The following is a 57,671-nucleotide window of genomic DNA, read 5'->3' as shown; positions in this document are numbered from 1 at the left end:
CCAATTGCCTCCCAATGGTTTTATTGTAGCAACACCTCAAGAATTTGCAGACCAAGCAGTGTGTTTGTACAATGATAAGGTGTTCTGGGAGCAAAGTCAAGAACAAGGTTTTGAATGTTTGAAAAAACGGTTTATGAAATCCAAGTTTGAGATGCCATTTATGAATCGGGTAGAGGAACTATTAAAAATTTTGCCTCTTCACAGACAACAAAACTTTATTGGCTCCTTGTTGTTGCACCACAGTATGCAAAGTACGAAGTTTATGAGCAAGTGGATAGAGGCTAAAAATGCATAGATTTTTTACAACATTGAGACTTTTCCATATTTTTTAATGGTTTTTGCTTAAATCTTATTTTAGGGAGGGGATAATTGCTGAATTTTTAATGTAAATTTACAGTAAATTTTTACAAAGCGTTTGTGATCCCAAAAATACATATATTCCTATTCCTAGTTTTTTTACCTATTTTTTGTGCTGCCCAAGGTAATGTGCCTCCTACCATTGAAGCCGAAGGCGATCAGGATTACTGCCCCTTGTCGCAAATTAACATTGTCACCAGTTTTGATATTGTCGATCCCGACGATACTAGTGTAGAGGCACTCTACATTCAAATATCTACGGGCTATCAGCAGGGTATTGATAATTTGGTCTTAACAGGAAGCCACCCTAACATTTCTACTAGTTGGGATGCCAATCAAGGAAAGCTGACTTTGACAGGAGTTGGTACGGCAGAACCAACTTACGCAGATTTGATTACGGCTGTTAATGATGTAATGTACCAAAGTAACACGGCCAATGTGTCTGGGGAAAAGTATTTCTCATTTACCGTAGGTGATGCCAACTTTTTACCCTCTACAGGACATTATTATGAGTATGTTCCAAATTTAGGAATCACGTGGACAGCGGCAAAAGCTGCTGCGGAAAGTAGCACATATTACGGGCTTCAAGGGTATTTGGCCACCATCACATCTGCCGAAGAAGCACAATTATCAGGGGAGCAAGCTGCCGGAGCTGGATGGATAGGTGGTAGTGATGTAGAGTCCGAAGGCACTTGGAAATGGATGACGGGACCAGAAGAAGGTATGGTGTTTTGGAATGGAGGTGTGAACGGATCTACACCCAACTATGCTTTTTGGAACACAGGAGAGCCCAATAATTTAAACAATGAAGATTATGCCCATGTCACGGCTCCGGGAGTTGGAGTTCCAGGATCTTGGAACGATTTGCCTAATGCAGGGGATACTTCGGGAGATTATCAGCCAAAGGGTTATATAATTGAATATGGAGGCATGCCGGGCGATCCGGAAGTGGATATATCAGCGAGCACCAAAATTACCATTCCTGAAATTGTGAATGTTGTTGGTGCTACGGTTTGTGGTTCGGGTTCCGTGGAATTGGAAGCCGTTTCTTCGGGAGGGACAGTATTGTGGTTTGATGATCCAAATGGAACTTCTATAGCTTCAGGATTGATGTTCACAACCCCAGAAATTTCAGTAACAACCACTTATTATGTATTGGCTTCCATTAACGGATGTCCTAATGGAATTAAAGAGCCTGTTGTTGCCACGGTAGTTGAAATTCCTACCATAACAGATTATAGTGAAGCCATTATTTGTGGTGGATCGGGCAGTGGCGTACTTAGCGCAACCCCTTCCCAAGGAACTGTTTTTTGGTATGATGCCATGGTTGGTGGTAATGTAGTGGGGACAGGAAATTCTTTTACAACACCAGAACTTAGTGAGACCACAACATTTTATGCCGAAGCTCAATATAACGATTGTATAAGTGAAAACAGAGTTCCCGTGACCTTGACGGTTCAAGATACGCCATCTCCAGTTGCGGATGCGGAACAGGTTTTTTGTACTTTAGAGAATACTACTATTGCAGATTTGCAAGTTGAAGGAACTACCGTTACTTGGTATGCAACTGAAATAGGAGGGACGCCTTTAGCAGCTTCACAAAACTTAGAGAATGGTATGAGCTATTATGCTTCCCAAACTATTGATGGTTGCGAAAGTTCTATCCGTACCATGGTGACTGTAGTTCTTTTTGAAACGCCTCAGGTACCAAATGATATTTCGGCTTTAGAAGTTTGTGATTCCAATTTAGATGGCGATGATACTAATGGTATTTCAAGTTTCGATTTAACCCAAAATGAATCTGTGATTTTGAATGGGGCTCCCGCCTCGGATTATAGTTTCTCATATTTTTTGGATGCGGCATTTTCACAGGAAATCACTGCTCCTGATAATTTTGAAAATACAGTTGCAAATACTCAAACTATTTATGTTCGAGTTACCAATTTGCAGGAGGATGGGTGTTATTCGGAAGGGAGTTTTGGCATTCAAGTAAATGCTTTACCAGAAGTTGTTTCAAGTTTGGTCTTCAAAAATTGCGATGAAGATGGACTTTCAGATGGCTATACCAATTTCAATCTGAATGAAATTAATGAAGTTTTGGTTGGCGAAAGTTCAGAAGCATTTGAAATTTCCTATCACCTGAATTTGAGCGATGCCAATGTAGGCATTGCGGCAGTTGATCCCGTGCCCTTTAACAATGCTGTTTCGGAAGAAGTGTTTGCAAGGGTTGTTTCCGCAAATGGGTGTTTTCGGGTTTCAGCCATTACATTAGAGGTGTCCACAACTTCGTTTCAGGACGGTTATATGGAAACTTTAGAGTATTGTGATGACGATGGTGATGGTTTTTATGAATTCGATTTAAGCCAGATGTCACAGGTGTTTTTGGACCAATTTCCAACAGGGCAAAATTTAAGTGTTCATTACTATCAAAATCTAGCAGATGCCCAACTCGAGCAAAATGAAATCGATGCCTCCGAACCTTATACCAATGAAACTCCTGATGCGCAATTATTGTATGTTAGGGTTGAAAGCGATGACAATGGTGACTGTTTTGGGGTTGGACCTCACTTGATGTTGGAAGTCTATACTTTGCCTCAATTTGATACCGACGATGAAGTCATTTATTGTTTGGAAGGAGATCCTGTTACTTTGATGGTGACAAACCCTAACGGTAGTTACACCTATGAGTGGACCGATAGCAGTGGTACTGTTATTTCTAATGCACCTTCGGTTACTGTTGCTTCGGGAGGAATGTACTCGGTAGTTGCGACTTCGGAATATGGTTGTCAATCAGAACCTAGTGTGGTAACAGTCATAGAATCTTCGGTTGCAGAATTGGATGAGGAAGATATAACGATTCAGGATTTTTCAAATAATAATACCGTTTCTATTAACCCCAACGGTTTGGGTATAGGAGATTATGAATACGCCTTGGATGATGAGTTTTCAAGTTTCCAGAACGACCCTTATTTTGATGAGGTTGCTGCAGGAGAACATATCTTGTATGTTCGTGATAAGAATGGTTGTGGCATCGCCCAATTGGAGATTTTTGTAGTAGGTTATGCGAAGTTTTTCAGTCCGAATGGAGATACTTATAACGACGTTTGGAATATTAAAGGATTTAATGAGTCCTTTTCCGAAAAATCTACCGTTAATATTTTTGACCGCTACGGAAAGCTCATGGCCGTAATCAAACCTTCAGGTTCAGGATGGGACGGTACCTTTAATGGAGTGCCTTTACCTGCTACCGATTATTGGTTTGAAGCCCAATTGATACGTTTAAATGGGCAAACTAGAACCTTAAGAGGGCATTTTAGCCTTTTGAGATAAGGTCTAATTGTAATAGCCGGATGCTTCTAGGTAATCCTTGATATCGTTGGATAGTTCCAATGCCCGATTTTGCACTTCCACCACATAGGTTTTGATGCGCTTTTTTCTGAAAAGACTAGTGCGTAGCAAATTTCGTCCTTTTACAGATTTTAGCTGTGCTTCCAAAACGGATTTTTGGATAGAATCATTATGAAGAAATGGCAAGTCTTCATCAAGGTATCGGCTTTCAAATTCATCATTGTAATACCAAAATTCGGCCTCTTCCAAAGTATATTTTTCATCCCAAATAACATGGGTAAGATATCTGTTCTTAACAGTGGTATAATAGGTGTTGATATTGTTGTAAAGCTCTTTATTGTCAATAAGTTTGGAAATGTTTGTGGAGTTGTATTTTTGGTAGGTTCTGTCTATAATAGGTTTGGTGAGGTAAATGGGCATGACTAATTTGATAATGGTATCCATTTCTAGATGTTCATGCGAAATCTGCTTTAAAAGTGTTCTTTTTCTATTGCTCATATCATCCAGAAATTGAATGTGGTCCTCTAGGTTTTCCAAATCCAATGCAATGTCAACTGTCAAGTCGTTTAGGTAATCCAAGGTATGTTGTTTTTCAATTCGGTCTTGATTCCAGTTGTTTACTTGGAGCGCAATAAGAATCCCTAAAACGACAAGAAGAATTTCTCCCAAGGCATATTTTAAATACTGTCCCAATTTATTTTTATCCAGAAGTGTTCTTCTGATGTTTTTAAAGAATTTCAGCATAGTTGGTTAATGAAATGATAGACATTAGAAACTAATTTAATCAAAATTGAATAAAGCTGAGGAAATGAGTTCTGAGACGAATAATTTGCAAAAAAAATACTGCCGTTTATAAGAAGATATAAGTAGCAGTATTTTTTTGATTTAAACAAAGGAGTTTATTTTTTCAAGAGTTTAATTGTATTGAGCTCAAAATTGTTATTGAAAAGACCTAAAAAATAAATTCCAGAATTTAAGTTTTCTAAATTTTCTATTGTGTATTCACTGGTCAAATTCTCTAGGGTGAACTCATTTATCATTTTTCCATTCATGCTGTAAAGTATTATTTTATTGAACTGCTGGTTCTTTGGCGCTTTTATATTGAGATGGTCTGAAATGGGATTAGGGAAAATGGAAACATTATTTTCCAATAAATCGTTTATAGAGAGAGTTTCAGAACTCTCCTTAGCACCTATGTCAATTATTGTAGAATTATAAATGTTCTCTATGTCGGGATCGCCCGCATTAATGGCGCTAGAGGAATTATTTAATTTACAAAAATCAGGGTTTAGAGGATCCATAGAAATCAAATCAGCTGAAGAGAAGATATTGTAATAAGTGTCTGATGGGGTTCCATTGTCATTGGTGGTTACAATGGTCCCGATTCCTATAGGTAGATTGCTCACATCATTTCCATTGTTGTACAAAAGGTTGTAGGTTACAGAGTTCGGAACAGGAGTTCCTTCTGAAATGATTCCGCTTACACTGTTGTTTATAATTATATTGGAGTTTATTATAGGGTTTGGGTTCCATGCATCTGAATGATAAATACTTACTCCTTTTAAATTTGAAAAAATAGTGTTGTTTCTTATGGTAGGTTGGTTACCATTAACAGAAATCCCTTGAGTTGAATCGAAAATAATATTGTTGTGGATAGTAATGCTTGTATAAGTTGATATACCATTTATACAATCTGAAATGATATTGTTACGAACTACAGTTTGGTAATTTGCCCAACCTGTATAAATCCCAATGGCATTGTCATAGATACGGTTACCATCAATAATTGCAATGGGGTTAGTTGAATCATTGAAATACACACCTCTATCACAATCCGATATTTCATTGTTTAAAATGTTCACATTTGTTGCATCATTGCCAATACTTATTCCTTTTTCATCACTATGTCTTATAATGCAGTTTTCTATAGTGGCTTCAGCTTCTATATTTACTATTCCTTTATTCTCGGAATTCTCTTCTTTTCCATATTCAATGATACAATATTTCAAAATAGTTGAGTTTGAACTCGAATTAATGTTTATGCTATTCCAGTCAGTATTTGTAGGATTGGAATTTTGAGAAGTAAACCTAATGTAATTTTCCTCAGTTCCAATGGCATTTAAGGTGCCGTTAACCAAAACTGAATAGTAACCACTGAATTTAATTAGGGTTCCAGGTTCAATGGTAAGAGTTGCTCCAGAGGGTACTTTAATATTTCCGTTAACAATATAGGTGTTGTTACTTGTCCATACTCCAGAGACATTTGAAGGGACTAGACTTGGGATCCCCACATTGACTACGGAATTGGAGTTTAGAACAACGCTTGGAAGTGTTGTGTTTTCGGCGATGAACTGGTCGCTCAAGGTGTATGTTTGATAGCCCTCTTTTTCAAAGGTGACATCATAAATTCCATTCTCAATGGTTGCATTGAATGTACCATCTGAGTTTGATGTTGTTTCACCATAAACAGCACTAGGCGAAATAGGGACAAATTTAATGGTAATACCACTATGATCGGAGCTGTCATCGAGTAAAACGCTTCCTGTAATTACAGAAGCATTTGCAAAAGTGGATAAAAAGAAAATTAAATAAAGTAGATTTTTTTGCATGAGAGTACAGTTATGGTTGATATCGAGGAGAAAAGTAGTTTTAATGTAAGAAATTTCCAAATTTTATTTCAATAGGAAATAGGTTAAGGTTGTTAAATTTTATAAAATCATTTATAATTGAAACTAATTCTACCTTGACGATAAAACTAATTTCTTTAATAATGAAATTTGCCCAAGATGATAATAGCTGTGTTCTATGATGGCTTCAATGTTGCGTTCGTAGGTTCCGTAGGCCTCTTTTACAAATACTTTGTCTAGATCCTTAGAGGAAATTTTTTCAACTTCGAGGGCAAAGGTTTCTGCATCTTCAAAGATTATTTTCAGTCGTTGCTCCCAATCTTTTTGAGAAGTTATAGGAGGGAAATGAAAACTGAATTTGTCCTTTATTAAAAGGTCTCCTCCTTGTAAAACATTTAGAGTGCCAGCAATGTAGTAGTGGATGTGTTGGGTAAGAGCACCTATGGTGTTGAGTTGCCCAGCAGGTGTGATGGCCATTTGCCAATTGACATCGGAGAGCAGTGATTTTAAATTGGTGTTCGCAATCCAATCGCCAGATAGGATCACCTCCCTAAACCGATTGGCAATTTGTTTTGAGCGTTCCATAAAAGTAAAGGTTACCATCAGGGTTTTTAAGTCCAATTCGAAAAGAAACAGGACATTTAAAAATACAAAATTGAAGGTAACCTTTACTAATTTTCTAATAAAATATAGAAGTCAATTCTTCTGCAGATATTTCATTAGATGGATTAAAATCTTCAGATTCCATATAGTTGAGAATGGATTGGTATAATTGACGTGCTTCTGGTTTGTCTGCAATTTTGTTCAATTGGGCCATACAAACCAATAACTTTCCTGAACCAACCTTAAATTCGAAAATGAGGCCTAATTTGTGGTTGCGTTCCAAATTGTCAACTACTTGAACAATAGGACGATAATCATTGGTTGTATTATCTAATATCAGAGAATTACTGTTTTTGATCATTGAAAACCATTGCCAATTGGTATGAAAATCGGTAGGGAAAGCATTAAATATTGGATGTTTTGGATCCATAAGTAACCCAAGTGTTCCTGGCGAAACGGGTTTATTATTGGATTCGCTAATGCTCTTGAACATGCCGTAGTTCCAAAATTCGGGAGGGAAGTGTCCTAGAAAACTGTTCTTTTCAACAGATGATGTTTTTGGGAAATACAAAACCGTACCGCCGTTTTTTAGGTTGTTCAAAGCAGATGTATTCAAGTCTTCAACAATGGAAATAGAAGCGGGTACTCCAATATTCTCTTTGGAAGGATACACCCAAATAGGATAGGAGTTGCTGTATTCCGTATTTGGAATGAACACCAAAACGTTTAATCTTTCAGGTTTTTCAATGTTTGACAAGTCAACACTTAATTTTCCTAAATTCGATAACCCGTCATTGGAAATGGATGTTGCGCTAACATTGCCTTGGTTCATAACAAAGCCATTTTCTTTTTCAACTTTCCATTGCATGCCTTCAGTGATCGCCTTGTTGGAATAGTTAACAACATCTAACTGAGCCGTGAAATGTTCACTGTTGGTCCATATGTATTTAGGGAATTCAAGTAGCAGAACCACATCGTTGCAGGACTGTTTCCACGTTTTAGGAGTCACCACATCTTTACTGTCCATAAAAGCATCCAAAATACCAACCAAAGCTGTTCCTTGACCAGGGAAATCCTGAAGGTCTAAAAGTTGGAAACCTGCCATGTCCTTTGTGCGAAGTGCCGCTTCCATTTCTGCCTTATAGCAAATAGCCGACCAAGCACCTGAAGCCTTTTGGAAGTCACTATCCAAATCTAGCATACCAACTTTTTCAAGTCTGTTTTTAAACTCGATAAGGTTCCAAGCCTTTAAAACACCCGTGTATTTTTCAATTTCTTTGTAATCAGGATAGATTTGGTATTGTCCAATTTCATGACTTATAATTGGAAGCTCCAAACGAGATACCGAATAATCAAAATTGAAATTTGTAGAAGGTGTTTGGGTGTTCAAAATTCCGCCATCCTTAGCATCGGCAAAGGCGTGTGTTAATCTTGTGTGAGCTTTGTTGGCATCGCCATCAAAAGGAGTTCTGGCCCCTACAAAAAACTCGGCATAGTCACGAGGGGGGACGTAACCAATATTATTGTTAGATCCCATGGTGTAAAGTGGGCGACCGTCGTAATCTTTTAAAGACAGCATTAGTTTTTCAACATTGTCATGCCCGCTCCAAATTTCATTTCCAGGGGAAAACATGACGAAGGATGGGTGATTGGCATAGGCTTTCAACATGGCTTCTCCTTCGGCTTTCAATTGCGCAGCAATAGTATCAGATTCCAAACCTCCCCAAAATGGAAGTTCTGCCTGAAGATACACACCTTCTAGGTCTGCTGCAGTAAAGGCTGCTTCTGGAGGGCAGTAGGTGTGGAAACGGTAATGGTTGATGCCGTAAGATTTAGCAATCTTATAGATTTTTCGCCAAGACTCCACATCCATAGGCGTGTGTCCTGTAATTGGAAATACGGCTGCATCGTGCTTTCCTCTTAAAAATGTTTGGCGTCCATTGATGGAAAAATGTCTTCCGTCAACTTTAAAATCGCGCATTCCAAAAGTTACAGATTGCGCATCTTTGGTGTTTTCGTTGGAAATAATGGCCGTTAACTTGTAAAGTGGTTGCTCATATTCATCCCATAAAGCAATGTCGTTTTCAAAGGCATAGCTCACCGTATTTTTGGACTTGTTGGTAAGTATGAATTGCTGAGGCTTCAATTGTGTAGTTGCGCCATTGATGCTACTCTCCACCAAAAGTTCTAGGGAAACTTGATCTGAGCCATTTTCTATTTCAATTTCTACATCAAGAGTTTTCTTTTCAATATTTGGAAATACCTGTAAGTTGGAAATGTAGGTTTGGGCAGAGGCTTCCAAGTACATTTTTCCGATCACTCCATTCCAGTTGGTTTGGGTATCATCGGTATAGATATGAACGTTGCCGTAAGGTGTTAATTTTAAATCATTATTGATTTGAAGCGTGATATAATGCTCCCCGGGACTTAAATAGGAAGACACATCAAATTGTTGAGGGGCTTGCAATAATTGAGAAGACCCAACAAGTGTGCTGTCAATCCAAACATTTGAAGGCTTTGTGCGTTCCAAAAACAACGTTATATGTTGATCCTTGAAATTTTCAGGAATGATTACCTTTTTTCTATACCAAGCAGCACCTTCATAAGTATAAGGACGGTTGAGGTGCATGGTGGTGGTATCTGTCTTAATAAAGCCTTTTTTATTGGAATCTGTAGTTCCTGGTAAGGTAATTTTGTCTTTTAAATCTATTGAGAACCACTTTTCGGAAATACCAACATTGGCCGTGTCCAAGGCAAATTGCCATGAACCTTCCAGGTTTAATGTATGTCTGTATTGTGTTGGAGTGGATGTGTTTTGGCAGTTAAAGCAAATCACACAGAGTAGGATAAGATATGCGTATTTCATAAGATATGAAGCCTAAAATGGCTGGTGGTTGTGGTTAATTGAATGTAGGTTAAGTGATTTTATTAAGCTTTTTTCCATTTAATGTTACAGCCAATACTTGGTTTTTGTTTGTCTGAAATAGGAGAATTGCTCAACAATGCATTTATGGCTTCCCTAAGGTCTTTTCCTGTTACAGGAATACCGTTTTCAGGTCTTGAATCGTCCAATTGGCCTCGGTACACAAGCTTTAAATTATCATCAAACAAATAAAAGTCTGGGGTGCAGGCAGCATCATAATCCTTGGCTACTTTTTGTGTTTGATCATATAGATAAGGAAAAATATACCCTTCATTAATAGCTGTTTCCTTCATTAAGTCGGGGTGATCCTCTGGATAATTGTCAACATCATTGCTAGAAATTGCCGCCCAATTAATCCCTTTTGGGGTGAAGTCCTTGGCAATTTTAGACAATTCGGCATTGACGTGTTTTACAAAAGGGCAGTGGTTGCAGATAAACATGATGACGGTACCCTTGACACCTTTTATATCATCCAAAGAAAGATTGGTGTCACTTACGGTATCATAAAGTGTAAACTGAGGAGCTGTGGTTCCCAAAGGGAGCATGTTTGAAGGTGTTCTGGCCATAACAATTGAATTAAACTCAAAATTACTTAAAAATTAGCCAAACTGAAAGGATCGCTGGCCTGCATTTGTATAACATGTTCATAAACAATACGGCAGGATATTTAAAATATGTTTGTATTTTTGCCGGATGAACAAAGCCATAACTTTTGAGGATTTTGCGAGAGTGGACCTGCGTGTTGGGACCATAATTGAAGTGAATGATTTCCCAAAAGCACATCGTCCGGCATATCAACTTACTATAGATTTTGGAGCCTTGGGAATTAAGAAGTCTTCGGCTCAAATCACTTCCTTATACACAAAAACAGCATTGTTGAACAGGCAGATTGTTGCCGTTGTGAATTTCCCAAAAAAACAAATAGCCAATTTTATGAGCGAATGTTTATTGTTGGGAGCGGTAAACGGAAAGGATGTAGTATTGTTGAATCCCGAAGACCGTGTGATAAATGGTTCCGCTGTAGCTTAAGCATATGCAAGAATTAGATACTGTCCAAATCCAGTTTAACAATGATGACCTATGGGTGCTCAATATCGCTTTGGCCATAGTCATGTTTGGAGTGGCTTTGGGTATTTCCGTAGAAGACTTTAAAAATATTATCAAGCAGCCGAAATTGATTTTTGTAGGGCTGTTTTCACAGTTTATCATTCTACCACTATTAACTTTTTTGGTAATTCTGGTTATTAATCCACAACCAAGTATAGCCTTAGGAATGATGATGGTAGCAGCTTGTCCGGGTGGGAATATATCAAATTTTATGACCCATTTAGCCAATGGAAACTCTGCGCTATCAGTGAGTTTAACCGCTTTAGGGACCTTAATGGCCATTGTCATGACACCTTTGAATTTCCAGCTCTATGGAAACCTATATCCGCCCACAGCCGAGATTTTAAAGACGGTTGAAGTGGCTCCTTTTGAGTTGTTGAAATTGGTGGTATTACTCCTGGGAATCCCGTTGATCTTGGGTATGACCTTACGCTATAAAAATGTGAGGTTGGCTGAGAAACTTTCAAAATTTCTGAAGCCCCTTTCAATAATTGTGTTTATAGCAATTGTAATCATTGCGTTTTCAAATAATTTGGATGTGTTCAACAATTACATCTCGCATGTGGTTTATATTGGTTCCGGGCATAATTTGCTGGCAATCTTTACGGGATTTGTTATTGCCAAATTCTTTGGACTGTCTACAAAGGACCAAAAAACCATAGCAATTGAAACCGGTATCCAAAATTCTGGATTAGGGTTACTGTTGATATTTACCTTCTTTCATGGGCTAGGCGGTATGGCTATCATGGCGGCATTTTGGGGTATTTGGCATATCATTTCTGGCTTGGCATTGGCGCTGTACTGGTCTAAAGTTTCTTCTAAAATTAGCGTGGTTTGAACAAGGTTTGGCTGTTTTTAGTAAGAAGTTACATTAAACTGGGACTCTTTTTTTATTATAGAAAGGTTTCGGTTGTAATGCAGGAAAGCATTCCTAAGGATGAAGCTGTCATCTTTTTGGGTAATCATCAAAACGCCTTAATGGATGCGTTGATTATTGCAACCAAAAATGGAAGGTTTGCTTATTTTTTAACCCGGGCCAGTGTGTTCAATAATCCCTTGGTGGCAAAAATTTTAAAAAGCCTTTGGATGTTGCCAGTTTATAGGGTTCGAGATGGGTGGAATACTATTTCTAAAAATGATGAAATATTCAAAACCTGTTCTCAATTGCTGCACACTAACCATGCGGTGACCATTTTTCCAGAAGGGAACCATAATTTAAAGCGAATGGTTCGTCCATTGAGCAAAGGATTTACCCGAATTGTTTTTGAAACTTTAGAGCGCTATCCAGATACAAAATTATCATTGGTTCCGGTTGGCATCAATTACGAAAATGCAGAAGGCTATGCCAATGGTGTCTTTTTAAATTTTGGGAAAACTATCGAGGTTACTTCCAAAGACACCATGAAAGGCCCCAATATGGCACAACAGCTTAAAGCTAGGGTACATGAAGACTTGTGTGAATTGACTACTCATATTGACTCAGAATCCTACGGAAATACATTGCAGAAATTGGAAGGGGATAAGGTTGACTTTTTGAACCCAAGTGCCGCTAACCAATATATGTCCAGTAATTTTGATTCAGCAAATTTGGAAACGGGAAAGCATGATGGATTGGTAAAGCGTTTTTTTGGAGTTCTTTTAAAATGTGTGCTATTTCCGCCGTATTTGGTTTGGAAACATGCTTTGCTTCCTAAAATTAAGGAACGGGAATTTATATCTACGTTTCGCTTTGCGGTAGCTGTGACATTGGTTCCTTTTTATTTGATATTGTCTGCGTTGATAATAGGAGGGATATTCGGAATGCCAATCGCGGGACTCTATGTGGCAATCATTTTTATTATAGCCCTTTTGGCGGTTAAATTATAGGTTTTTACTAGGTAAATTTATTGGATTGCCCATAAAAAAACCGCTACGTTTCGGTAGCGGCTTTTAAGTGTTATGTTTGATAAAATCGAATGATTAAATATCTTCAAAGTTGACATCGGTAAAGCTTCCCGTTGAAGCAGAAGTCTCATAGCTTGTTCCTCCTTCTTCAATATCATCGTTAGAATAGTAATCGTCTTTTTTGAAGTTTTTTTGATGACGTTCGCTGATGACTTCATCTCCTTTTTCATCAATAATATAATCTGTCATTTCATTCAAGATTTCGTTGAATTCAGCAAAATCTTCCTTGTATAAATAAATTTTATGCTTTTTGTAGTGAAAAGACCCATCCTCATTGGTGAATTTTTTACTTTCTGTAATAGTTAGGTAGTAATCTCCAGCTTTGGTTGCTCTTACGTCAAAAAAATATGTTCGTCTTCCTGCTCTTAATACTTTAGAAAAAATTTCCTCTTTTTCCATCATTCCTTGGTCACTCATAAGATTTTAATATTAAAAAATTAGTTCCTATTAATGACTCAAAAATCTAAAAAAAATGCTAAGAAACCAACAATTTGTTATATTTCTTTTTCGCTGAGCTGTTTTAAATAAAGGTCTTTGTAATAACCTTCTGAATTTAAGAGAGTTTCGTGATTTCCTCTTTGAATGATCTCGCCTTCATCCAAGACAAGAATGTGGTCGGCGTTCTTTGCAGAGGAGATTCTATGGCTCACAATTATAGTAGTTTTGCCTTTTGAAACGCGATTAAGGTTCTTTAGGATTTTCTCTTCTGTTTCGGTGTCAACGGCTGAGAGACAGTCGTCAAACAACAAAATTTCTGGCGATTTTATAATGGCCCTAGCAATGGAAATACGTTGTTTTTGCCCTCCGGATAAAGTAATACCTCGTTCACCTAATATGGTATCATAGCCTTTTGAGAAGCCTATAATGTTTTTATGTACATCAGAGTTTTTGGCAGCATTAATCACCTCCTCATCGGTAGCATCTTCTTTTCCAAACTTGATGTTGTTTTTAATAGTGTCCGAAAATAAAAAGGCATCCTGTGGAACATAGCCAATACTGTCCCTTAAATCTGTAAGGTTTAACAGTTCAATAGGGGTTTCATCAATAAGTATAGTTCCTGTATCAATATCATAAAGTCTTCCAATGAGATCCAATATAGTTGATTTTCCAGATCCAGTCTTTCCAAGAATGGCCAGGGATTCTCCTTGCTTTAAGGTAAAGCTAATATCCTTTAATGCTTGAATATTGGTGTCTGGGTAAGTAAAGGATACATGCTGAAATTCGATATTTCCCTGGATATTGGTGTGGTGCTGCGTATTGTTTTTTATGGTAGGCTCCAATTTCAAAAACTCATTGATGCGTTTTTGAGACGCTTCGGCTCTTTGTACTACAGATGTCACCCAACCAACTGTGGCTACGGGCCAAGTAAGTAGATTGACATAGATGATAAATTTGGCAATAACACCCAAACTTTCAATTTCCCCGTTGATGTATTGCTTTCCGCCTATATAAATTACGATAATATTACTTAGTCCAATTAGTAAGATCATTAATGGAAAAAACAAGGCTTGAACCTTAGTGAGATCAATATTTTTTTGCCGGTTTTCTGCAGAGAGTTTATCAAAATCCTCATATACCTGCTGTTCGATGCCGTATGATTTTATGACACCAACCCCACTAAAGGACTCTTGGGCAAAGGTGTTGAGCTTGGATAACCAAACTTGTACAATTGTACTCCGTTTATGAATGGCTTTGCTTAGAATATAGATGAAATATGAAAGTACCGGAAGTGGAATAATGGTATACAAAGTCAACATAGGTGCCGACTTAAACATTAAAAACAAGGCAATGATAAACAGTGTAATGGTATTGATACTGTACATAATGGCAGGGCCGGCATATTCACGGGCCTTTCCAACATCTTCACTTATACGGTTCATTAAATCTCCTGTGCGGTTGGATTTGTAAAAATCCAAGGAGAGGCGTTGGTACTGCCCGTATACTTCGTTTTTTAAATCGTACTCTATGTACCTAGATACATTAATAATGGTCTGTCTCATTAAAAATGTAAAGACCCCACCTATAATGGCGGCTCCAACAATGTATAGAATGTTAAGGATAAGTTCCTTTTTTACCAAGGCAATGTCTGTAACAATTCCCTTTCTGTAGTCATCGATAATATCTACTGAAGAGCCTACCAATTCTGGGGTGAAGAGTAAAAATATACGGGCTATTATAGTGATGACAATACCTGCGAGGAGTTTATAGCGATACTTGTAAAAATATTTGTTGAGATGTTGTAATTCTTTCATTGAAAAAAAGGAACTGTTAAGCTTTTTTTAAGATACTTTTATTTTATGATTATTTTTTGCTAATATTTCAATAATGGATTAATTTTGCACGCGTTTTTAGAGGTGCTAAGAACGTATTTTAATTAATTCAAATTACATGATTTCAGACGTTATAAGTTCTTCGGAACTTTCGAAAGTCGATCCGGTTTTTGGTCAATTATCTTTTGACAACCATGAGCAAGTGGTATTTTGCAACGACAAAGATACTGGTTTAAAAGCAATAATTGGTATTCACAACACAGTTTTAGGACCTGCTTTGGGAGGCACAAGAATGTGGAATTACAGCAACGAATGGGAAGCCTTAAACGACGTATTGCGTTTGTCTAGAGGGATGACCTATAAATCTGCAATCACTGGGTTGAACCTTGGTGGTGGGAAAGCAGTAATCATTGGGGATGCCAAGACCCAAAAAACTCCAGAGCTTATGAAAAAGTTCGGGGAGTTTGTACATTCCTTAAGCGGTAAGTACATTACTGCAGAGGATGTTGGTATGGCCACGTCAGACATGGATCTTGTAAGAGAGGTAACGCCTTATGTCACTGGTATTTCAGAAGACAAAGGAGGAGCAGGGAACCCTTCTCCAATTACGGCTTACGGAGTGTTTATGGGGATGAAGGCTGCGGCCAAGTTTAAATTTGGATCGGATGTGTTGGAAGACAAATCCGTGTTTGTACAGGGTATTGGAAATGTAGGAGAAGCTTTGGTGGAACATTTGGTGAATGAAGGTGCTAAAGTTACCATTACAGACATCAGTCCTGAGCGTTTGGAAATGGTAAGTTCTAAATATGGAGCCACTATTTACACCGGAAAAGATATCTACAGCGAAGAAATGGATATTTATGCACCTTGTGCCTTGGGAGCAACCATTAACGATGACACGATAAACCGTATTAAGGCAAAAATTGTTGCTGGTGCAGCCAACAACCAATTGGCGGAAGAACAGGTTCACGGTAAGTTGTTACAGGAACGAGGTATTGTATATGCTCCGGATTTCTTGATCAATGCAGGCGGAATCATCAACGTTTATGCAGAATTGGAAAACTACGGCAGACCGGAAATCATCCGTAAAACAGAAAATATCTACAATACAACATTGGAAATTCTTGAAAAAGCACAGGCTACCCAAATTACAACCCATGAGGCAGCCCTGGAAATTGCTCAAGAACGCATTGAAACACGTAAAAAGGAAAACGCAAAATAATTGCGCGCCAATTCCTTTTTTTAGTTTCAGCAATGAATAAATAATAGTATTTTTGCGAGGCGAAAGAAACAACACTTTCGCCTCTCTAATTTTTTATAAAAAGGTTCTTACATATGCTTAATAGAAGACATATCCGTATCAAGGTGATGCAAACCATTTATGCTTTTAATGGTACCGAAAGTGATGACATAAAGAAGGATGAAAGATTTTTGCTGCAAAGCTTGGATAGTATGTACGATTTGTACTTGGTCATCCTAGCATTGTTGATAGAAACTCATAAAAGAGCCGAAGATCACTTAAATAAAAGTCAGAAAAAATTCTTGGCTACCCAAGAAGAAAAGAACCCCAACGCCAAATTTGTGAACAATGCTGTCCTGCAGTCATTGAGAAACAATCAAGAACTTTTGGAGGAAATTGAATCCAGAAAATTGAATTGTTGGTACCTCGATTTTGAATATGTGGAGATTATTTTCAAGGCTATTGTAGACAGCGACCTATATAAGGAATATATGGCTTCTACCACCTCAAGTTTCAAGGAAGACAAGGAGTTGGTAGTTGATATCTTTTCAGAAATTATAGCTCCTAACGAAAAGTTATACGACTATTTTGAAGACAAAAAGATTACTTGGGTTGACGATTTACCGATAGTGAACACAAGTATTCTTAAACTGTTGAAGAAAGTGAAGAAGGATAGCCCGGAGAGTTATTTTACCCCAGATTTGTACAAGGATCTAGATGACAGGGATTTTGCGGTAGACCTTTTGGAAAAGACCCTTTTGAATGTATCCAAATACAATGCAGATATTGCCAAAAAGACCAAGAACTGGGACACCGAACGTATTGCTAGTTTGGATGCCGTGTTGTTGCAAATGGCCATTTGCGAGTTCCAAAAGTTCCCTTCCATACCTGTAAAAGTAACCATTAATGAATATTTGGAAATCGCCAAGGAGTATTCAACTCCTAAGAGCAGCATATTTATTAATGGTATTTTAGACAAGATTGTCAAGGAGTACACAGCTGAGGACAAATTAAATAAAATTGGGCGCGGATTGATGTAGTTAGAAATAATTACTACATTTACGCCTCGAAAAAGGAACAATTAAATATTAATAATTAAATTTTATCCCAATGAAAAAAGTGATATTAAGTTTAAGCGCTCTTTGTTTAGTAGCTTTTACTTCATGTAAAGAAGATGCAGCAAGTAAAGTAAAAAGTGAAAATGTAGCAGTTGCTGCAGAAAGAGATGCCGTTGCTGGAGACCTACCTGTAATTTCTTTCGAGGAAACAGAGCACGATTTTGGTACCATTAAAAATGGAACTCCTGTAGAAACTAAATTCGTATATACAAATACTGGTAAAGCTCCATTGGTAGTAAGCAACATCAAGAGTACTTGCGGATGTACAGTACCTCAAGATTGGAGCAAGGAGCCTTTGGCACCAGGAGAATCTGCTGAGTTCACTGTGAAGTTCAACGGTAAAGGGAAAAACCAAATCTCTAAAACAATTACCTTGACTACCAACACAGAGAAAGGTAAAGAAATGGTAAAAATCAAAGCATTTATTGAAGCTGACCCTGCAGACGCTGCAGCTAAGCCAGCAGCAGCACACTAAAATATGGGAAACTTAACTGATTTTTTACCTTTTATAGCCATGTTTGCGGTGGTGTATTTCTTTATGATTGCACCGCAAATGAAGAGAGCTAAACAGGAAAAAAAGTTTGCTAACGAGCTAAAAAAGGGAGACAAGGTAATTACCAAAAGCGGTTTGCATGGTAAGATTGTCGAACTAAACGATAAAGACAATAGTTGTGTAATCGAAACCCTTGCGGGTAAGATAAAATTTGAACGTTCTGCCATTTCAATGGAAATGAGCAAAAAGATTCAAGACAAAGTAGCAACTAGATAAACGGTCTTTAAAGCATAGAAAAAGCCACTTCAAATGAAGTGGCTTTTTTTATATTTCTATACCTATGATCAACAATTTTTGTACTTGTCGTTTAGGCCAATGCCTTTCATAATCATTGGAGTAATTTTTTCCAATCGGCTTAGTTTTGTTGTGTCTCTTTTGGCAGAGGCAATGTGCTCACAATATTCCCGTTGTTTGCCAGGGGTTAAAGCTTCAAAGTGTTCTTTTAAGTCTGAATTGTTATCAAAGGCATTTTGAAGTTCTTCAGGAACTTCAACAGTTTTCCCTTTTCTTTCAGGTTTGAGCTCTTTTCCTAATTTTTGGTTTTCTATAGCTTCTTTTACATAGGAAAGCACTGCATTTTTATCGATGTCCTCAATGCTTTCAAATCGCATTTGTCTTAGGGCCTTTGTTGTTTCTTGGGCATTTACCAACAATTGTTTCTCATCTTTTAAAAAGACTCCGTTGAAAAACCAGATGCCGAAATGGTTTTTAAAAGCCCCCAATCCAATAACATTTTTACCACCGATGGCATACACAGGAGCATTCCATTTTAGGGATTCTTCAACTTCCGTGGAAGTGATAATCTCCCTTAGGAGATTCAAAGCTTCGGGAAAATTGGAGTTTTCAATATAAGCTTCAACAGAAGTAGCTTTTGCCATAATACATAAGAATTGAGAAAATAAAAACGGGAACTTTTTGGGTTCCCGTTTACTAAATTAGACAATTTTATTCAATCTTATTTTTTCAATGCAGTAAGCTCTGCAATTTTACAGATTACTTCTGTGGCCTTGATCATGCTTTCCACTGGGACATATTCGTAACATCCATGGAAGTTATGTCCACCAGCAAAGATGTTTGGACAAGGTAAGCCCTTATAACTTAATTGCGACCCGTCTGTACCACCTCGGATAGGCTTGATAAGAGGTTTAATGTTCAATTGTTTCATTGCTTCCTCTGCTATGTCTACAATGTGCATTACAGGCTCTACTTTTTCCTTCATGTTGAAGTATTGGTCTTTGATTTCAATTTCAATCACTTCTCTTCCGTATTCAGAATTGATTTCGTTGGCCAATTTCTGCATCACTTCTTTACGGGCCTCAAAATGCCCTTTGTCGTGGTCACGAATGATGTATTTCAAAACGGTTTCCTCAACTTTCCCCTCCATGCCATGCAAGTGGAAAAATCCTTGGTAACCTTCGGTGTGCTCTGGAGTTTCAAGTCTTGGTAAGGAATTGATGAAATCAGTAGCGATGTACATGGAGTTTACCAATTTTCCTTTGGCGTAACCTGGGTGCACAATCTTTCCTTTTACCTTAACAGTGGCTCCTGCCGCGTTGAAGTTTTCGTATTCCAACTCACCAATTTGGCTCCCGTCCATGGTATAAGCCCATTCAGCTCCAAATTTTTCAACGTCAAATTTATGGGCTCCTCTACCAATTTCTTCATCAGGCGTAAAGCCCACACGGATTGGACCGTGCTTTATTTCAGGGTGTTGGATAAGGTATTCCATAGCTGAAACAATTTCGGTAATACCGGCCTTGTCATCGGCTCCCAAAAGGGTGTTTCCGTCGGTGGTAATCAAGGTTTGACCTTTGTATTGCAATAAGTCTTCAAAATAGGAAGGAGACAGGATAATGTCCTTTTCAGCATTTAAAACAATGTCCTTACCATCGTAGTTTTCTATAATCTGTGGTTTTACATTGGCACCAGTAAAGTCAGGAGACGTATCAAAATGCGATACAAATCCAATGGTAGGCACTTCATGGTCTACGTTACTAGGCAAGGTTGCCATAATGTATGCGTTCTCATCAATAGTCACATCGGTCATCCCAATATCCTTAAGTTCTTGGGCTAGGGCATTGGCCAAATCCCATTGTTTTTCGGTACTTGGAGTCGTTTCAGATGCAGGATCCGATTCTGTGTCAACCGTTACATAACTTATAAATCTGTCTATAAGGTGTTGTTTGTTTATCATGAGAGGGTATTTTAATAAAAATCAATGTTAATAAAGTCTTCAAAAATACTACTAATTTCTAAAATGAATAGTAAGGTTATTTGTCATTTGCGTAGTATTTTTGCAGTCCAAGCTTGTAATTATGTATAAACTTATCGTTAGACCGTTATTTTTTCTTTTTGACCCGGAAAAAATTCACCACTTCACATTTTCCTTAATTCGTATACTTCATAAAATACCTTTGGTACCAAGCATATTTCGAGGCTTGTACCTTGTTGAAGATAAACGATTGGAACGCGAACTCTTTGGTTTGAAATTTAAGAATCCCGTTGGTTTGGCGGCCGGTTTTGACAAGGATGCCAAATTATACAAGGAGTTGGGAGACCTTGGATTTGGATTTATTGAAATAGGCACCTTAACGCCAAAAGCACAATCTGGAAATCCTAAGAAGCGTCTATTCCGTTTGAAAGCAGATTCGGCCATTATCAATAGAATGGGATTTAACAATGGAGGTGTTGAGGAAGCTGTAGAGCGTTTGAAAAAGAATAAAGGCGTGCTGATAGGAGGGAACATTGGAAAGAATAAAGTGACGCCTAATGAAACTGCGGTGGAGGATTATAAAATCTGTTTCAATGCGCTGTTTGATTATGTGGATTACTTTGTGGTAAATGTAAGTTCTCCAAACACACCAAACTTAAGAGCGTTACAAGATAAGGGGCCTTTGACGCATCTTTTAAAAACCTTGAAAGACCTCAATGCTGAAAAGTCGAGTCCAAAACCAATTCTACTTAAAATTGCTCCAGATTTAACCGATGAGCAATTAATGGACATTATCGATATTGTGAAGGATACCAAAATTGAAGGTGTAATTGCCACAAATACGACCATTTCAAGAGAAGGGTTGAAATCTGAAAGCAAAGATGAAACTGGAGGCTTAAGTGGAAAACCTTTAACACAAAGATCTACAGAAGTGATTCGTTTTCTTTCTGAAAAAAGCAATAAGGCATTCCCGATCATTGGTGTTGGAGGGATTCATTCTGCAGAAGATGCTCTTGAAAAACTGGATGCAGGTGCTAGTTTGGTACAGTTGTATACAGGCTTCATTTATGAAGGTCCAAAACTGATTTCCAAAATCAACAAGGCGATTTTAAATCGCGCTTAATGAATGTTGATATTCTGATATCGTTTGTAGTGGCAACCTCGGCCTTGGCAATTTCGCCAGGACCGGATAATATTTATGTGCTGCTGCAAAGCATAGCCCATGGCAAAAAATATGGTTTGGCTACTGTTGCCGGGTTAATATCGGGCTGCATCGTGCATACAACCTTGGTGGCTTTTGGAGTGTCTACCTTGATTAAGGAAAATGATTATGTGTATTTAGCCATCAAACTGTTTGGAGCGGGATATTTATTGTATTTGGCCTATAAGGTGTATAAAAGTAGTTCGGCATTGGAATTGAACTCCCGTGGCATTCCTAAAAAGAGTGTGTCTCAATTGTACAAACAAGGGGTTATTATGAATGTTCTTAACCCCAAAGTATCCCTATTCTTTTTAGCACTTTTTCCTGGTTTTTTGTTTAGTGATCGTCTGTCAACCGTTTGGCAATTTTATGTGTTGGGATTTATTTTTATGGGCGTTTCCTTGGTGATTTTTGCTAGCATAGCCATTCTTTCAGGGGCTATTTCAAATTATCTTATTCATCATAAAAATACAGGCTTGGTGTTGAAATGGCTGCAGATTATTGTCTTTGTTGGAATCGCCATATTCATTTTAATCTAGTTTACAAGAAAACGTTTTAGTAGACCATGAACTTTACTATCTTTGACTTTTATGAGCGACTACGTTAAAATTATAGAATGCCCTAGAGATGCCATGCAGGGCATTAAGGATTTTATTCCAACCGAAAAGAAAGTTCAATATATCCAGTCGTTGCTTAGGGTAGGATTTGATACCATCGATTTTGGAAGTTTTGTCTCTCCCAAAGCCATTCCGCAAATGGCAGACACCGCCGAAGTGTTATCGCGTTTAGATTTAAGCAATACCAACAGTAAACTATTGGCTATTATCGCCAATACCCGCGGTGCAATTGATGCTTGCCAACATCCGGAAATCCAATATTTGGGCTATCCGTTTTCCATTTCAGAAAATTTCCAAATGCGTAATACACATAAAACCATTGCGGAGTCCGTAGTGACCTTACAGGAGATCCTTGATATTGCTAATAACGCAGGCAAGGAGGTTGTGGTTTATATTAGTATGGGCTTTGGAAATCCTTACGGAGATCCTTGGAATGTGGATATTGTAGGCGAATGGACGGAAGCTTTATCAAAAATGGGAGTGAATATTTTATCGTTGAGCGATACTGTTGGAAGCTCCAATCCAGAAAGTATTGAGTATTTGTTTTCCCATTTAATTCCACAATATCCCAACATAGAATTTGGTGCCCATTTACATACCACGCCTACCACTTGGTTCGAAAAAGTTGATGCAGCTTTTAAATCGGGGTGCAGACGTTTTGATGGGGCCATTCAAGGTTTTGGTGGTTGTCCAATGGCAAAAGACGAGCTTACAGGAAATATGCCTACAGAAAAATTACTGTCTTATTTTACGGCTAAAAAGCAATCCAACCTCAATGCCATGAGTTTTGAAAGTGCCCATAACGAGGCTACGAAGATTTTTAGTGTATATCACTAGGGGATTAAAAGTTTTTTGAATTTAAGTATCTTTAGGTTTTATCAAAGCTCAGATTGATACTACAAAAGACTTTTAATTATAGCCTTATTATCCTGTTTTTGGTATTCGGAAATACTGTTCTGGCCAAGGAATGGAAATGTCTTAAAGATTTTCAAAAGGAAACAGGAAAAGAGTCATTAGCTCCTTCGGATTGGTTGACAGCTGACAGAAGGTACAATACCCTAACTTGGCAACGAGCCAATGCATTCAACTTGAAACATAACTTGCCAAAGGAGTATGAATCCATTCGGGAGCGGACAGACTTTTATAAATGGTTATATGAGGCTTTAGAGGCCAAGGGACATGAGGTAGTTTGGCCCAAAATGGCACATTTTATTTCCAACAGGTTGCGGCTGATCAAGGCATTTCCTTATAGGCTATTCATGAAAAAGAATATCAAAAAATACGCTTATCTAGGTAGCCAAACTGCTTTTGCCGGTGCATTTGAAACCTTGGGAACTCTATACTTCTCGAATGAGATACTAAAAGGAAATGATGCTCTCCTTTGGGATGAACAAATTCTGTATCAAGAACAGCATGTATGGCTAAGTGAGATTTATGATGAAGTCGATCCTTCTACCTTAAAAACCATTGAGCGTATGGCCAAAGGAAAAGGGTTTTATGGAGTGATTGTGCCAAAGGAAATCCGGTTTGAAGGGGACATTTCGTTAGAAGAAAATCGCTACAATTATGCCCTTCAAATCCTAAGACAATATTGCCAAGAGCATTATCGATAATTTAACTTCATTTAAAAGTTTAATGTCATTAAAAGTCGTATATTTGCACGCAATTATAACCGTAATTGCATCATGATAGCACATCAAAATAAAATTCTAGGAGAAGGATTAACTTACGACGACGTCCTTCTAGTGCCAGCCTTCTCAGAAATCTTACCAAGAGAAGTTAGTATTCAAACAAAGTTTACAAAAAACATTACCCTTAATGTACCTATTGTATCTGCTGCTATGGATACGGTAACCGAAAGTAAAATGGCAATTGCCATGGCGCGTGAAGGGGGAATTGGTGTTTTGCACAAAAACATGACTATCGAGCAACAAGCTGCTAAAGTAAAACGTGTTAAGCGTGCAGAAAATGGGATGATTATCGATCCTGTGACGCTTCCGTTGACAGCTAAAGTTGCAGATGCAAAGCAATATATGAAGGAACACAGCATTGGAGGAATTCCAATCGTGGATGATAGCGGTACCTTAAAAGGGATCGTGACCAATAGAGATTTGCGTTTTGAGCACAAAAATAGTCGTCCTATTTCTGAAGTAATGACCAGTGAAAACTTGGTGACTGCTGGAGTGGGAACCTCTTTGAAAGATGCTGAAATCATTTTACAAGAACATAAAATTGAAAAGCTACTTATTGTAGATGACAATTATAAATTGGCTGGCTTGATTACCTTTAGAGATATCACCAAGCTAACCCAAAAACCAAATGCCAACAAAGACGAATACGGTCGTTTGCGTGTGGCGGCTGCTATTGGAGTAACTGGCGATGCTGTTGAAAGAGCAGAAGCTTTGGTAAGTGCAGGTGTAGATGCGGTAATTATCGATACAGCCCATGGTCATACCAAAGGTGTGGTTGCTGTATTGAAAGAAGTAAAGAAAAAGTTCCCTCAGTTGGAAGTGGTAGTAGGAAACATTGCTACTGGAGAAGCTGCCAAATATTTGGTAGAAGCAGGTGCTGATGCTGTTAAGGTAGGAATTGGACCAGGTTCCATTTGTACTACGCGTGTGGTTGCAGGTGTTGGTTTCCCTCAGTTCTCTGCGGTGTTGGAAGTTGCTGCAGCCATTAAAGGTTCAGGAGTTCCTGTAATTGCGGATGGAGGTATTCGTTATACAGGAGATATTCCTAAGGCGATTGCTGCTGGTGCAGATAGCGTAATGTTAGGGTCTTTATTGGCAGGGACTAAAGAATCTCCAGGAGAAACTATAATTTATGAAGGAAGAAAGTTCAAGTCTTACAGAGGGATGGGGTCTGTTGAAGCTATGAAAGAAGGTAGTAAAGATCGTTATTTCCAAGATGTGGAGGATGATATCAAAAAATTGGTGCCAGAAGGTATTGTAGGACGTGTGCCTTACAAAGGAGAATTGGTAGAGAGTATCCACCAATTTATTGGAGGCTTACGTGCCGGAATGGGATACTGTGGTGCTAAGGATATTGACACCTTGAAAGAAAAAGGACAGTTTGTGAAAATTACCTCTTCAGGGATCAACGAGAGTCACCCTCACGATGTAACGATTACAAAGGAAGCTCCTAACTATTCTAGATAGTACGAGCAATTATATAAAACAAAAAGCGCGATGGAATCCATCGCGCTTTTTCTGTTTATGTGGGTAAAAGAACTAAACTATTTTTTTGGTTTGATAATCATACGGAAGGATTGGTCTTTATTGATGTAATATCCAATCCAATCGTAAAGGGCGCGCATTCGGTTTCTAAAGTTCACCAAAGACATGATGTGGACGAAAATCCAAATACACCAAGCCAAAAATCCTTTAAAGAAGAACTTTTGGTCTGGACCATCGGTAACGGCTTTGTTGCGGCCAATAATGGCCATTGAGCCCAGATCTTTATAGATGAAAGGTTTCCATTCGCTAGTAGAACATAAATTTTTCCCTAGGTTCTTGGCCTGCTGAATAGCGGTTTGCGCCAATTGCGGATGTCCTTTTGGATAGTTGGAATCTCCTGAAACCAAGGCAGAATCTCCAATCGCATAGATATTGTCATAGCCATCTACCAAATTGTAGGCATTGGTCTTTAATCGTCTTCCGGGACCATAGTTTTCAGGTGTAAAACCGTCAAAGGTTTTGGCTGAAATTCCTGCAGCCCAAATTAAGTTTCGGCTGTGTATTTCTGTGCCGTCTGATAAAGATACAATATCATCCTTAAAGTCCTTTACTAAAGTATTCAGTTTGATGGTAACCCCAAGTTCTTCCAGTTTTTTATAGGTGTATTTTTGGGTCTTTTCAGACATCACGGCCAATACTGCATCTTGCCCGTCAATTAGATAAATTTCACCTAGGTCGTCCATACTCAATTCGGGGTAATCCTTAGTTAGGATATGAGCGCGCATTTCAGCAAAAATTCCGGAAAGTTCCACTCCAGTAGGACCTGCACCTGCAATGACAAAGGACAGCAGTTTTTTACGGTCTTTTCTTTTTTCAAGGCGTGTGGCGCGTTCCAATCGGGTGAAGATCACATTCCGCAAGGCTAAGGCATCGCTAATGGTTTTCATTGGCAAACTGTATTCTTCAATGTTTTTATTACCAAAGAAATTGGTTTCGGCTCCCGTAGCCATCACTAAAATATCGTAGTAAAGCTCACCGTTGCTAACAATTATTTTGTTCTCCTGTGGAACAACTTTTTCTAAGGAACCCAATCTAAACTTAACGTTTGGTTTTGAACGCAATATTTTCCTAAAAGGGTAACTAATGGCTGAAGGTTCCATAAAGCCAGCGGCGACTTGATAGAGAAGAGGTGGAAAGAAATTGTAATTGTTGGTGTCTACCAAAATTACATTATAGTTGGAGTTGCCAAGTTGGTTGATAAGTTCTAAACCAGCAAAGCCACCTCCAACAATGATGACGGTTTTTTTATTGGACATGATGTAATGGATAATCTGAATGTACTTACAAAGATATTGGCTATGGCCAAACTACAGAAGATTTGATAACATAAAAATAACATTGAAAAGCTCTTTTTTCAAAATGCAAATATTTTATGGCTTAAGGTGCGTATAGTAAGCTGTTTTGCTGAAAAAGTTGCGATTTATGGATCCTTTAGAATGTGTTTCAATCCTAATAGCAGATTGTGTTCCAAGGTGTCAATATGGCCATCGACCATGAAAAGTTCTTTGATTTCAGAGATTAAGGTCTCCAACTCTTCAGGGTTGTAATTAAGGGAAGAAAGGGAGGATCTAATTTTTTGAATGCTTTGATAGTCGTTATCCTTGTCAAATTCGCGATGGATGCTTGCAAGGTCCAAATCCTGGATTTTAGATTTAATAAATGCCTTCTCATCTTCAGATTCGTTGAAATCGGCATGGGAACAAAAAATCATGATGTATGCCTTTAATTCGTCTTTGGTCCAATTGGTAACAAAATCATTCATGAAGTATAAATTTTGTGGTTTGGGAGTGAATATCTATGTCTTTTAAAATTACGGAATTAAATTGTATAAATGAATTTTAGATATTAAAAAAGCCCTATACATTAGGATAGGGCTTTGAAGATTTTAGTTTGTACTGAATTTATTCAGGGCAAATAAATTTTATGTTGGAAGCATCTCCTTTTTTAGAGTCTCCATTCACTTTAAAGTCGGTGAAAATATTGGCAAAATTCGCATTGTTTTGATCACAGTCCGCATCAAAAACAATAGCGAATGTAGTTTCTGAACAAGCTTCCAAATCGCCAATCCAGGTTAGAACCGTTGGCGCTCCAGGACCATTGCCTGGATTAACGGAATATTCTTTACCATCTAATGGTGTAAAATCCACAATGTGAGGACAAGTAAATTGAACAACAGCATTTTCCATAGCTTCAACGTTGGAATAGGTGAATACATATGAGTTGTCTCCTAAATGCTCATAGCTAAAGCTTTCTTCACAAGGGCAGATACCTATTAAAGAATAAGTTATTGCGTTGTCAAATATGGTTTGTTGTCCTTCAGGTAAGATATTTTCTTCAATTGTAAAGGAAATTTGATCACAGGCCTCCCAATCCATTGGCAAGGCATAAGTCCAAGTGACCATTTCTCCATTGGATACACCATTAACTTCAACAGGCTCTTCTCCTTCAATACCTGGAATTATGTGTATATATTTATTGGATTGATTAGGTCCGGTTGTCTCATATAATACGTTTACTATAAACTGTGTTTCGGTGTTATAGGCTTCATAGCTAACTGTTCTTATGTTTTGGCCGGAAGTTTTAGAGGCTGAGTCTACCATTGCAAAATAATTGCCGCTTCCGGCAACAATACAGGTAGTTTCGCAGTCTACATAGGCTTCGCGCATGGCAGATGAAGCCATGGTCGCCTTGTCTACAGAATTTAGCTTTTCTAAGCTTAATGATTGTATGTTTTTAGGGATTTGGTTGTCCTGTAATTCTTCAGATTGACAAGAGAACATTAGGATAGAAATCAACAGACAGCACCCTAAGAACTTGTTGATTTTGGGCATGTTTTTCATGATTCATTTAGTTTAAGTTACTAGCAAACACTATTGTTTGTTAGGATTTTATAAACAAATGAATCGATTTATAAATTTTTTAAGATTTATAATTGACGAAAGGGATTAAAAATCAGAAGAATTGAAGTTGGGTGTTAAAAATATCGACGAAATGCAATTCTTACAATAGTCCGAAAAAACGAAATTTATGAGTGTACCATATCAAGGAATTAATTATTCCAATGATTTAAATTTTCCTTTAAAGTCTTGGATTTTGATAGGTAGTGAGCGGCCCAAAACGAGATCCAAATGGCATAGATTAAGAATACATAAATTCCTGTTTCCAGATTTTGAAAGGCTAGGGCTAAACTTAAAATTAACCCCAAGGCTAAATTCAGTAGAACCGCATTTTTAATTTGCATATTGAAAATCCCGGTCAAAAAATTCCATCGTGTAAGTTCGTTTGTGATGACTGTTTTCTTTGGATTGGAAAAATCTATGGAAACTTGTTGTGAAGGTTCCATTTTCACAATTAATTGATTATCCTGTCGTAGGTAATCGTAGTCGAATTTCTTTAAGAAATCCTCGGTATGCTGCAGTTTCATATAGTTTGTCGTTAATCGGTATTTGGCTGCTATAATGGTGAATAGCCTCATGTTGGTTAACTCGAACTGTAAATTTACTATTTAAAGCTAGGAAGCTCTCAATTTCAATGTTAAGAGAATGTAAAGTTTTTGTTGAAACAGTATCTCAAATTGATTATTCAATTTGAGATACTGTTTCTCCATGCTCATATTCTAGCAACGTATCTATCGTGCCTGCCGTAACTGAGTGGTAATTGCCTCGTGTTTCCCTGTAAATGGACAAAGCTTCCTCCACTTTATCAGCTTTTTTATAGGCTTTAAACAAGGTTTCTACATACCATCTACGTCCAACGTGGCTTAAAAAGGATGCAATATTTTTATCGACATCGTTACCTCTGTAATCGTGAAGAATAGATTGCTCAAACCAAACCATAGCAATATGGGAGTTGCCAGAATTGGTAAAGTCAAAGGCATTGTCCAAAAGTGCCATTTGTTGTGAGGTGATGGTTTTAGGAAAATTGCGAATAAAATGTACCCATTCCTGCGTGGTCCAATTGTTGGTCAAGGCAGTGTCTACTTCATTCTTGTTTAAATACTGTTCCAAGGTACGTTCTGCAGTATTAAATTTATCAGAAGTAATCACAGCTGCATTGGAAGGAATTCCCGGTTTGTAAATCCATTCTTCTGTATTGAAGGTGATGTTGTTAGGCTCCAGAAGTTGTGTGTTAAGATAGTTTACAAAATCTTCGGTAGTAAGGGTTGTAAAGGCATTGGTAGTAAAATAACTCTTCAGGAATACATCAAATTTATCTCTGCCAACAGTTTCTTCCAAAGTTCTTAAAAACCGGTAGCCTTTATCGTAGGCAATGCTGTTCATACCGTCGTCTGGATTTTCATTTTTTAAGTCCAATTTTAATTGGGTGCTTTCGGGTGTGTCTTTCAAATCTTCCATTTCATCCTCTAAATCCTGACGACCAATCAAGGCCAACATATTGGCACGTTCCTTGCCATAAAGGGCTTCCATAATCCTGATTTCAAAATACACCGTAAAACCTTCATTCAACCAGAAATCATTCCAAGTTGAGTTGGTTACTAAATTCCCAGACCATGAGTGCGCCAATTCATGGGCAATCACCGAAGTTAAACTTTTGTCTCCCGCAATTAGGGTAGGCGTAGCAAAGGTAAGGCGTGGGTTTTCCATACCTCCAAAAGGGAAACTAGGCGGTAATACAATAACGTCAAATTGTTCCCAAGCATAGGTACCATAAAGAGCTTCGGCAGCTTTTAGCATGTTGTCCATTTCTGAAAACTCGTTTTGGACCTTGTCGATCATAGAAGTTTCAGCGTAAACACCAGTACGGTTGCTAATGGCCCTGTATTCCAAATTTCCAACGGAAAGGGCTATCAAGTAAGGAGAGATGGGTTGCTTCATTTGAAAATGATACAATCCCTCTGGATTTTTCTCTTGAGGGTTTTCGGCACTCATTACCGCCATTAGCTCAGTTGGTACTTTTACGGTAGCGTTGTAAGTGATGCGAATTTGCGGACTGTCCTGAATAGGTATCCAAGTTCGGGTCAAGATAGCCTGACCTTGGGTGAACAGAAACGGGTGGGTTTTGTCTGCTGTTTGCTGTGGTGCTAACCATTGCAAGGCTTCGGTCTGTTCGGTAGTTTCATAGAACACGGTGATGGTTTTCGTATCGCTCTTAATATCTATGTGAAGTGGTTGTCCTAAAAATTCATCGAAATCGCCAAGGTGAAATGTAGTTTCCTCACCATCTGCAAGAACACTTTTAACATTCAAAAACTTGCTGTCCAAAACAATTTCAGACGCATTGTTGTTGGTAATGTCATAAGTAGCCGATCCTTTTATAGTTTGGGAATTGAAATCTACTTCAATGTCTAGATTTAGATGATTTATGTATGCTTTGTTGGGAACTGCAAAGGAATGTGGTTCCTCAACAAAAGTTTTGGTTTCAATATGTTCTTTTTCACTAGCACAGTTAAAGCATGACAAAGCTATGGCAAATAGGAGAATACTGGGATATTTCATGTTTTGGAATTATAGATTTTGGTACACTTGACCACGGTGAGGTTTAAGTGCATCTCGAATAGGTTTCATCTGGGACTCGTCCACCACCAAAAAGGCGATGGCATGCATATCGGATAAGGTTTCAATACCCGTAATCTCGATATCCAGATTTTGCATGCGAATATACTCTTTTAAATGGATTTCATGGTGTTGGGCGGTCTTTAGGGCGGAAGGCCCTCGGAAATCCCAAATCAATTTTAATCTACGCATTGGCAACAGAAGTTCCTTTTTCGGCAAAGTTCTTAAAATCTTCCATGTATTGCAACGATTGTTTCTTAAAAGCACCGGGCATGAGTTTGGTCATTAATTTCATGGTAAACCCAAGAGGAACAAATTCGTTGTCTGAGGTCCAAATGGTATGGCCTTCTTCTGTTTGGTTAAAGTAGTTTTCCTGTATGTTGTGCATGCTTTGTGTGGTGTAGGTGGCATGCAGTTCGTATGGCAAATTTACATGGGTTATGGTTTCAATAAGTTCCATGACCCGCTTGCCCAATTTGTAGGTCAGCTTCATTTTAGAGCCAAGTTCTCCTGGGGTACCCGAAATATGTTCGGCCGCAATAAGGCCTTTTTGCCAATGCTTCATATTCTCGGTGTTGTTGAATTTATGAAGAAATTCATCCAAAGGTAAGGCCACCGTAATTTTTGTGGAGTACTTCATTGTTAGCAACTTATTTGAGAATTAAATATACTATGTTATTTTGAAATTCGATTTGTTTTTCAGGGTTTCATGTTAAAATGAAAAATTTTAACAAGTGGGGATGGAACTTTTTTATACGAATTGCATAATAGAGCCGTTTCATAAAAGCAGCTTGTAAAGTATGGTAATTATGTTATTTTTGCTGCAATTGACCAATTGTTTTTTTATATGAAATTTAAACTAAAGTTTTTAGTCCTTTCATTATTTGTTTCAGGGTTTGTGAGTGCACAAACCACTACAGATGATGTGTTGTTTACTGTGGATGGAGATCCTGTTAAGGCTTCGGAATTTATTAGGGTATACAACAAAAACCTAGATTTGGTAAAGGACGAATCGCAAAAAGATGTGGATGAATATTTGAAACTTTTTGTGAACTATCAATTAAAAATCAAAGAGGCAAAACGTTTGGGACTTGATGACAATGCCCAATATAAGCGCGAGTTTGCCAACTACAAAAAACAGCTTACCAAAAATTTCTTGACGGATAACAAAGTAACCGATGCTTTGGTGAAAGAAGCCTACGAACGGATGTCTTATGACATTAAGGCTTCTCATGTTTTGTTTCGTATAGAAGAAGCCGAACGCGATACCTTACAGGTTTACAACGATTTGTTGGCGCTTCGAGAAAGAGCTTTGAAAGAAGGCTTCGAAACAGTTTTCAAGGAATTGAATACAAAATATAAAGCATCCGGTTCAAGGGAAATCAATTATAAAGGACATGAAACCTACGCTGAAGAATTGGGATATTTTTCGGCCTTCAAGATGGTTTACAATTTTGAAACGGTAGCATACAACACCAAGGTTGGTGATATTTCTATGCCGTTCAGAACGCGATTTGGGTACCATATCGTAATGGTAGAGGACAAGCGTCCTTCGCGTGGCGAGGTGACTGTGGAACACATTATGGTGTCTAAAGTTCAGAAGGATTCTTCATTACATCCAGAAGTGCGTATCAATGAATTGTACAAGAAAATTATGCAAGGAGAATCGTTTGAGGCTGTGGCAAAACAGTTTTCGGATGATAAAAGTTCGGCGGCAAAAGGTGGTTTGTTGCCATCGTTTAAAGGCGGACAGTTGAGTTCTTCGGAATTTGAAGAAGTAGCATTTAGCATGACTGAAAAAGGGCAGATTTCAGAACCTTTCAAAACAGAATTTGGATGGCATATTGTAAAATTGATTGACAAAAAAGGAAATCCGGAGTTTGAAACTATTCGGTTGGAATTGGAGCAACGTGTGAAGCGTGATTCTAGATCGGCTTTGATCAATTCTGCGCTAACAAAAAACTTAAAAGAACGTTACAACGTCAAGGATAACCAAGTTGCCTTGACCTATTTTGAAGGATTGATCAATGCAGATTATTTTAAAAATAGTTGGGCCTTGCCTGCAGATTTCACCAAGGACAACACCTTCATCACCATTGGCAAGCAAGACTATACTTATGGAGAATTCGGCGATTATTTAGTATCTTCTCAAAGAAAATACTTTGGAAAGCAACTCACCAATGCCGAAGTTGTTGCAGCTGAATATGAAGCCTTTTTGGAAGCCAAACTTATTGACTACCGCGAACGTAATCTGGAGTTTGAGGATGAAGAGTTTGCGTTTATTTTGGGTGAATATAGAGATGGTTTGCTGTTGTTTGACCTTATGGAAAAGGAAGTTTGGAACACAGCTTCTAAAGATACCGTTGGGTTGAAAAGCTTTTACGAATCTCACAAGGCAGATTATGTTTGGCTGGTTAGGGCAGATGCTGTTGTAGCCTCTGCGGCCAAGAAGAGAGATATTTCCAAAATAGAGGATTTGTTGGAAGCCAATAAATCGGTTGAAGAAATCAGTGCCAAATTGAACACTGAGAGCGAACAAAAAGTTATTTTTACAAAAGGAATCATGGATACAGCCCATCAAGCACTTCCAGAGGATTTTGAGTTCAAAAAAGGACTGTCTTCCATCTATAAGTTTAACGATTCCTATCATATAGCCATTGTTGAGGAAGTCTTTCCTAAAGGACCGAAAACTTTTGAGGAAGCAAGAGGAAGTGTGGTGAGTGACTACCAAAATTATATCGAAGAAAACTGGTTGAACACTTTGCACGAGCGTTACAATGTAGAAATAGATCAAGAAGTGTTAGCTAAAGTGAAATCTCAAATCCTGAATTAATTGAATAAATACAGTGTCATCATATTACTGTTGCTGTTTGCGGTCTTCTCTTGTGATATGTTTAAAAAAGCAGACGACAGGATTCCTATTGCAAGGGTTAATGAGTCTTATTTATATCAAGAGGATATTGAAGGCCTGGTTGCTGAAGGAACGCCAAAAGAGGACAGTTTGTTGTTGGTAAATGGGTTTATAAACCGTTGGGCAACCCAATTATTGTTGGTGGATGGAGCACAGACCAACTTGCCAGAGAAGATGCAGCAGGATTTCAATAAGTTGGTCTCTCAATACAAAAAAGATCTGTTTACCAAGGCTTATTTGGATGCTTTGGTAAAAAGAAATATCGATACTACCGTAACTGCGGAAGAAGCTCAAAAAGTATACGAGCTGAACAAAGAAACTTTTAAGCTAAATGAGGAGTTGCTAAAGCTACGCTACATTAAAATTGCACAAAACGCTATCAATAAGGATGATATCGAGAAGCGTTTTAAACGTTATACCGATGAGGACAAAACCTATCTGGATTCTATTTCCATTCAGTTTAAATCTTACACCTTGAATGATTCTGTTTGGGTAAAAGTTTCTCAGGTTATTGACAAGGTTCCGGTGTTATCTGCTGAGAATAAAAAAGAACTGTTAAAAAAATCTAATTTTTTACAGCTCAAAGATTCATTAGACCTATATTTGATGCAAATAAATGATGTCCTTTTGCAAAATGATTATGCGCCTTTGGAATACGTAAAGCCAACCATCAATCAAATTGTAATGAACAAAAGGAAATTGGAACTCATTAAACAGCTGGAAAAAGATATTACCAAAGATGCTATTAAAAACAAAGAATTTGAAATCTTCAATTAATATGAAATTTATGCTGGCCACTTTGGCGCTTATGTCATACGGGGCGAGCAATGCACAGGAAATTATAGAGGAGCCTGAAGTAGAAAAGAAAGAGCAAACCATCGATCCAAGTGCTCGTAAAAAAGTGGATGGTGTGGTTGCAGTGGTTGGAGATTTCGTAGTTTTAGATTCTGATATCGATAAGGAATTTATTCAACTTCAAGCTAGAGGGGTGTCAACTTCTGATATTTCAAGATGCCAATTGTTTGGTAAGCTATTGGAGGATAAATTGTATACGCATCATGCCATTCAAGATAGTATTACGGTAAATGAATTGGAAATCCGATCCAATATCGAGCAACAGATTAGTACCTTTTTGGAGCAGACCAATGGTTCTATGGATGAATTGTTGAAGTTCTACAATAAAGATAGTGAGGAGAGCCTTAGGGAGGAAATGTTCATTATCAACAAAAATGGTAAGTTGGCATTTGAAATGCAAAATAAAATTGTTGAGGGCATTGAGGTGACACCAGAGGAAGTGCGTGAGTATTTCAATAGTATTCCTAAGGATGAGCGTCCAAGATTTGGAACAGAGCTTAAAGTAGCTGAAATTGTGGTTATCCCAGAAGTTTCAGAAGAGGAAAAGCAAAAGGTGATCAACAGGCTTAAAGAATTTAAAGCGGACGTTATAGAAAACGGTGCAAGTTTTACAACCAAAGCGGTGTTTTATTCAGATGATGTTGCCTCTAGAAAGAATGGAGGAAAATATGAATTGAACAAAAAACACCCACAAATGGTAAAGGAATTTAGGGAAGTTGCCTTTTCTTTACAGGAAGGTGAAATTTCGGAGCCTTTTGAAACAGATTTTGGGTACCATATTATTTATCTTGAAAAAATTAAAGGACAGATTTATGAGGTAAGACATATTTTGCTGCGTCCAGAGATTACTCAAGAAGCAATTAGGGAAGCTAAGGATGAGATTGAACTTATTAGAAAGCGAATTGTAGATGGTGAAGTGTCTTTTGGAGAAGCGGCCCGCGAGTTTAGCGATCAGAAAGAAACCAAACAAGATGGAGGACAAATGATTAACCCGGTGACTCAAGATTACAATTTTGAGTTGACTAAAATGGATCCAGAGTTGTATTCTCAAATTCAAAATTTAAAGGATGGTGAAGTGAGTTTGGTGTTTCAGGATGAAGATCGTGTAAATCGTATCAAATTTAAAATCTTGACAGTAACAGACAGAATAGATGAACATGAAGCAGATTTTGCAAGAGACTATTTGAAAATTAAAAACCTAGCGGAACAAGAAAAGCAATATGAAGCCATAGATAAGTGGACCGAAGAGAAAATCCAGGAAACTTATATTAAAATTAATGGCGAATACAGAGATTGCGAGTTTAACAGTAATTGGTTAAAAAAAGAAAAGTAATATGTCTGATGTAGCAGCTGTAGAACAGTTTGTAAAAAAATACAAAGCCTTAAAGAGTGAAGTTGCAAAAGTAATTGTTGGTCAAGATGAAGTGGTAAATCAAATATTGATTTCCATTTTCTCTGGAGGTCATTCCTTGTTGGTGGGGGTGCCAGGATTGGCAAAAACCTTGATGGTAAATACCATTGCACAAGCTTTAGGTTTAGATTTCAAACGTATACAGTTTACTCCAGACCTTATGCCTAGTGATATTTTAGGAAGTGAGATTTTGGATGAAAATCGCCATTTCAAGTTTATCAAAGGGCCTATTTTTGCCAATATTATCTTGGCAGACGAAATTAACAGAACACCTCCAAAAACCCAAGCAGCCCTTTTGGAAGCGATGCAAGAGCGCGCAGTAACGGTTGCAGGGCATCACTATAAATTGAGCTTACCATATTTTGTGTTGGCTACCCAAAACCCAATTGAACAGGAAGGAACTTATCCGTTACCTGAGGCACAATTGGACCGTTTTATGTTTGCCATTAATTTAAAGTATCCTTCTTTCAATGAAGAGGTGGAGGTTGTAAAAGCAACTACTTCAGATAACAAACCTCAAGTAAATGCCTTGTTTACAGCCGAGGAAATCATCAAATTCCAAAGTGTTATTCGTCGTATTCCTGTAGCGGATAATGTGATTGAATATGCCGTAGGAATGGTAGCGAAAACCAGACCAAACGAATCAACAGCCTCAGATTTGGTCAAAGAGTTTGTGGATTGGGGAGCAGGGCCAAGAGCCTCACAAAACTTGATTTTAGCGGCCAAGACACATGCCGCTATCCAAGGAAAATTTTCTCCTGATATTGAAAATGTTCAGGCGGTTGCCAATGGTATATTAAGACACCGTATCATCAAAAACTACAAAGCAGAAGCTGAAGGCATCACCGACGAACGAATTATAGAGAGTTTGTTTTAAATTCGAAAAGTGATATCTAATTTGTGAGTGTTCTTGAAAAGCATAGAGTTTTTGGCTTAGATGCTATACGGGCATTGGCTATTTTATTAGTATTAGTTTCACATTCTACTTTATTACTTTATCCTGTTCAAGAAAACACGTTTCTTACTGCCATTAGATTTTTTGGAACCGTAGGCGTTGATTTATTTTTTGTGTTAAGCGGCTTTTTAATTGGCGGTATTATTTTAAAACAGATAAATTCCAATAAAGTAAAGTTTAAAGATTTTGTTTATTTCTGGATGAGGCGTTGGTTTAGAACGTTGCCCAATTATTATTTCATTTTAACGCTAAATATATTTTTGGTCTATATTTTTTCCGGTGAAATTATTAATGGTGTTGATGCCTATTTTTTGTTCTTTCAAAACTTTGCTTCTGCTCAACAGGATTTTTTTACAGAGGCCTGGAGTTTGTCAATAGAGGAATTCGCGTATATAATAGGTCCATTGTTTCTGTATCTTAGTCTGCTCCTTGTAAAACGAGTTTCTAAACATTTGCTGTATCTTGTCATTACGTTACTTATTATTATAGGAATCACAATTTGTAGGTATTATTTTCATATGAATAATGTTCTTGATTCAGGACAGGAATGGAGTAGGGCATTACGAAAAGTGGTTGTATATAGAATTGATGCTATTTATTATGGTTTTTTGGCAGTGTATATAGCCACATACTTCAAAGACATATGGCAGAATTTTAGAGTTCATAGTTTCGTTGTAGGAATGCTTTTGTTTTTTGGAATGCATGCTATTTTTTTTTATGAAGCGTTAAGTCCGGACAATGCACCTCTGTTTTTTAATGTATTTTATTTGCCCTTCGTGGCCATTGCTTTATTACTCTGTTTCCCATTTGTCATACAAATAAAAAGTAAGGGCTCTCTAAAAAGAGTGATTACAAAACTGAGCGTATTGTCATATGCCATCTATTTAACCAATTATTCTATAGTATTGTTAACTATCCAGCATTTTATAGATATGAGTGATTCTTCTATGGTACTCAAATTTATGGTGTTATTAGTGTATTGGAGCCTGTCCATTTATTTGAGCCACTTATTGTATACCTATTTTGAAAAACCAATGATGGATTTAAGAGATCGGCCAAAACTGAAGGCTTTGGTAAAATAAACAAATTAGGAAAATTACTGTTTTTTGAATGTTTTATGGCTAAAATTCATACGAATTAATTATCGTATTATATCGATTTCGTATGGCTGGATATTGTATTCAATATTTTATTTTTAAAACTTTGTATTAATTCTTTACTTTTGCGAGGCTAAAGAAAAAAATATGTTATAAACGGCTTTGATTTAACAAGAAAGTCTGTATTGTTCAGATGAAATATTAATCGCATAAAAGCCAATTAAATCATAATACTAATAATATGAATTTATACAACGATTACATCAAGGAGATCGAACAACGAAAAGCTCAGGGGCTTCATCCAAAGCCTATTGACGGAGCTGATTTGTTAAGCGAGATAATTGAACAAATTAAGGATTTGAATAACGAAAATCGCGAAGATTCTCTGAATTTCTTTATTTACAATACGCTTCCGGGAACTACAAGTGCTGCAGGAGTAAAAGCTAAGTTTTTAAAAGAAATTATTCTTGGTGAGTCTGTTGTTGAAGAAATTTCACCAGCGTTTGCGTTTGAGCAATTGTCTCACATGAAAGGAGGCCCTTCCATTGAAGTCCTTTTGGATTTGGCTTTAGGAGAAGATGCTGCGATTGCTGCAGAAGCTGCCAAAGTGTTGAAAACACAGGTGTTTTTATACGATGCTGATACAGCTCGTTTGGAAGCAGCTTTTAAAGCAGGAAACATCATAGCTAAGGAATTGATTGAAAGCTATGCTCAAGCTGAATTCTTTACACAACTTCCTGAGGTGGATGAAGAGATTAAAGTAGTAACCTTTATTGCAGGTGTTGGAGATATTTCTACAGATTTATTGTCTCCTGGTGCCGATGCACATTCACGTTCAGACCGTGAGTTGCATGGACAGTCTATCTTTGAGCACAACAAAGAAATGCAAAAAGCATTGACTGAATTGAAAGCACAGCACCCAGATAAGCGCGTCATGTTGATTGCTGAAAAAGGAACAATGGGAGTTGGATCGTCAAGAATGTCAGGTGTTAATAACGTGGCCTTATGGACCGGTATCGAATCTAGCCCATATGTACCATTTATCAATATTGCACCGGTAATTGCAGGAACCAACGGAATTTCTCCAATTTTCTTAACAACTGTTGGAGTAACAGGTGGTATTGGTATTGATCTTAAAAACTGGGTAAAGCAAAAGGATGCTGAAGGAAATACGGTTGTAGACGCAAACGGAGATCCAGTTTTAGAGCAAGCCTATTCTGTGGAAACAGGAACAGTGCTTACCATCAATACCAAAGAGAAAAAATTATACAATGGAGATCAGGAATTAATCGATATTTCTGCGTCTCTAACGCCGCAAAAAGTGGAGTTTATCAAAGCAGGTGGATCTTATGCTGTTGTATTTGGTAAAAAATTGCAAACATTTGCGGCTAAAGTTTTAGGAATTGAAATTCCTCAAGTATATGCCACTTCAAAAGAAATTTCTGTTGAAGGACAAGGATTAACGGCAGTTGAGAAAATCTTTAATAAAAATGCCGTTGGAACTACACCTGGCAAAACATTGCACGCTGGTTCTGATGTTCGTGTTGAAGTAAACATTGTAGGATCTCAGGATACTACTGGATTAATGACGTCTCAGGAATTGGAAGCTATGGCGGCAACCACTATTTCTCCAATTGTTGATGGAGCTTACCAATCTGGATGTCACACCGCTTCTGTATGGGATGATAAGTCTAAAGCCAACATTCCTAAGTTGATGAAGTTCATGAATGACTTCGGATTAATTACAGGGCGTGATCCTAAAGGTGAATACCACGCAATGACCGATGTAATTCACAAGGTGTTAAACGATATCACAGTAAGTGATTGGGACATTATTATTGGTGGAGATTCGCACACACGTATGTCTAAAGGAGTTGCTTTTGGTGCCGATTCCGGGACTGTAGCATTGGCTTTGGCAACAGGTGAGGCGACTATGCCAATTCCACAATCTGTAAAAGTAACCTTCAAAGGAAACATGAGAAGCTTCATGGATTTCCGTGATGTGGTACACGCTACACAACAACAAATGTTGAAGCAGTTTGGTGGTGAAAACGTATTCCAAGGACGTGTAATCGAGGTGCACATTGGAACATTGACTTCTGACCAAGCCTTTACATTTACCGATTGGACTGCAGAGATGAAAGCTAAGGCTTCTATTTGTATTTCAGAAGATGAAACCTTGATCGAATCTTTAGAAATTGCTAGAGACCGTATCCAAATCATGATCGATAAAGGTATGGATAACGAGCCGCAGGTACTTCAAGGTTTAGTGGACAAGGCCAATGCAAGAATTGTTGAAGTTAAAACAGGAATTAAGCCAGCTCTTAGACCAGATGCTAATGCTAAGTACTATGCAGAGGTTGAGATTGACTTGGATGAGATTGCAGAGCCAATGATTGCCGATCCAGATGTAAACAATGAAGATGTTTCTAAGCGTTATACGCACGATACTATTCGTCCATTGTCTTTCTATGGAGGAACTAAGAAAGTTGACTTAGGATTTGTCGGATCTTGTATGGTTCACAAAGGAGATATGAAAATTTTAGCTCAAATGTTGAAGAACATTGAAGCGCAACAAGGAAAAGTTGAGTTTAAGGCTCCGTTAGTAGTGGCGCCTCCTACTTACAACATTGTTGACGAGTTGAAAGCTGAAGGAGATTGGGAAGTATTACAAAAGTACTCAGGATTTGAGTTTGATGACAATGCACCCAAAGGATTGGCACGTACAAAGTATGAAAACATGTTATACTTGGAGCGTCCAGGTTGTAACCTGTGTATGGGTAACCAGGAAAAAGCGGAGCCAGGTGATACGGTAATGGCAACATCTACACGTTTATTCCAAGGAAGAGTTGTAAAAGATTCTGGAGAGAAAAAAGGAGAATCTTTATTGTCTTCTACTCCAGTAGTAGTATTGTCTACAATTTTGGGTAGAACTCCTACTATGGAAGAGTACGAAGCAGCTGTTGAAGGAATTGTGTTGACTAGATTTGCACCGTCTCAAAAGCAATTGGTACTATAATCATCACAGATTTTTAAATAGATCAAAAAGTCCGAGTTGAAACTCGGACTTTTTTTATGCCTAACATTTTGAGTGTTTAAGTTTGCAAAGCGCTGGTATTTAGGTTTTTCAATAGAGGACTTATTTTGTATATTGTAGACACTAAAAAAATGATTAATAATCAATAAGAAAATTTATGGCATTTGATATAGAAATGATAAAGGAGGTTTATGCAAAAATGGCGGAGCGCGTTGATAAGGCACGCAACGTTGTGGGTAAACCATTGACCCTTTCCGAAAAGATTTTATATTCCCATTTATGGGATGAAACTCCTGAAAAGGCTTTTGTAAGAGGGAAAGATTATGTGGATTTTGCTCCAGATAGAATCGCCTGTCAGGATGCAACCGCTCAAATGGCCTTATTGCAGTTTATGCAGGCAGGAAAACCAAAAGTTGCCGTGCCTACAACCGTACACTGCGACCACTTGATCCAGGCAAAGCAGGGAGCCAAGCAAGATTTAAAGCAAGCCAATGAAACCAGCAAGGAAGTGTTCGACTTTTTGGCTTCGGTGTCCAATAAATATGGCATTGGGTTTTGGAAACCTGGAGCAGGAATTATTCACCAAGTAGTTTTAGAGAACTACGCCTTTCCTGGGGGAATGATGATAGGTACCGATTCGCATACCGTTAATGCGGGAGGCTTGGGCATGGTGGCTATTGGAGTAGGAGGAGCTGACGCCGTAGATGTAATGGCAGGGATGGCCTGGGAGCTTAAATTTCCTAAATTGATAGGGGTTAAGCTGACGGGGAAATTATCGGGCTGGACGGCGCCAAAGGATGTGATTTTGAAAGTAGCTGAAATCTTAACCGTAAAAGGTGGTACCGGTGCCATTGTGGAATATTTTGGACCTGGAGCAACGGCTATGTCCTGTACCGGTAAAGGTACCATTTGTAATATGGGAGCGGAGATTGGAGCAACCACTTCTACATTTGGGTATGATGAATCTATGGAGCGTTATTTGCGAGCTACGGAAAGAGCAGATGTTGCCGATGCCGCCAATGAAATCAAAGAATACTTGACGGCTGATGCTGAAGTTTATGCAAACCCAGAACAGTACTTCGATCAAGTAATTGAAATTAATCTTTCAGAATTATCTCCACTTTTAAATGGACCGTTTACGCCGGACTTGTCTACTACTGCGGGTAAGGAAATGACTGAAAAGGCAAAAGCAAACGACTGGCCACTAGCCGTAGAATGGGGATTGATTGGGTCGTGTACCAATTCCTCTTATGAAGATCTGTCAAGGGCATCTTCGATCGCACAGCAGGCTTTGGATAAAAATTTAAAAACGAAAGCGGAATTTGGGATTAATCCAGGTTCTGAGCAAGTGCGTTACACGGCCGAGCGTGATGGAATTCTTCAAGTGTTTGAAAAATTAGACGCCACAATATTCACCAATGCCTGCGGCCCCTGTATTGGGCAGTGGGCGCGTTATAGCGATCCGAAAAACGCTCCTAAAAATAGTATCGTGCATTCCTTCAATAGAAACTTTGCAAAGCGGGCTGATGGCAACCCCAATACGCACGCCTTTGTGGCCTCTCCGGAATTAACAGCGGCAATTGCCATTGCCGGACGTTTGGACTTCAATCCAATAACGGATAAGTTAATCAATGAAAATGGGGAAGAGGTGATGTTTGATGAGCCTACAGGATGGGAATTACCTCCAAGAGGCTTTGAAGTTAAGGATAATGGCTATGTTGAGCCGGTAGCAAACGGAAGTGGCGTAGAAGTGACGGTAAGCCCAACTTCAGAGCGTTTACAATTATTGGAGCCATTTACGCCAATTGGAGACACCATTACTGGGGCTAAATTGTTGATCAAGGCCTTTGGTAAATGCACTACAGATCACATTTCTATGGCGGGGCCTTGGCTACGTTTTAGAGGGCATTTGGACAATATTTCCAACAACTGTTTGATTGGTGCTGTAAATGCTTATAATCAACAAACCAACTTTGTGAAAAATCAATTGACAGGAGAATATGGAGGCGTACCAGATGTGCAACGCCAATATAAAGCCGCCGGAATCAAAACAATAGTTGTCGGAGACCATAACTATGGAGAAGGCTCTTCTCGTGAGCACGCTGCCATGGAACCTAGGCATTTAGGAGTTGCAGCTGTATTAGTGAAGTCATTTGCACGTATCCATGAAACAAACCTTAAAAAGCAGGGAATGTTGGCCTTGACCTTTGATAATGAAAATGATTATGATTTGGTGCAAGAGGATGACACCTTCAATTTCTTGGATTTAAATGAATTTGCTCCAGACAAACCATTGACTATAGAATTGGTGCACACCGATGGTTCTAAAGATGTCATTACTGTTAATCACAGTTATAACGAAGCGCAAATTGCTTGGTATAAAGAAGGTTCAGCCTTGAATCTTATCAAAAAGCAAAATGCTGCTTAATATGCTCTTATAATAATGAAAACTCCTGATTAAAATCATGAGTTTTCATTATTTGTAGTTTGTTGGGAGATTCGATCAATAGCGTAACTAACAAAAAGACTCATGAATACTATTTGGTTTTTTGAAGATGTTAATCTTTTCAAATTGTTGTGTCCACACAAGTATAAAAACTTCAAAAAATCACATCAAATAAACCACTATAATAAAAAGGACTTCATCTATTTTGAAGAGGACAGTTCCAATAAAGTTTTCTTGATTGAAAGGGGAAAGGTCAAAATAGGCTACTATACAGAGAGCGGAGATGAGATTGTCAAGTCCATTTTGCTTAAAGGAGAACTGTTTGGTGAAAAGGCCATTTTAGGTGAAGAAAAACGAAGTGAATTTGCCCAGTGCATTGAAAATGATACAACTATTTGCCCCGTAGGGGTGGATACTATGTATGGATTGATGAGGGATAATAGATCTTTTAGTTTTAGAGTGTATAAAATAATTGGTTTTCGCCTAAAGAAGTTGGAGAGAAGACTGCAGCTATTAATGTTTAAGGATTCAAAAACCAGGCTGTTGGAATTTTTGGAAGAACTTTGCGATGACTACGGTTATGATTGTCAAGAAACCGAATTGCGAGTAATAAAACATCCGTATACCCAAAAGGATATTGCTACTTTAATAGGGGTTTCTAGACCAACGCTTAACATTCTTATGAATGATTTGAAAGAAAAACACATTATTGACTTCGGGAGAAAGGAGATTAAACTATTGAAGAAATTGGGATAGTGTTAGGTAGCTAACATTTTTTTTCTCGTTCATAACATAACTTTAAAGGATAATTCTAAAAAAAAATAGTTATGAGCAGAAAGATGATTTTTTTAACGCTTTTAGTTTTGTCCGTTTTTGCATGTAGCAATGATGATGACAACACAATGGACCCTATTGGAGTAACTCCTTTAGACCCCGCTACGGCACCAAAAGTAAGTGTAGATAGGTTTAGTACCGCTGCAGGGACTTTGATGGTAAGAACTTCAGCTAATGGACTTCCTGAAGCCAATGAGCCAGTTAATTTTGATTCGGGTGAACCCTTTATCACTCAAGGCTTGGCTCCCGATGGTTCGATAGTGAGATATTACAATTTTGATGTACAACCTACAGAACCGGCTCCCATTTATTTGTTTTTTGACCAGCAAGGTAATGCAGTGGAAAATCAAATCAATCTCATTGATGTGATCCCTGGTGATGTTGGGTACAATGATTTTTGGCAAGTTAACCGAGTGACCGTTTCGAGTGATTATGTAGCAAACACGATTTCAAATTTAGACGATTTATTAATGTCCGGTTTCGATATAGAAGAAACAACAACAATTGTAAATTGTCCGGTTGTGCCGCAAGGGTCTACGGCAAGTATGCGAGTTGGTAGTGAAGATACAGGATTGCATATGGGCTGGTACAAAGACCAGGTTGTATTTTACTTTTCATTCTTTGAAAAGATTTTGGATGGAGGTACGTCCAATATGGTGCCTTTATCTCCCATTTTCGTAAGCTTTAACGTTAATCCTGACCCTAACAATTCAGATAGTGGTCCTGCGTCCGGATTTGTAACAGAAATGGGGACGAGTCAAACCCACAATGTCATAGCTACACTGCCGCAAGATTCGGATTATTCCCCTTTGTGGAATGTGAATGTCTATGACAATGCCGATTTTGAATTGGTAAATGATTTGTCTAGTGCAGGGATGGCCAATATTTTGGCAACAGGTGTGGCAACGGTGAATTGTCCAGTTGTTTTTATGGAATAAATAAATTTCAAAATATTCAAGTTTGTTTATTGAAAAAGCATATTTTCACATGTGAGAATGTGCTTTTTGTATAATTATGAATAGAAATAAATTAGGGAATATCATTTTTGGACTTATGATAGTATTATTGATTATTCCGCAAACAAGAAAGCCAATTCAAATAGGGATACACAAAATGTTGGGCGTTTTTTCTCCAAGTGAAATTAAAAAGGAGGAAAGGTTGACTTTAAGCTCTTATGATTGGCAACTTATGGGAGAGGATGATAAAGTAATGTACTTTGATACATTGAAAGGAAAGGTTGTTATTATTAATTTTTGGGCTACTTGGTGTCCTCCCTGTATTGCAGAAATGCCCGATTTTGAAAATTTATATCAACAGTTCAAAAACAATAAGGAGGTCGTCTTTTTGTTTGTGACTTCAGATAAGAAGGAAGCAGTAAAATCGTTTAAGGAAAAGCATGATTTTAGTTTTCCTGTGTATAGGCCCATGAATTCGTATCCAGTGGAATTGGAACATGAAACCATTCCAAGGACTTTTTTTATTGGACGAGAGGGGGAGATAGCAATCGATAAATCTGGAGTAGCCAATTGGGATGGTGCTCGTGTAATACAACAAATAGAAAACCTACTGAATGGAGAGTGATCAGTCTTTTATAAACAAAAAAAGTTAAGCATTGTTGCTTAACTTTTTTCTTTGTGACCCGGCTGGGGCTCGAACCCAGGACCCTAACATTAAAAGTGTTATGCTCTACCAACTGAGCTACCGAGTCATAATATTTTTGAGGTTTAAACGTCTCTTCATAGAGGCGTTGCATTCTGTGCGCACGAGAAGATTCGAACTTCCACATCCTAATGGATACTAGCCCCTCAAGCTAGCGCGTCTACCGGTTCCGCCACGTGCGCATTCGGTCAACTTAATAAAAAAAGTTAAGCCATTTCGCTTAACTTTTTACTTGTGACCCGGCTGGGGCTCGAACCCAGGACCCTAACATTAAAAGTGTTATGCTCTACCAACTGAGCTACCGAGTCTTTTTGTAATGCGGGTGCAAAGATAGGATGATTTATTTGTTTTCCAAACCATTTTCAAAATAATTTTTTGTTTTTTTGCCTTAGAGATACATATGCTTTTAGCTATCAATATATAACATGGAAAAAAAAATATTTTTAATTGGATACATGGGGTCGGGTAAATCCTCAGTTGGATCGAAATTGGCTGAAATTTTAAAATGTGAATTTTTGGATTTGGATGCATTTATTGAAGGAAAGGAGGCCATGTCTGTTAGGGAACTATTCAAATTGAAAGGAGAAATTTATTTTAGACGGGCAGAGACAACATATCTTCAGGAAATCATCGATCAAAAAGAGGCTAAGATTATTTCGTTGGGTGGTGGTACACCTTGCTACGGAAATAATATGCAAAGAATTTTAACGGCTCCCAATGCCAAAAGTGTGTACTTAAAGGCTTCTATACCTACTTTAACCAAACGTTTGTTTGACGAACGTGAAAACCGTCCATTGATAGCACATCTCGATACTGAGGAGCTCTTGGTGGAGTTTATTGGGAAGCACCTTTTTGAACGTTCACCATTTTACAGTCAAAGCGAGGTGACCATCTCTACCGATGGCAAGACGAAAGAGGAGATTGTTGAAGAAATTTTGAAGGTATTAGATTGAGGCCTCTTGTTTATTGCAAGAATGCTTCATAAGTGTCACCATCAAGAATCACTTCAACATGTTCTTTGATTGACGTAGAAAGGGAAATACCCTTGAAATCGGCTTTAACGGGATATTTTTTATGGTTTCGGTTTACCAATACTGCGGTTTTGAACTGTTTCAATGGTACATTTAAAAAATGTTTCACACCATAAATAAGCGTACTTCCGGAGTTTAGGACATCATCAACCAAAACAATAGATTTGTTGGTGTAGTCTTCTTCTTTTAAAGAGGTTTTAACTGCTTCCAAAGGGTGTCTTTTGTCAACAATCACTTTACACAATACCGTCGAAATATCTGAAATGTTATCCAAGGAAGCTTTAAGTTTTTGTGCCAAGAGGTATCCATTACTATCAATTCCGGCGAGAATCACTTCTTTTTCCGAAACATTACTTTCATAAATTTGGTAAGCAATACGACGGATTTTATGCTGGATTTCCTGATGGCTCAGTATCGTGTTTTTTGTGGCTGTCATGGTTTCTGTTATTTTGTCAAAGATAAAGGAGAAAATTCAATAATGGGATATTCAATCGTCATTTTCATCGTAATAGTCCTCCAAGTCGCGACGGTCTTTTTTGGTAGGTCTCCCAGTGCCTTTTTTTCTGTAATAATCCTGAGAATACTTCAAAAGTTCCTTGGCTTCAAACTCTTCTTTTGGCGTTAAATCGGTTCTGTAAATATCCACGAGCTTTGCGCCAACACGATTTGGTGGAACATCATTCACTCTAATTTTATAGTTGATTTGATCTTTGCGTAATTCTATAGTGTCCGAGATAAAAACTTCCCTGCTGGGTTTGGCCACTTGCTCATTGATTTTTACGTGGCCTTTTTTACAGGCATCGGTTGCAATACTTCTTGTTTTATAGTATCTCACACACCAGAGATATTTGTCAATTCGCATATTAAAATAATAAAAACTACGTTAATCTTTTTGTACAAAAGTATTATAATATTGTATCTTGCGCACTTAAAATTACGCAATATTGTTGTGTTCTGCCTTACAGAATGCACATAGAAAAAGAAAATAACTTAACTACACAATAGGTATTCAAAACCCAACTTAAAAGGTGGCGACGACTTAAAGTTAAAAAATAAGGTATATGAAATTAAAAAATTACCATGTATTAGTACTTGGATTGATTTTGGGCTTTGTGTCCTGTAATAAGGATGATGACGGAAGTACTACGGTTGCAGAAAGGGACAGAGTAGAGCAGCAGGAGACTGACAGGGATTCTTTAATGGGATATTTTGAAACCCATTACTATAATGCGTCTACTTTTACAACTCCAGGAAACTATTCCTTAGCAGATTTAGTGATATCTGAATTGCCAACTGATGAGGATGGGAATTATTTGGAATTGCCGGACCCTGAAAATAATACTTTGTTAATTGATGCCGTTGAAACCCATACAACAACCTATGAAGAGACGGAGTATGAATATTATATTTTGAGATTGAATCAAGGAGGAGGGGAGATGCCGCATTTTTCTGACAGCGTTTTGGTGAACTATTCCGGGAACACTATGGACGAGGATGTGTTTGACAGTACTGTAAATGCAGATGTGGATTTTGATTTGCTAGGTGTTATTCCTGGATGGAGGGAAGTGTTACCTCAATTTAATGCGGCAACATCTTTTGTTGAAAATGGTGATGGAACAGTAACTTACGAAGGCTATGGTTTTGGTGCTATGTTTTTGCCTTCCGGATTGGGATATTTTTCGTCTGCACAAACCGGGATTCCTTCTTATTCCAACTTGATTTTTAAGTTTGAATTATACCAAACCGAGGTGAATGACCACGATAGTGATGGCGTACCTTCTTATTTGGAAGATTTGGATGGTGATAAAGATCTATACAACGATGATACCGATGAAGATGAAGTACCTAACTTTTTAGATGTAGATGACGATGGGGATGATGTCTTGACAAAACATGAAGATTTGGATAACGATGGAGATCCAACCAACGATTTGAATGCAGATGGCGTGCCTTTGTATTTGGATGAGAACTCCACAGAATCCAATCAAGATTAACTTTATTTTGAAATAACAAAAAAGAAAGAGGCGCTTAACAGCGGCTCTTTTTGGTTTATATGAGGAATAACGTCATTTAGATTACAGACTATTAATCATTATCTTTTTAGTAAATACTCCCTTGGAACTTTCTACTAGGATAATGTAGGATTGTTTCTCAACACTTGTAAGAACAATATTTGCTTCATTATTGTTTAGGTTTGTTTTGGCAAGGATTCTTTGCCCTAGTACATTGTAGATGAAAACATTTTTCAAATTAGTTCCTTGGGATGCTTTTACATTTAATTCTTTCGAAAACTGAGAGTAAGTAATTTACCCGTTTCATTGTTTTATATGAGTAAGTTTTTTTTGTGTTATTTACAATGTTATTGGTCCCTATATTAAAGTTCCATTCTAAAGTGGAACCTTTTGGTATTTATATCTTACATAAAAAAGCAGCCGTTAAGGCCGCTTTTTTTATAATGAATGGTTGTAGGTTTTAATCTAGTTTGATAACCACCTTTTTGTTGAAAGATCCTTTGTCAGTTACCACTTTGATAATGTAGTTGCCATCAGCAATCTTTTTTACAGGAATTTTAAATTCACTTGAAATTGGAGTATTTGTAGCATTCCAAGATTTCACTGTCTGTCCAATAATATTGGTAAGATATACTTGTTTTACATTAAGATGTTGAGGAGTCCTAATATAGATTTCTTTGCTATGGTTTAAATAGTTTACCACAATGCTTTCAAAATCTCTGTCTATTGTAGCCAAAGTGTTGTCTGTTTCAAAAGTAATGTAGAATCTATTTTCATGATAGCCTGCATCCAATTGTATTTCAAATGCATTTTGATTTATTTGAGTATAGGTTCCTGTTAAGGAATCATATACAAAGACCTCTATTTCCTCTTCAAAATTTTCTATTTCTCGTAGCATTATTTCTAAATTTCCATTTTGCCCCATTATGACATTCAAAGGGTATTGATTGGAGTTATCAAAAGGCCCTACTCCTTGAATGACATAGTTCTCACCAGAAATATTCCACGAAACATCCGAACTATAGGAATCCATGTTTTTGGCATCATATCCAAAATTAAATTCATCATTGGCCTCATTGTTACTAACAAAACCAAGTAATAAATGTCTTTCCAGATTATCAGATGTTGAAGCACTTATCCTAATACGCTTGATTTCATTTTGGGACTCTTCAGTTTCTTGATTTTCATTAGTATTTGCCATTCTTAAGAATGTAGAAGTTCCAGTACCAGTCTCTCTTTTAAATATTCTTTGGTCGTTTTCAAATTTAATTTGCCCTCCTGTTCCTGGCTGTAATGCGTTAACAACAAAGCCTTGTCCAACCGGGATGTATCGTCCAGGCATCAAGGTAGATGATCCTAATCCACTGATTTGATATCCATCCTCAGTAATTGGAGGCGTTGTTGGAATTTCTCCGCCTGTTAGATTATAGACAGCAAAGCCTCCTTCATATTCAGACAGAGTATGAGAGTTGTTTGATGCATAGTGTACCCAAAAATATAGTGTACCATCAAAGGCATTTGTCGTGCCCGGATTGGCAGCACTGCTATAAACCTCGTTAGCAATTGTGTTTGGAATATTATCTTTAATAAATTCGTCGGCATCAAGTGCACTTGGATATGGATTTCCAATTAAAAATTCCTCACCATTGCTAAATGCAGTTGAACTGTTTTGTATTGTACCGTTGTTGGGTTTTCCTTTGAAAATGTAATTTTGATTATCACCATTGGCTCCACTTCCTTTCATAGTATACCCATTGGCCGATGGTATACTACCATAGCTGCCCACATGATTCCACTGTAAATATGTATTTGAAACAGCATTATAGGTGTAAATCCATCGATTGGTGATTGATAGTGGTGGTCCAGGGTTGGCATTATGTCCTTCTATCCAACTTATGGATTGAGGGATGTCGGTGTTCGTGCCGTCCATTAAAACATTTGCAACGGTATAGGTTGTATTATTAGCTGTTGAATTTTGAGGGCTTACTGGGCTACACCAATAATTATAGTTATAAAGATTACTTGTGCCTTGTTGATCACGTTCAATATAACCAGAACTGGCTTCTTCCAAAATACTCCCTTCATCTTGTATTAATTGTGATTCACCCACAAGGTCGATGCTACCGTCTAATTTTAAATAATGGGTAATCCTTAAGCCTTGGCCGTGATTGGTTTCATCTTGAGGAGTGCTGGTGTCTGCTATGGTAAGTTCACCATTATTATTAAGTAATCCTAAAAGTGTGATGTCTTTATTTCCTGAAGAAATATTGTGGTCGGTTACTACAATGTTCCAATCAATAGAAGAACCATTTACACCAGTTCCATTAGGGTAATCCCAAACACTGTCTCCATATAACCATGGTGTGGTGCTGGATGTATCTGTCCACATTCCATCTGACTTCGATTTATAAGGAATTGGTGCTGACTCTTCCTGCCAGGTTGTAATGTTTCTTAATTTTCCATTGAAAGATGTGGAGGTGTTTCCGGTTAAGAACCCATTATTGACATCTGTCGCTTGGTCCATATGATAATAAGCAGTTAGATTGCTCCAAGATAAACCAGGAATATCTTGAGGTACAATTAGGCCTTTAACGGCACCTCCATTATTGGTAATTTCTTGATTCATCATTAATTTAAGCTGATCTTGAGTAAGGGCCAAATTCCAAATACGCAATTCATCCATCCAACCTTTAAAATAATTAATAGGTTTAAATGGTGGAGTGGTGGTTTGATCCATAGCTCCAACAATAAATTCTCTTGAATTGGATGTAGGAGCTACACCATTGGTACTTCCAACTTCAATACCATCAATATATAGTATGTAAGTTGAGCCGCTAAAGGTTACGGCAATGTGATACCAACGTTGTGTACTTACTTGATAAGGGGAAACTAAGTTGTTTCCATTCCATCTAAATGATATAGTGTTGTTAACCAATCTAAGGTCGTAACCCGTAGTAAGATTGCCTGCATCTCTTTTTGAAAGAATTGTTTGAGTATTGTTGGAAACACTTCCTGGTTTTACCCAAACACTTAAACTGAATGGACCAGTTAGGTCATAATGATTATTGAAAGTGATGTTGTCATTTACTCCATCAAAATCCAAGGTACTACATTCAGATAGTGTAATTTGAACATCATCCGTTTTAGTAGGACAACTTCCACTACTTATAGTCCATCTTAAGACGTAAGTCCCTACCATATCACCTGAAAAGGAAGTGTTTGGCTGATTGACATCGGTAAAGCTTGTTGATGCTCCGGCAGGTGCCGAAATCAAGGACCAAGAACCTGTACCTACTGTTGGAGTATTAGCGTTTAATATGGTTGTATCCAAACCACAATTCAACGTTTGATCAGTTCCAGCATTGGCATTGGTCAAGTTTTGAGGTTGTGTGATAGTAATTGTTTTGGTAATTTGACATCCTAAGGCATCTTCAACAATGACTTGATAGTTTCCAGCTGTTAAGTTATTGGCTGTAGAAGTTGTTTGAATAGGGGACGTGTTCCATGTATATTCATAAGGAGCAGTACCTCCTGATACTGATACAGATGCCGTTCCATCATTAAACCCATAGCAAGAAACATTAGTTCCGCTTATGTCAGCTACTAATTCGGTTGGTTCATTTACGGTAGCAGAAGCAGTGGTTGTACAACCATTGGCATCCGTAATCGTTACTGAATAAGTTCCTGCTGAAAGTCCAGATGCTGTAGCTGTTGTTTGAACAGGAGAAGTATTCCAAGAATAGGTGTATCCTGGGGTTCCATTTTCCACCGTTACCGTAACATAGCCATTGGAGGCATTGTAACAGGATGCATCAAAAGCTTCTGCTGTAGCCGTTAATTGGGATGGTTGTGTAATGGTAACCGATTTAATTTCTTGACAACCGTTATTATCTGTAACCGTTACGGTATAAGATCCTGCACTTAAGTTTGTTGCAGTTTGGGTTGTTTGGCTATTGGACCATACATAGGAATAAGGAGCAGTTCCTCCTGACGGCGTTGCCGTTGCAGTACCTCCGTTACTTCCAAAGCAAAGAGCAGGTGTTTTAGTGATATTGACCTGCAATGCGTTTGGTTGCGATAGAGTCACTGAATTTGAAACTGAACACCCATTTGCATCTGTAACAATTACTGAGTAATTTGTATTGGCAGCTAATCCATTGGCAGTTTGTGATGTTTGTCCGTTAGACCATTGATAGGTGAAAGGACTTATACCTCCGCTGGTCACTGAAACGGTTGCAGTTCCATTTGCGGATCCAAAACAAGTTGGATTTGTAGAGGTAATATTCGTTAGAATTTCTTCTGGGGCTTCTAAGGTAACATTTGTTTCAAATGTACATCCATTGCTATCTGTAATGTTTACTGTATAAGTTCCTTCGGATAAGTTGGTTGCAGTAGCGGTTGTCTGACCATTGGACCATACATAGAAGTAAGGAGCGGTTCCTCCGGATGGGGTTACTGTGGCCGTTCCATTATTACCATTTGTACATGATATGTCCTCTCCATTGTAATTGCTAGTTACATCTGCTGTGGCGGTTAATTGCACAGGTTCAGTAATTATTGAATTGGCAGTTGTAATAGTACCTGCAGCATCCGTTACCGTTACGGAATAGGTTCCTGCCGGAACATCTGAAATAGTATCACTAGTTTCTCCATTTGACCATAAATAGGAGTAAGGAGCTTCACCCCCTGTTGCATTCACGGTACCGGCACCTGTTGAATTGCCATTACAATCAACAGGGGTGGTTTGAGCCACGGCAGCCAAAGGTGCAATTACAGTGATGGCATCACTTGCACAATTACATTTAGGTTTTGACGGCAAACAATCCGAATTTTGGTGTTGTTTCCAAGAATAGAGTAATCCAGTTAATGTAATTTGGTTTCCGCAGATATAATCATCATCCAGTAAAAGCTGACCTTGGCTACTCACAGGTATAGCTTCCCCTTCATAAAGACATTCTTCAATATATTGGGAAGTGGTAATCCCAGTAAGAGCATCGGTTACTTCATATCCAACGATTACATAAAGGTTATATTTTGGTTGTGCTGTACTAGGGGTAGTGAACCAAATATAGACAGAGAGCGGGGTGCCGCCAGTACATTCTTCTATTGGGTTACCATCTTCGTCCCCTATATAAAAGTCTCCAATTTCAAAATCATTAGCGTTACATTTGCTACAATCGACATTGTAGGTATAACAAATTGCCAATTGATGAGTTTGGCTAATGGTTGTACTTTGTCCGGAGGCATCTGTTACAGTAAGGGTTATTACTTTGTCCCCTGCAGTGGCATACTCCACTTCTTGCGTGCCACTATAAATGCCTGGAGAGGTTTGGGAATCTAACCCAAAATCCCATGAAAGGGTAAATGGGGCAATACCTCCTGAAATATTCGGAATAATTGTTAAGGTTTCTAAATCATCGATATCCACACATTCAGAAGAGGTAGTCATAGAAGCACTTAAAGGGTCTCCAATATATACCGTTGCTGAAGAAGTACAGCCGCTTTCATCAGTAATGGTTACTGTATAAGTTCCCGAGGATAACCCCGAAATAGATGAGGTAGTTTCACCATTACTCCATAAATAAGTATAAGGGGCATCACCTCCAGAAGGTGTTGCTGAAGCTGTACCGTTTGAAGCTCCAGCTCCTGTCGTGTTCGTCCAAGTAGCTGACATAGTAAGTTCTGTAGGAGCTACATTTGTGACACTAGATGAAGAAGAAGAACATCCATTACTATCTGTAACTGTTACAGTATAAGTTCCAGGAGCTAAACCAGAAATAGTCTGTGTAGTTGCTCCTGTGTTCCATAAATAAGAATATGGAGCAGTCCCTCCTAAAGGTGTTGCCGTAGCGCTTCCTCCTGTACTTGAACCATTTATTAGACACCCTTCAGTTCCAGAAACATTTACTGTTATGGGGTCAGGTTCAGTAACATTAATTTCAACTAATTCCTGACAACCATTATTATCCGTAATTGTTACGGTATGGTATCCCGCCGAAATATTAGAAACTGAACTGGTTGTGGCAGAGCCGGCTGAAATACTCCATTGGTAAGTGTATGGAGGAGTTCCTCCCGAAGCCGATGCATTTGCTGTACCATCGGTTCCATTAAAGCAGGAGGGGTCAGTGGATGATGCGGAAGCAATTAAGGCTGTTGGTTCGTTAATCCACATGCCTTTTGTTTTTGAACAACCATTAGCATCAGTTACTATACAAGTATAATATGCATTTGCTAAGTTTGTAGCGGTAGGGGTGGTTTGAATAGGGGAAGTATTCCATGAATAAGTATACGGGCCTACTCCTCCTGCAACATTTGCAGTCAAGGTGCCATCTGATAATCCATTACAGGATATATTTGTTCTTGATAGTAAAAGGGAGATATTGCTGGGTTGAGTAATAGTTATAGATTGAACAATTTGGCACCCATTGTTATCTGTTACTATTATGGTATAGTTACCATTGGATAAATTTTCAATATCTTGATTGGTACTTGAATAACCTGCAGGACCAGACCACTGGTAATTATAGGGGGGAGTTCCTCCAATAGGTGTAATATCGAGGGTGCCATCTGAGCCCCAAGTACAAGATACATCGTTTTTCTCTTCAATATCAATAGATAGAGTTTCTGGTTGCATAATTTCTATTGAAGTAGAGATATTGCAACCTTTTGAATCTGTAATAGTAACGGAATGAATTCCTGCATCCAAATTATTAGCTGTTGCACCATTTTCTCCGTTATCCCAAGTATAAAAGTATGGGCTATTGCCCCCAGATACATTGACAGTGGCCTCACCATTTGATTGCCCATTACAGCTTACTTGAGAAATTTGTGTTGCTGTAGCTGAAAGTACTTCAGGCTCTTCGATAGTTACAGAACATGAACTTGAACAACCATTAGCGTCTATAACATTAACGGTATAGGTGCCTGCAGAAAGGGCATTAGGATCTTCTCCGTTCCAATTTACAGTTATGGGGGCTATTCCTCCTGAGATATTCAAATTGGCTATACCATCATTACCTCCGAAGCAACTCACGTGTTGCCCAACAGTGATGTTACAATTTATTTCTTGGATTGTAACGTTTTGGGGAATATTGTAAACATTACCATTGCCAAAATCAAAATTCCAATTAATGGTATAAGTTCCGTTTGAATCAAAGGAAATTGGATCTGAAGTTGTTCCATTTATTGTACCTCCACAATTATCTGTTCCAGTTGGAGTAGAAACTGAATACCCGCATCCCCAAGTGATGTCTTCAATCCCAGTGAAACTAGGTGCTTGATTGTCCGTAACAATAACATCAAATTCACAAAGATCTATCGAACCATTGCCATTTGCTTTAACTTTTACAGTAGTGGTCCCTACGGGGAAATTATAGGGAGAGGTAATGGTGTCACCAGGGCCGGCAAGAGTATAAGTGATGATAGGAGGGCAGTTGTCTTCAACATCTGCCTCGAAACTTACCGAAGCTGTACATAACCCTGGATCTGTGTCGAAATTTCCTCCCAAGGAAGAACAGTCCAATACGGGGGCAATGTTATCAATAACTTGTATTTGAACCTCGCACGTTTCTAGAACAAGACCGGTTTCAGTATGTACAAGTTGCAATGAAATGTCGTTTATTCCTATATTGCTACAAGTAAAAGAATCTTCATTTAGAGATAATGAGTAAAGAGATGCATCGTAAATACTCCCGTCGTCAATAGTCTCAACCATTATGGAGGCTAGACCATTTTCATCAAGATAAATTGTGTATTCAATAGTAGAGCTATCACCGTCCCCAATACAGATCAATTCAGGAGGATCTGCTAATAAGTTGATAGAATAATTATCAGTGAACACATCGCTGTTTGCATTTGCTTCTTCAAAAACGATAGAAACATTGTCTAAGCTGATGTAATTGAAAAGTTGATTAGTTTTGGCTGCTAAAAGGTTGGTAGTTAATGTAAAAAGGACCAACTGAACAAGGCAGAGGTAGTTTTTTATCATATAAATAATTTGTTTGAAATTAGGGGATAGCAAAGTATTCTCTTGAAAGAGAGGAGATAATTAGAGCGGATTCCTATATTATCTTTCATAGGTGGTTTACGACTCAAAATGCTTTTTGGTAGACCAAATATATAAAATATTCGATGAAATGATAGGCTTTTATCCTAAATGTAAGTGCTTTTTGTAAAATTATGTAGTTTGATAAGGAAAATATGCAAGAATTGCATCATGGAATATAATGCATGAGTATTTTTTAACATTATAAAAAAGCAGTCTTTTCAAAAGACTGCTTTTTGAGAGATAAGGGCTTTTTAATCTAATTTAATAACCACTTTTTTATTATATGTACCTCGATCCGTAACAACTTTTATGATGTAATTGCCATCTGAAATTCTTTTAACTGGAATTTTAAATTCACTAGATATGAGATTATTAGTGGCATTCCATGATTTTACTGTCTGGCCAACCATATTGATTAGATAAACTTGTTTAATAATATTGGATTCCGGAGTTTTGATGTAAATGTCCTGGGAGCTATTTAAATAATTGACTATAATGTTCTTCTTG

At 38.0% G+C, this 57,671-nt stretch carries 47 protein-coding genes and 3 tRNA genes (1 of these 50 running past the window's edge); 26 read left to right on the top strand and 24 right to left on the bottom strand.

The window, feature by feature from the left end:
• Both ZA05_RS03505 and ZA05_RS03500 read left to right on the top strand, forming a co-directional pair.
• Positions 1 to 295, top strand: partial view of a glycosyltransferase gene (locus tag ZA05_RS03505; RefSeq protein ID WP_053990299.1) — the end only. 935 nt of this gene lie to the left of the window's left edge; only the last 295 of its 1,230 coding nucleotides appear in the window; its start codon lies off the left edge, out of view; it ends in the stop codon at positions 293 to 295.
• Positions 296 to 486: 191 nt separating this feature from the next.
• Positions 487 to 3,687, top strand: a complete 3,201-nt coding sequence (locus tag ZA05_RS03500; protein WP_157514496.1) for a T9SS type B sorting domain-containing protein — start codon at positions 487 to 489, stop codon at positions 3,685 to 3,687.
• A gap of 3 nt (positions 3,688 to 3,690) precedes the next feature.
• On the opposite strand, the gene ZA05_RS03495 is transcribed toward ZA05_RS03500, so the two are convergent.
• The 5 genes from ZA05_RS03495 to ZA05_RS03475 all read right to left on the bottom strand — a co-directional run bounded on the left by ZA05_RS03495 (position 3,691) and on the right by ZA05_RS03475 (position 10,424).
• Complete coding sequence (locus ZA05_RS03495; RefSeq protein ID WP_053990297.1) at positions 3,691 to 4,449, bottom strand: DUF6090 family protein; 759 nt, start codon at positions 4,447 to 4,449, stop codon at positions 3,691 to 3,693.
• Positions 4,450 to 4,604: 155 nt separating this feature from the next.
• A complete protein-coding gene (locus ZA05_RS03490) occupies positions 4,605 to 6,314 on the bottom strand; it encodes a right-handed parallel beta-helix repeat-containing protein (protein ID WP_053990296.1) in 1,710 nt (569 codons plus the stop codon).
• Positions 6,315 to 6,443: 129 nt separating this feature from the next.
• A complete protein-coding gene (locus tag ZA05_RS03485) occupies positions 6,444 to 6,917 on the bottom strand; it encodes a hypothetical protein (protein WP_053990398.1) in 474 nt (157 codons plus the stop codon).
• A gap of 94 nt (positions 6,918 to 7,011) precedes the next feature.
• Positions 7,012 to 9,801: a sugar-binding domain-containing protein gene (locus ZA05_RS03480; protein WP_053990295.1), complete on the bottom strand. Its 2,790-nt coding sequence runs from the start codon at positions 9,799 to 9,801 to the stop codon at positions 7,012 to 7,014.
• A 62-nt stretch (positions 9,802 to 9,863) separates the two neighbouring features.
• The gene (locus ZA05_RS03475; RefSeq protein ID WP_053990294.1) at positions 9,864 to 10,424 is read right to left on the bottom strand and encodes a thioredoxin family protein; all 561 of its coding nucleotides are present in this window, start codon (positions 10,422 to 10,424) and stop codon (positions 9,864 to 9,866) included.
• 127 nt (positions 10,425 to 10,551) lie between these two features.
• Between ZA05_RS03475 and ZA05_RS03470 the strand changes: the two genes are divergently transcribed.
• From ZA05_RS03470 to ZA05_RS03460, 3 genes are read left to right on the top strand one after another with little or no spacing between them, the layout of a single operon-like run.
• Positions 10,552 to 10,887, top strand: a complete 336-nt coding sequence (locus tag ZA05_RS03470; protein ID WP_053990293.1) for a tRNA-binding protein — start codon at positions 10,552 to 10,554, stop codon at positions 10,885 to 10,887.
• Between the two features lie 4 nt (positions 10,888 to 10,891).
• Positions 10,892 to 11,803 (top strand): bile acid:sodium symporter family protein, encoded by a 912-nt coding sequence (locus ZA05_RS03465; RefSeq protein WP_053990292.1) that lies wholly within the window; start codon positions 10,892 to 10,894, stop codon positions 11,801 to 11,803.
• The gene (locus ZA05_RS03460; RefSeq protein ID WP_231632426.1) at positions 11,800 to 12,831 is read left to right on the top strand and encodes a 1-acyl-sn-glycerol-3-phosphate acyltransferase; all 1,032 of its coding nucleotides are present in this window, start codon (positions 11,800 to 11,802) and stop codon (positions 12,829 to 12,831) included. Before ZA05_RS03465 ends, ZA05_RS03460 begins: the two co-directional genes overlap by 4 nt.
• Before the next feature lie 93 nt (positions 12,832 to 12,924).
• Here the strand turns inward: ZA05_RS03460 and ZA05_RS03455 are convergent, their stop codons facing one another.
• Together ZA05_RS03455 and ZA05_RS03450 are read right to left on the bottom strand one after the other, a co-directional pair.
• A complete protein-coding gene (locus ZA05_RS03455; RefSeq protein ID WP_053990291.1) occupies positions 12,925 to 13,326 on the bottom strand; it encodes a PUR family DNA/RNA-binding protein in 402 nt (133 codons plus the stop codon).
• 77 nt (positions 13,327 to 13,403) lie between these two features.
• Positions 13,404 to 15,161, bottom strand: a complete 1,758-nt coding sequence (locus tag ZA05_RS03450; RefSeq protein WP_053990290.1) for an ABC transporter ATP-binding protein — start codon at positions 15,159 to 15,161, stop codon at positions 13,404 to 13,406.
• Between the two features lie 136 nt (positions 15,162 to 15,297).
• Between ZA05_RS03450 and ZA05_RS03445 the strand changes: the two genes are divergently transcribed.
• The 4 genes from ZA05_RS03445 to yajC all read left to right on the top strand — a co-directional run bounded on the left by ZA05_RS03445 (position 15,298) and on the right by yajC (position 18,306).
• Positions 15,298 to 16,401 carry a Glu/Leu/Phe/Val dehydrogenase gene (locus tag ZA05_RS03445; protein ID WP_053990289.1) on the top strand — a complete coding sequence of 368 codons (1,104 nt, stop codon included), beginning with the start codon at positions 15,298 to 15,300 and terminating at the stop codon, positions 16,399 to 16,401.
• A 113-nt stretch (positions 16,402 to 16,514) separates the two neighbouring features.
• Positions 16,515 to 17,459, top strand: a complete 945-nt coding sequence (nusB, locus tag ZA05_RS03440; RefSeq protein ID WP_231632424.1) for a transcription antitermination factor NusB — start codon at positions 16,515 to 16,517, stop codon at positions 17,457 to 17,459.
• Between the two features lie 70 nt (positions 17,460 to 17,529).
• Positions 17,530 to 18,012 carry a DUF1573 domain-containing protein gene (locus ZA05_RS03435; protein WP_053990288.1) on the top strand — a complete coding sequence of 161 codons (483 nt, stop codon included), beginning with the start codon at positions 17,530 to 17,532 and terminating at the stop codon, positions 18,010 to 18,012.
• 3 nt (positions 18,013 to 18,015) lie between these two features.
• Positions 18,016 to 18,306 carry a preprotein translocase subunit YajC gene (gene yajC, locus ZA05_RS03430; protein ID WP_053990287.1) on the top strand — a complete coding sequence of 97 codons (291 nt, stop codon included), beginning with the start codon at positions 18,016 to 18,018 and terminating at the stop codon, positions 18,304 to 18,306.
• Between the two features lie 68 nt (positions 18,307 to 18,374).
• Here the strand turns inward: yajC and ZA05_RS03425 are convergent, their stop codons facing one another.
• Both ZA05_RS03425 and pepT read right to left on the bottom strand, forming a co-directional pair.
• Positions 18,375 to 18,968 (bottom strand): YdeI family protein, encoded by a 594-nt coding sequence (locus tag ZA05_RS03425; RefSeq protein WP_053990286.1) that lies wholly within the window; start codon positions 18,966 to 18,968, stop codon positions 18,375 to 18,377.
• 77 nt (positions 18,969 to 19,045) lie between these two features.
• Complete coding sequence (gene pepT / locus ZA05_RS03420; protein WP_053990285.1) at positions 19,046 to 20,284, bottom strand: peptidase T; 1,239 nt, start codon at positions 20,282 to 20,284, stop codon at positions 19,046 to 19,048.
• Positions 20,285 to 20,405: 121 nt separating this feature from the next.
• Between pepT and ZA05_RS03415 the strand changes: the two genes are divergently transcribed.
• The 5 genes from ZA05_RS03415 to guaB all read left to right on the top strand — a co-directional run bounded on the left by ZA05_RS03415 (position 20,406) and on the right by guaB (position 25,278).
• Positions 20,406 to 21,425, top strand: coding sequence for a quinone-dependent dihydroorotate dehydrogenase (locus ZA05_RS03415; RefSeq protein WP_053990284.1), 1,020 nt, complete (start codon positions 20,406 to 20,408; stop codon positions 21,423 to 21,425).
• On the top strand, positions 21,425 to 22,042 hold the full coding sequence (locus ZA05_RS03410) for a LysE family translocator (RefSeq protein ID WP_053990283.1): 618 nt from the start codon (positions 21,425 to 21,427) through the stop codon (positions 22,040 to 22,042). Before ZA05_RS03415 ends, ZA05_RS03410 begins: the two co-directional genes overlap by 1 nt.
• 51 nt (positions 22,043 to 22,093) lie before the next feature.
• Complete coding sequence (locus ZA05_RS03405; protein WP_053990282.1) at positions 22,094 to 22,957, top strand: hydroxymethylglutaryl-CoA lyase; 864 nt, start codon at positions 22,094 to 22,096, stop codon at positions 22,955 to 22,957.
• Positions 22,958 to 23,010: 53 nt separating this feature from the next.
• The gene (locus tag ZA05_RS03400; RefSeq protein ID WP_231632421.1) at positions 23,011 to 23,733 is read left to right on the top strand and encodes an Insecticidal toxin complex protein; all 723 of its coding nucleotides are present in this window, start codon (positions 23,011 to 23,013) and stop codon (positions 23,731 to 23,733) included.
• 72 nt (positions 23,734 to 23,805) lie between these two features.
• The gene (gene guaB, locus ZA05_RS03395; RefSeq protein ID WP_053990281.1) at positions 23,806 to 25,278 is read left to right on the top strand and encodes an IMP dehydrogenase; all 1,473 of its coding nucleotides are present in this window, start codon (positions 23,806 to 23,808) and stop codon (positions 25,276 to 25,278) included.
• A 77-nt stretch (positions 25,279 to 25,355) separates the two neighbouring features.
• On the opposite strand, the gene ZA05_RS03390 is transcribed toward guaB, so the two are convergent.
• From ZA05_RS03390 to ZA05_RS03360, 7 genes are all read right to left on the bottom strand, one after another.
• On the bottom strand, positions 25,356 to 26,612 hold the full coding sequence (locus ZA05_RS03390) for an NAD(P)/FAD-dependent oxidoreductase (RefSeq protein ID WP_053990280.1): 1,257 nt from the start codon (positions 26,610 to 26,612) through the stop codon (positions 25,356 to 25,358).
• Positions 26,613 to 26,776: 164 nt separating this feature from the next.
• The gene (locus ZA05_RS03385) at positions 26,777 to 27,118 is read right to left on the bottom strand and encodes a hypothetical protein (RefSeq protein ID WP_053990279.1); all 342 of its coding nucleotides are present in this window, start codon (positions 27,116 to 27,118) and stop codon (positions 26,777 to 26,779) included.
• Positions 27,119 to 27,257: 139 nt separating this feature from the next.
• Positions 27,258 to 28,196 carry a hypothetical protein gene (locus ZA05_RS03380; RefSeq protein ID WP_053990278.1) on the bottom strand — a complete coding sequence of 313 codons (939 nt, stop codon included), beginning with the start codon at positions 28,194 to 28,196 and terminating at the stop codon, positions 27,258 to 27,260.
• Positions 28,197 to 28,405: 209 nt separating this feature from the next.
• Positions 28,406 to 28,780: a hypothetical protein gene (locus ZA05_RS03375; protein ID WP_197276040.1), complete on the bottom strand. Its 375-nt coding sequence runs from the start codon at positions 28,778 to 28,780 to the stop codon at positions 28,406 to 28,408.
• Between the two features lie 154 nt (positions 28,781 to 28,934).
• Positions 28,935 to 30,812, bottom strand: a complete 1,878-nt coding sequence (locus ZA05_RS03370) for a M1 family metallopeptidase (protein WP_053990276.1) — start codon at positions 30,810 to 30,812, stop codon at positions 28,935 to 28,937.
• Between the two features lie 9 nt (positions 30,813 to 30,821).
• A complete protein-coding gene (locus ZA05_RS03365; protein WP_053990275.1) occupies positions 30,822 to 31,061 on the bottom strand; it encodes a hypothetical protein in 240 nt (79 codons plus the stop codon).
• Positions 31,054 to 31,509 carry an SRPBCC family protein gene (locus ZA05_RS03360; protein WP_053990274.1) on the bottom strand — a complete coding sequence of 152 codons (456 nt, stop codon included), beginning with the start codon at positions 31,507 to 31,509 and terminating at the stop codon, positions 31,054 to 31,056. The genes ZA05_RS03365 and ZA05_RS03360 overlap by 8 nt, the downstream gene beginning before the upstream one ends.
• 207 nt (positions 31,510 to 31,716) lie before the next feature.
• On the opposite strand from ZA05_RS03360, the gene ZA05_RS03355 reads away from it, so the two are divergent.
• The 10 genes from ZA05_RS03355 (at position 31,717) to ZA05_RS03310 (ending at position 45,996) form a co-directional block, all read left to right on the top strand.
• Complete coding sequence (locus ZA05_RS03355; protein ID WP_053990273.1) at positions 31,717 to 33,702, top strand: peptidylprolyl isomerase; 1,986 nt, start codon at positions 31,717 to 31,719, stop codon at positions 33,700 to 33,702.
• A complete protein-coding gene (locus tag ZA05_RS03350; RefSeq protein WP_231632413.1) occupies positions 33,703 to 34,557 on the top strand; it encodes a peptidyl-prolyl cis-trans isomerase in 855 nt (284 codons plus the stop codon).
• A 1-nt stretch (position 34,558) separates the two neighbouring features.
• Positions 34,559 to 35,968 carry a peptidylprolyl isomerase gene (locus ZA05_RS03345; RefSeq protein ID WP_231632411.1) on the top strand — a complete coding sequence of 470 codons (1,410 nt, stop codon included), beginning with the start codon at positions 34,559 to 34,561 and terminating at the stop codon, positions 35,966 to 35,968.
• 1 nt (position 35,969) lies between these two features.
• The gene (locus ZA05_RS03340) at positions 35,970 to 36,923 is read left to right on the top strand and encodes a MoxR family ATPase (protein ID WP_053990270.1); all 954 of its coding nucleotides are present in this window, start codon (positions 35,970 to 35,972) and stop codon (positions 36,921 to 36,923) included.
• Between the two features lie 23 nt (positions 36,924 to 36,946).
• Positions 36,947 to 38,083 carry an acyltransferase gene (locus tag ZA05_RS03335; protein ID WP_053990269.1) on the top strand — a complete coding sequence of 379 codons (1,137 nt, stop codon included), beginning with the start codon at positions 36,947 to 36,949 and terminating at the stop codon, positions 38,081 to 38,083.
• Positions 38,084 to 38,339: 256 nt separating this feature from the next.
• The gene (locus ZA05_RS03330) at positions 38,340 to 41,117 is read left to right on the top strand and encodes a bifunctional aconitate hydratase 2/2-methylisocitrate dehydratase (protein ID WP_053990268.1); all 2,778 of its coding nucleotides are present in this window, start codon (positions 38,340 to 38,342) and stop codon (positions 41,115 to 41,117) included.
• Between the two features lie 175 nt (positions 41,118 to 41,292).
• On the top strand, positions 41,293 to 43,563 hold the full coding sequence (locus tag ZA05_RS03325; RefSeq protein ID WP_053990267.1) for an aconitate hydratase: 2,271 nt from the start codon (positions 41,293 to 41,295) through the stop codon (positions 43,561 to 43,563).
• Positions 43,564 to 43,665: 102 nt separating this feature from the next.
• Positions 43,666 to 44,337 carry a Crp/Fnr family transcriptional regulator gene (locus ZA05_RS03320; RefSeq protein WP_053990266.1) on the top strand — a complete coding sequence of 224 codons (672 nt, stop codon included), beginning with the start codon at positions 43,666 to 43,668 and terminating at the stop codon, positions 44,335 to 44,337.
• 71 nt (positions 44,338 to 44,408) lie between these two features.
• Positions 44,409 to 45,353: a hypothetical protein gene (locus ZA05_RS03315; RefSeq protein WP_053990265.1), complete on the top strand. Its 945-nt coding sequence runs from the start codon at positions 44,409 to 44,411 to the stop codon at positions 45,351 to 45,353.
• A gap of 76 nt (positions 45,354 to 45,429) precedes the next feature.
• Positions 45,430 to 45,996 (top strand): TlpA disulfide reductase family protein, encoded by a 567-nt coding sequence (locus ZA05_RS03310; RefSeq protein WP_053990264.1) that lies wholly within the window; start codon positions 45,430 to 45,432, stop codon positions 45,994 to 45,996.
• Positions 45,997 to 46,050: 54 nt separating this feature from the next.
• On the opposite strand, the gene ZA05_RS03305 is transcribed toward ZA05_RS03310, so the two are convergent.
• The 3 genes from ZA05_RS03305 to ZA05_RS03295 all read right to left on the bottom strand — a co-directional run bounded on the left by ZA05_RS03305 (position 46,051) and on the right by ZA05_RS03295 (position 46,382).
• Positions 46,051 to 46,123 (bottom strand) — tRNA-Lys (locus ZA05_RS03305).
• A gap of 49 nt (positions 46,124 to 46,172) precedes the next feature.
• Positions 46,173 to 46,256: transfer RNA gene (locus tag ZA05_RS03300), tRNA-Leu, on the bottom strand.
• A gap of 53 nt (positions 46,257 to 46,309) precedes the next feature.
• Positions 46,310 to 46,382: transfer RNA gene (locus ZA05_RS03295), tRNA-Lys, on the bottom strand.
• Positions 46,383 to 46,499: 117 nt separating this feature from the next.
• On the opposite strand from ZA05_RS03295, the gene ZA05_RS03290 reads away from it, so the two are divergent.
• Positions 46,500 to 47,027 carry a shikimate kinase gene (locus tag ZA05_RS03290; protein WP_053990263.1) on the top strand — a complete coding sequence of 176 codons (528 nt, stop codon included), beginning with the start codon at positions 46,500 to 46,502 and terminating at the stop codon, positions 47,025 to 47,027.
• Between the two features lie 10 nt (positions 47,028 to 47,037).
• Here ZA05_RS03290 and ZA05_RS03285 read toward each other — a convergent pair whose 3' ends face one another.
• A complete protein-coding gene (locus ZA05_RS03285) occupies positions 47,038 to 47,541 on the bottom strand; it encodes a phosphoribosyltransferase domain-containing protein (protein WP_053990262.1) in 504 nt (167 codons plus the stop codon).
• Between the two features lie 51 nt (positions 47,542 to 47,592).
• On the bottom strand, positions 47,593 to 47,967 hold the full coding sequence (locus ZA05_RS03280; RefSeq protein WP_053990261.1) for an RNA-binding S4 domain-containing protein: 375 nt from the start codon (positions 47,965 to 47,967) through the stop codon (positions 47,593 to 47,595).
• Positions 47,968 to 48,166: 199 nt separating this feature from the next.
• On the opposite strand from ZA05_RS03280, the gene ZA05_RS03275 reads away from it, so the two are divergent.
• Entirely contained in the window at positions 48,167 to 49,099 is a 933-nt protein-coding gene (locus ZA05_RS03275) for an FKBP-type peptidyl-prolyl cis-trans isomerase (protein ID WP_053990260.1), read from the top strand.
• Between the two features lie 81 nt (positions 49,100 to 49,180).
• Here ZA05_RS03275 and ZA05_RS18570 read toward each other — a convergent pair whose 3' ends face one another.
• From ZA05_RS18570 to ZA05_RS03265, 3 genes are all read right to left on the bottom strand, one after another.
• Positions 49,181 to 49,411 (bottom strand): T9SS type A sorting domain-containing protein, encoded by a 231-nt coding sequence (locus ZA05_RS18570; protein WP_082333654.1) that lies wholly within the window; start codon positions 49,409 to 49,411, stop codon positions 49,181 to 49,183.
• A 166-nt stretch (positions 49,412 to 49,577) separates the two neighbouring features.
• Positions 49,578 to 57,104, bottom strand: coding sequence for a LamG-like jellyroll fold domain-containing protein (locus ZA05_RS03270; RefSeq protein WP_053990259.1), 7,527 nt, complete (start codon positions 57,102 to 57,104; stop codon positions 49,578 to 49,580).
• 311 nt (positions 57,105 to 57,415) lie between these two features.
• Positions 57,416 to 57,671, bottom strand: a 256-nt coding sequence (locus ZA05_RS03265; RefSeq protein ID WP_157514495.1) for a T9SS type A sorting domain-containing protein, incomplete at its 5' end; no start/stop codon positions are given.

It is taken from the genome of Mangrovimonas sp. TPBH4 (assembly GCF_001280505.1).
Lineage (GTDB): Bacteria > Bacteroidota > Bacteroidia > Flavobacteriales > Flavobacteriaceae > Mangrovimonas_A.
The sequence above is the reverse complement of the archived record's forward strand: the minus strand, read 5'-3'. Positions and strand labels throughout refer to the sequence as shown.

What these genes read in the sequence shown, in the direction of transcription:
- ZA05_RS03280 (WP_053990261.1), bottom strand. Translation starts at nt 47,967, where the DNA reads ATGCGAATTGACAAATATCTCTGGTGTGTGAGATACTATAAAACAAGA.
- ZA05_RS03450 (WP_053990290.1), bottom strand. Translation starts at nt 15,161, where the DNA reads ATGAAAGAATTACAACATCTCAACAAATATTTTTACAAGTATCGCTAT.
- ZA05_RS03435 (WP_053990288.1), top strand. Translation starts at nt 17,530, where the DNA reads ATGAAAAAAGTGATATTAAGTTTAAGCGCTCTTTGTTTAGTAGCTTTT.
- ZA05_RS03490 (WP_053990296.1), bottom strand. Translation starts at nt 6,314, where the DNA reads ATGCAAAAAAATCTACTTTATTTAATTTTCTTTTTATCCACTTTTGCA.
- ZA05_RS03405 (WP_053990282.1), top strand. Translation starts at nt 22,094, where the DNA reads ATGAGCGACTACGTTAAAATTATAGAATGCCCTAGAGATGCCATGCAG.
- ZA05_RS03465 (WP_053990292.1), top strand. Translation starts at nt 10,892, where the DNA reads ATGCAAGAATTAGATACTGTCCAAATCCAGTTTAACAATGATGACCTA.
- ZA05_RS03415 (WP_053990284.1), top strand. Translation starts at nt 20,406, where the DNA reads ATGTATAAACTTATCGTTAGACCGTTATTTTTTCTTTTTGACCCGGAA.
- ZA05_RS03315 (WP_053990265.1), top strand. Translation starts at nt 44,409, where the DNA reads ATGAGCAGAAAGATGATTTTTTTAACGCTTTTAGTTTTGTCCGTTTTT.
- guaB (WP_053990281.1), top strand. Translation starts at nt 23,806, where the DNA reads ATGATAGCACATCAAAATAAAATTCTAGGAGAAGGATTAACTTACGAC.
- ZA05_RS03370 (WP_053990276.1), bottom strand. Translation starts at nt 30,812, where the DNA reads ATGAAATATCCCAGTATTCTCCTATTTGCCATAGCTTTGTCATGCTTT.
- ZA05_RS03365 (WP_053990275.1), bottom strand. Translation starts at nt 31,061, where the DNA reads ATGCGTAGATTAAAATTGATTTGGGATTTCCGAGGGCCTTCCGCCCTA.
- ZA05_RS03290 (WP_053990263.1), top strand. Translation starts at nt 46,500, where the DNA reads ATGGAAAAAAAAATATTTTTAATTGGATACATGGGGTCGGGTAAATCC.
- ZA05_RS03375 (WP_197276040.1), bottom strand. Translation starts at nt 28,780, where the DNA reads ATGAAACTGCAGCATACCGAGGATTTCTTAAAGAAATTCGACTACGAT.
- ZA05_RS03380 (WP_053990278.1), bottom strand. Translation starts at nt 28,196, where the DNA reads ATGAAAAACATGCCCAAAATCAACAAGTTCTTAGGGTGCTGTCTGTTG.
- ZA05_RS03475 (WP_053990294.1), bottom strand. Translation starts at nt 10,424, where the DNA reads ATGGCCAGAACACCTTCAAACATGCTCCCTTTGGGAACCACAGCTCCT.
- pepT (WP_053990285.1), bottom strand. Translation starts at nt 20,284, where the DNA reads ATGATAAACAAACAACACCTTATAGACAGATTTATAAGTTATGTAACG.
- ZA05_RS03285 (WP_053990262.1), bottom strand. Translation starts at nt 47,541, where the DNA reads ATGACAGCCACAAAAAACACGATACTGAGCCATCAGGAAATCCAGCAT.
- ZA05_RS03345 (WP_231632411.1), top strand. Translation starts at nt 34,559, where the DNA reads ATGAAATTTATGCTGGCCACTTTGGCGCTTATGTCATACGGGGCGAGC.
- ZA05_RS03385 (WP_053990279.1), bottom strand. Translation starts at nt 27,118, where the DNA reads ATGAATGATTTTGTTACCAATTGGACCAAAGACGAATTAAAGGCATAC.
- ZA05_RS03410 (WP_053990283.1), top strand. Translation starts at nt 21,425, where the DNA reads ATGAATGTTGATATTCTGATATCGTTTGTAGTGGCAACCTCGGCCTTG.
- ZA05_RS03325 (WP_053990267.1), top strand. Translation starts at nt 41,293, where the DNA reads ATGGCATTTGATATAGAAATGATAAAGGAGGTTTATGCAAAAATGGCG.
- ZA05_RS03480 (WP_053990295.1), bottom strand. Translation starts at nt 9,801, where the DNA reads ATGAAATACGCATATCTTATCCTACTCTGTGTGATTTGCTTTAACTGC.
- ZA05_RS03275 (WP_053990260.1), top strand. Translation starts at nt 48,167, where the DNA reads ATGAAATTAAAAAATTACCATGTATTAGTACTTGGATTGATTTTGGGC.
- yajC (WP_053990287.1), top strand. Translation starts at nt 18,016, where the DNA reads ATGGGAAACTTAACTGATTTTTTACCTTTTATAGCCATGTTTGCGGTG.
- ZA05_RS03470 (WP_053990293.1), top strand. Translation starts at nt 10,552, where the DNA reads ATGAACAAAGCCATAACTTTTGAGGATTTTGCGAGAGTGGACCTGCGT.
- ZA05_RS03445 (WP_053990289.1), top strand. Translation starts at nt 15,298, where the DNA reads ATGATTTCAGACGTTATAAGTTCTTCGGAACTTTCGAAAGTCGATCCG.
- ZA05_RS03270 (WP_053990259.1), bottom strand. Translation starts at nt 57,104, where the DNA reads ATGATAAAAAACTACCTCTGCCTTGTTCAGTTGGTCCTTTTTACATTA.
- ZA05_RS03340 (WP_053990270.1), top strand. Translation starts at nt 35,970, where the DNA reads ATGTCTGATGTAGCAGCTGTAGAACAGTTTGTAAAAAAATACAAAGCC.
- ZA05_RS03355 (WP_053990273.1), top strand. Translation starts at nt 31,717, where the DNA reads ATGAAATTTAAACTAAAGTTTTTAGTCCTTTCATTATTTGTTTCAGGG.
- ZA05_RS03360 (WP_053990274.1), bottom strand. Translation starts at nt 31,509, where the DNA reads ATGAAGTACTCCACAAAAATTACGGTGGCCTTACCTTTGGATGAATTT.
- ZA05_RS03390 (WP_053990280.1), bottom strand. Translation starts at nt 26,612, where the DNA reads ATGTCCAATAAAAAAACCGTCATCATTGTTGGAGGTGGCTTTGCTGGT.
- ZA05_RS03455 (WP_053990291.1), bottom strand. Translation starts at nt 13,326, where the DNA reads ATGAGTGACCAAGGAATGATGGAAAAAGAGGAAATTTTTTCTAAAGTA.
- ZA05_RS03330 (WP_053990268.1), top strand. Translation starts at nt 38,340, where the DNA reads ATGAATTTATACAACGATTACATCAAGGAGATCGAACAACGAAAAGCT.
- ZA05_RS03425 (WP_053990286.1), bottom strand. Translation starts at nt 18,968, where the DNA reads ATGGCAAAAGCTACTTCTGTTGAAGCTTATATTGAAAACTCCAATTTT.
- ZA05_RS03320 (WP_053990266.1), top strand. Translation starts at nt 43,666, where the DNA reads ATGAATACTATTTGGTTTTTTGAAGATGTTAATCTTTTCAAATTGTTG.
- nusB (WP_231632424.1), top strand. Translation starts at nt 16,515, where the DNA reads ATGCTTAATAGAAGACATATCCGTATCAAGGTGATGCAAACCATTTAT.
- ZA05_RS03495 (WP_053990297.1), bottom strand. Translation starts at nt 4,449, where the DNA reads ATGCTGAAATTCTTTAAAAACATCAGAAGAACACTTCTGGATAAAAAT.
- ZA05_RS03310 (WP_053990264.1), top strand. Translation starts at nt 45,430, where the DNA reads ATGAATAGAAATAAATTAGGGAATATCATTTTTGGACTTATGATAGTA.
- ZA05_RS03485 (WP_053990398.1), bottom strand. Translation starts at nt 6,917, where the DNA reads ATGGAACGCTCAAAACAAATTGCCAATCGGTTTAGGGAGGTGATCCTA.